Here is a 57671-nt window from a genome sequence, read left to right as displayed (position 1 = left end):
GCCATCCACAAAGGCCGTGTCCTCATCAAAGGTCAGGATATACATTGGTCGCAAGAATAAGAAAGTCAAGAGCAAAACGACCGCAGCAATGGCAAAGAGGAAAATCACCTGCTCCTGGCTAATAGTCACAATAGACCCAAAGAGATATTGGTCCAAACTCATGGAACTAGAACTTTTGCCCTTACTCATCACGATAAGAGACACTGCAAGTCCTGTTGACATGAGGATAGCTGTTCCGATTTCCATAAAGTTCTTATAGACTGTCCGGAGATACTCTAGAAAGACCGCAGCGATCAAGACGATAGCAATGGTTGAAATAGTTGGAGAAATTCCCAAAACCAGACCAAAGGCTACTCCTGATAGAGAAACGTGACTGAGGGTATCACTCATCAAACTCTGACGACGTAAGATAAGGAAGGTCCCAAGAACTGGAGAAAAGAGACTCATGGCAATGACCGCCAAGAAGGCACGCTGCATGAAGTCATATGATAACAAACTAAGCATGGTCCACCTCCTGGTCGCTTTCGTGAACGTTAAAACAACGCCATGGCGAATCTTGGTTACGAACTAGATGAATATTGCGATCCGCATAGTCCTTGACCTCCTCAGGATCATGGGTAATCATCAAAACAGCCTTGCCATGGTGATGAGCACTGTGGTGCATGAGCTCGTAAAATTCATTTTTGCTCCCTGAATCCATCCCTGTTGTCGGCTCATCCAAGACAAAGATATCTGGGTCAGAAGCAAACATCCTTGCAATAACTGCTCGTTGCTTTTGCCCACCAGAGAGGGAGCCAATTCGTTTGTCACGGTGTTCCCACATACCAACTGAGTCTAGACTGGCCTTGATATGTTCCTCATCATGAGCATTCAAGCGACGGAACCAGCCCTTTCGCGGATAGCGACCCGACTTGACAAATTCATAAACTGTACTTGGAAAACCAGCATTAAAACTAGCTATCTGCTGGGGAAGATAAGCTATCCTTAGCTTTTTCCCATGAGTATTTGTCTTTGAGATGGTTACCTTGCCAAATCTTGGTTGCAAGATGCCTAGGCTCGCCTTGATAAGCGTCGTCTTGGCAGCCCCATTTTCACCAGTCAGGGTAACAAACTCCCCACTATCAACACTGTAGTTGATATGCTCGAGGACAGGTTCCTTGTCATAATAGAAAGACAAGTCCTCTACTGTAATATACCGCATTATTTGATTTCTCCTACTAAAGCAGTTAAAAACCGCTGAATCACTTCTTGTTCATTTGGAGTAAACTGACTTGCTACTTGTTCATAGGCTAAGAGCGTGTGTTCATGATGATGGTGGTGTTCCTCTGCCACTGGTCGAGCTAGTTCTGTCAGTTGGTAAAAGATCACACGCGCATCTTTTGGATCTCTAGATGTCTCTAACATACCCTCTTTGACCAAAGACTTGATAGCCTTGGTCACTGCCGCCTGACTGACATTGAGACGACGAGCCAACTCCGAGTTGGTTAAGGATTCTTCTGACAGGAGCATGAGGATGTGTTCCTGAGTATTGGTCAAGGCTACGTCACTTGTGCAATGCCCAATCAGAATTTCATGCTGGTTCTCAGATCTCAAGATCACCTCGTTTAAAAAGTTATCGATTTCCTGTGCAAGCTGTCTCATGTGTTACTCCTTCCCTAGCTATCTTTTAGTAAAAAAACATAGATAGCCACCGATTCTTTACTGGTTAATTATATCATAAACCAAAAAAGAGTCAAGGGAAAAAGGCGTAAAAACGTTTCCCTAGACTCTTCTAGATGTGAAATTTAACCTATTTTAGCTTTGGTTTTCGGCTCGATAAGATACCTGCCAAACCAGCTACCATTCCCATCAAGAGCAAGAAGATGGATTGTTCACTTCCTGTATTTGGGAGAGCTTTTTCTGAGACAACTGCCTTCTTGCTAAATTGACCTGCCACCTCATAAGTCAGTGGTACATTCGTAGTCGCATCGCTAGCAGCTGCATTCGTTTGAGGCGTTTCTACTGGCAGACTAAAAGTTGTAGAATCCACAGAAATCGTCCGTGAGTTCGGATTAATCTTTTCATACTGGGTCAAATCAGCGGTTTTCAGATACTCTTCAAAGGCAGCATCCATAGATGGGCCTTCTTCACGAGCGCCACCCAACATAGTGTAGCCATCACCACCTGCAGCTAAGAAATCATTGGTTGCAAGATAGTAGTTTTTTGCGAGGTCCAGTAGTTCATAACGACCTGTTGCACGGTTTTTAACCTGGATGGCCAAGACACGTTTGCCTGATGGTAGGTTGGTATCATAGTAGACCTTCACACCCGAAACTTGCAAGAAACCACCACTTGGTTCTAACAATGGTTGCCCGTTCTCATCCAAGACCTTCTTGCCATCCTTATCGACCTGCAAGATAGATCCGAGTGATTTTTCAAACATATCCAAAACTTGTTGCCCCGTCACTTGGATTTGTGAAATGGTATTTCCAAAAGGAAGAACGGCAATAACATTTCCTTTAGTGATTGGTTTGCCTTTTGCAATGGTTTCACGCAAGCCACCACCATTTGTCACAGCGATGTCTGTCGGATGGCTAAATCCTGTTTGACCATACTGATAGAGGGAGTCTGCTACGACGTTTCCGAGGTTGGTTTCACGAACTCGAACATTTTCACGATCACCGTTTAGTTCTACAGGGCTGTTTGAGACAATCTCAACTGCATTTTCAGCATCGTATTTTTGTTTAATGTCTTTGACTAGTTTTTCAACTTTTGGATTGGCAGTCAATTTCTTGGCATCAGCAGCTGCAATCAACGTAGGATTCCCCAAAAGCTGACGTGATTTGTAGATAACTTTCCCAACATTATGAAGGTAACTTCCTGTTTGGTTATAGGTAACATTGTTGCCATAAGTTGTGGAAGCTACTGTATGAGAATGCCCATCAATAACTGTCACACGTTTGCCTTTGAGACGAGGATTTTTAGATAGAGCTTCTGCCAAGGTTGAACCACGCCACTCGACTGGAGTTGTGGTATCTACACCCAAGTGAGCGAGCACAACATAGTGTTTGTAGTCCTTGCCTTCTGCACGAGCCTTGGCTTGAACTTCTTCGATGACCTTATTGACTTCAGAGATTGGATCTGTAAAAGTTACCCCTTTAATGTTTTTAGGGTGAGTTTTGGTTGCTGTTTCAGGTGTTGTCACGCCGATTACAACAAACTCATCACCTTCCACAGTCTTATCTTTATCAACGATTGTAGAAGCTTCAAAGAGACGAGCACCATTGACATAGGTATTTGAGCTAAGTAATGGGAATTTCAAGATTTCCTTGTATTTTTTAACTTCATCAAGGCCAAAGTCAAACTCATGGTTTCCTACTGCCATGGCATCATACTGCATCTGATTGAGAATTTCAGCACGCGCTTCACCCTTCGTAGAGTTGGAAATCGGCAAACCTTGGAAGGCGTCTCCCGCATCAACAACCAGAGTATTTTGATTTGATTTCGCACGTTCCTGCTCAATGACAGTCGCTAACTTGGCATCTCCAATTACTCCTTTTTCCTCTACGATACGACCATGGACATCATTGGTGTGTAAGATAACGGTGTCCTTTTCTTCGCTTTTAGTAGATTCAGCAGGAGCTGACGGAGCTTCTGCAGATGCAACGGTTGCTGGAGTCTCTACCTCGTTTGTTGGAGTTGCTGACGCTACAGGGTTCGACACAGGAGCAGGAGCCTCCGACGTGGCGGGAGTTGCTACAACAGCTGAACTTTCCGCAGGAGTTGTTGCTTCTTCAGCGTAGACTTGTCCAGCTAAAAAGGCTGGGGCTAATAGAGCTGTCGACAAGACAGGTAACAAAGAACGTTTATTCATTTTGAAATCCTTTTCTTTTTTCCTTTATATTATACGATATTTCTATAAAAAATAAAACTTTTGACTGGTTTTTATATAAAATATTCGCTATTTAACCAAAAAAACCTGAACCAAAAAGTTCAAGTTTTTTTAATCGATTTATTGGAAATCTTTGATATTTCCATCATAGGTCGCCCAGTCCTTACTAAAGAAACGGTCATTCATCTTGTAGTCTGGAGCTGGTTTCGGATCCGTCAAGAAGGGATTCACAACCTTATCAAAAGCCAACCAGCCCAACCAACCTAAGTGGATGGTATCCTTGATAAAGTAAGGTTCTCCTCCGTTTTTTGAAAAGTCAGCAATGTTGGTAAAGCCTTGACTTTCTAACTGGTAACGGATTTTCTCCACTGTATGTTGGTACATTTCTTCGCTGAGACCTGTATATTCCATCCATTTCTTGTTGACGGGCTGGATGATAAAGAGTACATTGACATTCGACTTAGCAAATTGATTAAGAACCAGCTGCAAATCATTGTACTCCGTTGACTTAAGGAAGCTGTAATTTTTTTGATGATCCTTATATCTATCGAGGTGGTCTTTAACCTGAGTCTTATAAAATTGATTCTCCATCCCCATATCGTTATTGGTCGTATTTGCTTCTGCATCCTTACGAGCAATTTCTTCTAAAGCGTCATAGGAAAACTGATCAGGAAGATCTTTTAAATAGTTTTCTACATGTTCTTTGTACTTGAGTTTCCCCCGAATGGAAAATTGACCAAAAAGAGAGGACTGCTTTTCATTGAATCGTGCAAAGAGGTTGATGATAAGTCGATCAGCATCTGACAAGTCCTCTCCTTTTGAAAGCTTTTGAAGGATGCCTTTCAGTGCCACACTAGGATTCTGCTTCAACAAACGCGTCGCAGCATGCTTAGCCGAAATGTCCCCAGATTGATTTTCCAAAAAAGCTGTCAACTGGTCGCTGTTAAAAAATCTCTGAAACGCTGCGGGTTCATAATCTGTCTCCGTAAACCACTGAGGCGAAATCACAAATACAGCCTGCTTATTCTCTATTTCCAGCAAGATTTGTTGTAATCCAAAATATTGGATGAGAGAGGTTGCCCCTGCCTGGCCTAGAAAGTAAGGACGATAGGGACGATTGTATTTTTCTGCTAAAACAGCTGGATGGACACTATCAAATCGAATCCATTCACTGGACCCTAGAAAAGGAATAAAACGTATATTTGGATCCGTAAGGGCCTTCACTTTTTGGCTTCTCTCTTTAAAGCTCTCTGTACTAACAGAAGCCGCCGAGTACTTCTCCTCCGTCAGATTATGGCTTGTTGTACTTGGATAAAAAAAGATGAGTAGAAGAACCAAAAAGCCAGCAATGAAGATAGGCCCGAAGATCAGCCACAAGCGTTTAAGCATTCTTTAACTCCGTGATACCTGCTACGATTTTATTAGCCGTATTCCAGTCATCACGACCGAACTCCGTCACTGGAACACGAATGTCAAAACGGTTTTCAATCTCAACAATCAATTCAACCGTTCCCATGCTATCCAAGACACCAGCATCAAAAAGATCTTCATCCATCATGTCAGAAACATCTTCCATAAACAACTCATCAATAATTTCAATAACTTCTGATTTGATATCCATTTTTTATATCCTTTTATTTTTTAAACCATAAATCATTCAAAAATCCAGAAAAGATTAAGAATGAAACCATCACGACATGGAAGGTGACAACCATGCCAAGCAACTGAATCCAGCGATTCTCAGGTAAGGAACCCTTCCCAGCTTTTTTCCGTTCTTTATTGAGCGCTTTTTTCTTACGAACCCAAGCATCATTGATAACTAGCCCAATCCCATGGAAAAGTCCATAGGCGATATAGTACCAGGTCACACCATGCCAAAATCCCATAATCAGCATATTGAGAATATAGGCTACACTTGAGGTCACATTGCGATTTTTAAAGACCTTCTTTCTGGTCAACACCATGACCATCCGCATAAAGACAAAGTCACGGAACCAGAAAGACAGACTCATGTGCCAACGATTCCAAAACTCCTTTAAATCCCTTGACAAAAAAGGCTTGTTAAAGTTGATGGGACTATGAATCCCCATCAAATTGGAGATGGCTAAGGCAAACATAGAGTAGCCCGCAAAGTCAAAGAACAAGTCTAGACCAAAAGTATACATCACCGCCAGAGCATAATGATTAAAGAAACCGCCTGTCTGCAAGGCCAAATTTTTCAGCGGAGGCAGTAATATCTCTCCCAAAACATGGGCCAAGATAAACTTGTAAAGGAAGCCAAGCATGATATACTTGACAGCCCCTTCTAGCATGTTCATTAACTCATCCCGTTCAGGAATGGTCTCATAATTTTCATTGAAGCGTTTAAAACGATCAATGGGACCACTCGAGAAAGTCGGCATAAAGAGAAGAAAACGTAAGAATTGCCAAATCGTTAAATCCTTAATGACACCGTCTCTTAACTCAACGATAACCCCAACAGCACGAAAGGTTAGGTAAGAAATCCCTAAAAATCCAAACAAAGATTGAGGTCCATGAATAGCAGGAGATACTTTCACAAAGACGATAGGCAATAGAGATAAAAAGCTAACTAGGTAAAATATCCATTTACTATCCCGTTGTTTCCTGTACCTTTTGTAGAAAGATACAAGAAGTACTTGCCAGATAACATAAAGGATAAGAGCGCTTATTTGATTCGTCTTTCCACCTACCAACATGGTGACGATAAAGAAGAGACTAACGAGCACCTCGTACAAGGCAAAACGTTTCTTGAAAAAAAGACCAATAAAGATAGGTAAAGTCGCAGCAATTACGTATAAAAAGTACTGAAGATCACCATAAGGTTCCAAATGAGGTAGCTGTTTATAAAGCTCCATCATCTACTGTTTACCTCGTTAATCAAGCCCTTGATATCAATTTTACCATTAGGCGTTAGCGGCAAACTATCTCGATAGAGAAACTTAGACGGCATCATATAAGACATCATGATATCTGCTAGGTCTTCTTTGATAGCCTTGGTAATATCGATATCACGTTCAAACTGTTCACGAACGCCGTCCTTTAGGATGACATAGGCCAGTAGATTTTGTACCTTGTGGTCCTTGTTATAACGTGGGACAGCAACAGCCGACTCGATATAGCGAGACTTGTTGAGGTTTTGAGAGACATCTTCAAGTTCAATGCGATAACCATTAAACTTAATCTGGAAATCCATGCGTCCACCATAGAGAAGCAAGCCCTCATCTGTCATGGTTCCTACATCCCCTGTATGGTAGGCTGGAAGACCTTCGAATTCAAAGAAAGCTTCTGCCGTTTTTTCAGGATTATTCATATAGCCTTTTGAAACAGCTGGCCCAGAAACGATGATTTCTCCCTGTTCACCATTTGGAACTTTCTTACCTTCCTCATCAATGATAAAGGTTGGAGAATCAGCCTTAGTATAGCCGATTGGCAGGCGTTTGAGAGTCGCCAACATCTCATCAGTGACGGCAACTGCTGACAAAGCTACCGTCGCTTCTGTTGGTCCGTAGGCATTGATAATACGGGCATTTGGGAATCGCTCGCGTAGTTTTTGAGCTGTTTTGACTGTCAATTCTTCACCATCAAAGTAGAAATGCGTGATTCCTGGCATTTTCTCACTGTTAAAGTCTTCTGACAACATGGCCATATCTGCAAAGGATGGTGTTGAGGTCCAGATAGCAATGGGCAAGGAAAAAATCGTCGCAAAGAGTTTTTTGAAGTCCTGAGTAATGGCTGAAGGAAGAGCAAAAAGCGTACCACCCAGTGCTAAGGTTGGCGCCCAGTACATGACAGATAGGTCAAAAGAATAAGGGGGCTGAGCCAGCATTTGTGGACGATTTGGCGTCGCAAATTCCTTATCTGTAATCATCCAGTTGGTAAAGCTGAGAAGATTATCATGGGAAATCTGCACTCCCTTAGGCTTACCAGTCGTACCAGAAGTAAAGATGATGTAGTAGTTGTCATCTCCCTTGACTGGATGGGTCATCTCGTAGCTGGAAGCTTGAGCAAAAGCTTCATGGACTTGCTCTAAATTCAGCATCGGTGTGATAGTTTGCTCTAATGGAAAATCTGAGATGGCAATAATCAAACTTGGCTCTGCAACTTCTACGATAGCAGAAACTCGTTCCAAGGCCGAATGGCTATCAATTGGGATGTAGGCATGACCTGACTTAGTTAGCGCTACAAAGGTAGCCAACATCTCATATTCCTGACCACCAAAAACGACGACTGGAGATTTCTCAGGCAAGTCAAGTCGATCGATAGCTGCAGCTAAACTATCTGAATCAGCCTTCAGATCACCATAAGTATGCTCTTGACCTAAAACATTATAGACAGGATATGTTGGTTGTATTTGAGCAAAGTGCTCAATCGTTTCAATCATATCTTTTATCGGTTTATTAGACACAGTTCTTTTTCTCCTTTAAACTAGAACTCATTATAAATAAAGCCACCTTGTCCCTGCCCAAGGTAACTAAAAAAATAAAGCAAGCCAAGTAAGATTACAAAATATAGGGCCGTCCGGCCTAAAAATACATGTAGGTTTCGTTGTTTTTTCATAAGCTATCCATTAATATATCATTTCTATCGACTACAAATACGCACTATTAGTAACTTATCTTCCTAACATTTTACCACTTTATCAACCTTTTTTTCAACTGTTTACCATAACTTAAAAGTTCGTTTTAGGTTATTTTAAGATAAATTAAAATGTTAACAGCAGATGCAGGCAAAGATTTCCATTTCTATAAATCTCCTATACCAGTCATCAGAAATTAAACAGTTTAAAGAATGACAGCAAACACACGGCTCCCCCTTTGGGCATTTTTATGCTAAAATAGTAGCTATGGATAAAATTATTAAAACTATATCAGAAAGCGGAGCCTTTCGTGCTTTTGTCCTTGACAGCACAGAAACCGTCCGCACTGCTCAAGAAAAACATCAAACTCAAGCCAGTTCAACTGTTGCACTTGGTCGTGCCCTTATCGCTAGCCAAATTCTCGCAGCCAATGAAAAAGGAAATACCAAGATTACTGTAAAAGTTCTTGGAACGAGCTCTCTCGGTGCCATCATCACGGTCGCAGATACCAAGGGAAATGTCAAAGGCTACGTTCAAAATCCAGGTGTTGACATCAAAAAGACCGCAACAGGTGAAGTCCTAGTCGGACCTTTTGTTGGAAACGGTCAATTCCTCGTTATCACAGACTATGGTACTGGAAATCCTTACAACTCCATGACTCCTCTCATCTCTGGAGAAATCGGTGAAGACTTAGCCTACTACCTGACCGAAAGTCAACAAACTCCTTCAGCCGTCGGCCTCAATGTTCTTTTGGATAAAGACGACAAGGTCAAAGTCGCAGGTGGCTTCCTTCTCCAAGTATTGCCAGGGGCCAAGGAAGAAGAGATTGCTCGCTTTGAGAAACGCATCCAAGAAATGCCAGCCATTTCAACTCTTCTAGAAAGCGACGACCATATCGAAGCCCTTCTCAAGGCTATCTACGGCGACGAATCCTACAAACGCCTTTCCGAAGAAGAAATCCGTTTTCAATGTGACTGCAGCAAAGACCGCTTTATGGATGCTCTTGCCAGCCTTCCAAGCTCAGACTTAGAGGAAATGAAAGAGGAAGACCACGGGGCAGAAATCACTTGTCAATTCTGCCAAACAACTTACAACTTTGATGAAAACGACCTGGAGGAACTCATTCGTGACAAATCTTAATACACCTTTTATGATTGGCAATGTTGAGATTCCCAATCGTACCGTTTTAGCGCCTATGGCTGGCGTCACCAACTCAGCCTTTCGTACCATCGCAAAAGAGCTCGGAGCTGGACTCGTTGTCATGGAAATGGTCTCTGACAAGGGAATCCAATACAACAACGAAAAAACCTTGCACATGCTTCATATCGATGAAGGCGAAAACCCTGTCTCTATCCAACTTTTTGGTAGCGATGAAGACAGCCTAGCACGCGCAGCAGAATTCATCCAAGAAAATACCAAGACTGATATCGTCGATATCAACATGGGATGCCCAGTTAACAAAATCGTGAAAAACGAAGCTGGCGCTATGTGGCTCAAGGATCCAGACAAAATCTACTCTATTATCAACAAGGTCCAATCTGTCCTTGATATCCCCCTTACTGTCAAAATGCGCACCGGCTGGTCTGATCCATCCCTAGCCGTGGAAAATGCTCTCGCCGCTGAGGCTGCTGGTGTCTCTGCCCTTGCTATGCACGGTCGTACCCGTGAGCAAATGTATACTGGTCACGCTGACCTTGAGACCCTTCACAAGGTCGCTCAAGCTTTGACCAAGATTCCATTTATCGCCAACGGTGACATCCGTACGGTTCAAGACGCTAAACAACGCATCAAAGAAGTTGGTGCTGACGCAGTTATGATTGGCCGCGCAGCCATGGGAAATCCCTACCTCTTCAATCAAATCAATCATTACTTTGAAACAGGAGAAATCCTTCCTGATTTGACCTTTGAAGATAAGATGAAAATCGCCTACGAACACTTAAAACGCTTGATTAGCCTCAAAGGAGAAAAAATTGCAGTCCGTGAATTCCGCGGCCTCGCTCCTCACTATCTCCGGGGAACATCTGGCGCTGCTAAACTTCGTGGAGCCATTTCACAAGCTAGCACTCTTGCAGAGATTGAAGCCCTCTTGCAATTAGACAAAGCATAGTCTCACATCTACAACTCACAAAAACGGCAAAGCTCAAAAATGAGTCTTGCCGTTTTTATATATTTTCATCTTGTAAATCTAATTGCTTCACTCTAGCTATATAATAGGACATAATTAAAAACAAATTGAGGCTGACAATCCATATAGACCATTCATGAAGAAAATGCATCAATACAGCCAAGCTGATTGCGCCCACTACGAAACTTCCCACAACAATCCCATAATTTAAGGCCTGACGACGGTATTCTTGGATATTTCCTTCTCTTCTAGCAATGCGATACAAAGCGGTCAGCATCTTTCGGTAATTTCCAGACGTCATAAAAATGACATAGGGATGATCTTCAATCAAACTGCCCGTAAATGTTAGCATCATCATTCCTGTTCCAAAAGCGATGAAAGGAACTTCTAATAGAGGAAATCGTGAAAAGAAAGGTAGAATAAGAGTTCCAATAAATAAAGGGAGCAGCATCTTAACCCGCCAGTAGGCCGTTTTGCGGTATTCTTTCATGTGCAATGCAAACAGAAATCCTAGAGAAAAGAAAATAATGGAGCAGAATCGTAGCATTGTATTGATAACATTTGAGTCGTGCCAATCAGATATCAATAGGAGAATATTCCCTGTCTGTGTTGCTACCAAACTATGGTATTGAATATGGCAAAACACATCCAAAGAACCACCTACAAATCCAAGAAATACTCCCATCAATCGTGTGTTTTGAGGTAAGATTAATTTATCCGCCATGTATTATCACTCGTTTTCCTTTGATTTTTTTATTATACCACTTTCTCTTGGAGAAACTAAGTGAAAAACAGTTGACTCACTCTTTTGCAGAACGATTTCTAGTAAGAGTTAAAACACCAAATTTTATTATTGAATCAAGGCAACGCTTGAAACTTTACCATCCGCACCTGTTGTAATTTGGATGATTTTTCCTCCACCGACTTTGGCATTATACTTGCCGTCATCAAGAGTGTAAGAGTAGCCTCTAATAGAATAGTTTTCTTTCTTTCCATCTGCAGTTTCTACTGTAAATTGGCCCCCTGATGAAACCGTAATAGTTTCGCCATTCGCTCCCTTCCAATTGCCTGCAGCTGCTGAGAAATCACCATCGACCATGGTTAAAACTCCCTTGTAGCGTTTGTTATGTTCTGCTTGCTTGTCTTGAAGTTTGCGATCAGTTGTTGGATCATAGCCTGACTGGTTAGACTGGGCTTGAGAGCCTTGCTGAGTTGATGGAGCTTGAGAAGGGGCTTGTTGACTAGGAGCTGCTTGCTCTTGTCTTGATTCAGGTGCCGGTTTCGCTTGTGACTGATCTGTCGTTGTAGAAGACTGACCAGAAGATGCCTGAGCCTTTTCAGATGAAGCTGAGCTTGAAGATTTTTGAGTCTTGCTTTCTTTGCTAGAAGAAGCCGCTTTAGAACTTGATGATTGACTTGTTTTTGCAGAGCTACTAGTTTGAGTGGTTTCGTTTTTATTTCCACAAGCTCCCAGTAGCAAGGTAGAAGCCAATACAGTCGCTGCCATCAATTTGATATAGGTTTTCTTTTTCATCTTTCCACTCCTTTGTAATACTTTTGAAATATTATGAAATCTTTTTGTAATATAATTGTAACATTAGGCCTTGAATCTGTCAACTATTTAGAGAACCTATTTTAAAAATTGTTCCCTCCACTATTTCAATTCGTAATCGAAACGAAAAAATAGGAAATTTTTTAGATTAGAGTCCTATTTTTTGCATCGCTCTTGTGTAATTCTAAGAAAGATAGCCATTCATAAAAATGATGATAAATAAAGAGGTCGGAAACTTTGTCCCGGCCTTACTTTTTATTTCAATCGATAGGTTTTTCTTGGTTTCTTTTTAGGTACTCGTTTGAGTCCGACTTCTTCTACATATTCTCCGTATTTTACGAGAAAGTTATTGCTGACGATTGGGTGACCGGGGTTGATGAGATTGACCAGTTCAGTCCCTTCATAGACAGTGAACTCTTCCTCCAACAGATAAAGGAAGGTCGGGTTCCAATCGAGACGGCCTTGGATTCGTTTGATGGATTCTTGGATAATGGCATAATGGTCAAAGGCGAAGGCTTGCTCCTCCAGCTCTACTCCCTCTAGGAAGCATTTGCCCGTCTGAAAATCGACATCTACGAAAACGACATCCTTGGCATCGTCACCTGCCTGAACGAGGTCTAAGGCACGACTAGGTAAGTACACTAAGTGGGCAATGGTCACTGTCCAGCCCCGTGGATCACGACCGGGGGTCGATACCGTCATCAATTGCTCGATTTTCTCCAAAGGTAGATCGAGATTGACTTCTTCTCTCACCTCGCGCTGACAGGCATGTGCAGCGTCTTCTCCCTTATCCATAAAACCTCCAACTAAGGCTAAACAGTTCTGATAAGGGTGGGCCTTGCGACGGATCAGCAGGAGCTTGATCTTTCCTTCGACAAAGCAGTAGGCTACCATATCCACCGTCACACTTGGTTTTTCATATTGAGGGAGTTCCTGCTTGTAGTACCAGTCTAAAAACTCCTCCTGACTGGCATGGATTTCATAATATTCTTTTTCCGTCATCCCGGCTGGAATCATCGTATCTGCCATCTTATGCCTCCTTTCGAACTGCCTTAGTCCATTGGTACCAACCCACTAGACTGTTCAGTGTGTAAACCCAGTACATCCCTTGGATGTGAATATTTTCACCCCACCAGAGGTAGATACTAAAGAGATTGGTTGCAATCCAGAAAATCCATTGCTCGCGGTAAAGACGTGTCATCAAGAGCTGACCAACACCATTGGTCGCATCGGTAACACTATCACGGAAAGGGCGAGCACTATGGATACTTTGGTAAGCAAAGCCCATACCAATCCAGATAATGGCAGTCAAGACCAAGTACTTGAGCCAGTCAAGAACAGATAATTTCTTAGCTTCAAAGTGGGATTCTTCTGGTTTTCCTTGGTCATTGATACGATTGGACAGCCAAGCATAGAGACCAATCGGCTGCATGACAAAGAAGTAAACAGTCGTCAAAACTTCTCCGTAAAAAGTCGCATTCATGGCCAAGATCAAGTAGATAGCCGAGTTAATGGTCCCAAAGAGATAATTGCTTGCACGACCTTCTGCTACCAAGATAACACAGACAATCCCAGTCCAGGATGCAAACAAGCTCAGCCAGTCATGACTTTCCGTATTTTGCGTGAACTCTAAGATCAAGGGAACACTTGACAAGGCGATGAGATACAACCACTGGAAAAGGCTACGGCCGACAAAGAGATCTTTCCAGAGCAGGCGCATGATCCCTGCAAAACCGATCTTGCGGGCTTCTTCATGGACATTTTTAAAGTTTTCGATAAATTGTGTGATTTTTTCGGTTAGTTTTTTCATAATTTTCTCCTAATCTGCTTGGTAAATGGCATCAATAGCCACTTTTGCTGCTTCATAATTACCTAGGTAATCCTCCGCTAGATAAACTAAAGGAATGGTCGTTAAGTATAGCTCCCTCATCTGATCCAAATGCTGGGAAAAACTGTAGCGAATGTGGTCTTCTGCCATGGTCATATCTCTAAATCCGTCATTGACATAGGAGCCAACAGGCTGCACAAAGAGAATCAAATCCCATTTTTCCTTGGCCAAGATGGAGGCAAAGAGATTGTCAAATGTCTCCCCTGATAAGTCCCTTTGGTCCTCAGTCTCCATGTAATAGTCATAGTAGCCCTTGGTTACCAAGGAGTTGGTATCGGCTATCACTAGGCCTCGATTGGCATTGCTATCGATTAGTTTTGAGGTCTGGTCATACTGCCCTAAAAGGAGATAGTAGTAATCCTTTGGAGTCAATTCATCGTCGCGGACATTGTTTTTGATCTGGTACTCACGCGCGTATTCCAGGCTGACCGGCGCATCGTAATACCTTGCCAAATCCTTGGCCAGAGTGGTCTTCCCATTGCTAGCACTTCCCATAATCAACACTTTCTTGGTAAACTGACGACGGAAGGGTTGTGCGATGTATTTCCAATATTTGCTTGGATTTTCTCGAATCATAGTCGCTGAGATACCAAACTTTCTTTCTTGCAAAACAGTCTCAAATCCACGATTAGATAATTCTTGCTGGTAGTCACGTTCTCCCACAAAAAAGATCAGTTCTTGCTGGTTTTCATCATAGGAAATCTCCGATAACATCTGATCCAACCACTCCTGCCAGCCCATAGGGTAACGGGGAAGGTTGGTCTCGTCCAGCTTGCAGACAGAGGTCAATTCGTCATCACGAAAAGCCTCTCGGATATAGCGAAATCTTTTTTGAAGAGTTAAGCCTATCTGCTCCCCTCTGTCTCCCTCATAGCCTGAAACGACTACCCAGACCTGATCACACTGACGCTTCGCTCGCTGGATCAGATCGATATGTCCCTGATGGAGAGGGGCAAAGGTCCCAAATACCACTGCTGTTTTCTTTTTCATAAACCTTTTACCTTTTTATAATTTTTAATATTTTTGTTTTATATGTTTTTATTATATACTATATTTTTGTTTTGTCAATAGTTTTTTATCATTTTTTATAAAAAAGTAGAAAAAAAGAATCAGGATTGCTCCTGACTCTCTATTTTTAAGCAATATCAAATTTTAACTGGCCTGCTTTGACACCGATCTTGAGGATTCTTCCTGCTACCAGTTCTCCCTTAAGGAGGAGTTCTGCCAACTTGTCTTCCACTTCTGTTTGCAGTGTTCTACGAAGTGGACGAGCTCCCATTTCTGGATTGTAACCGTGGCTAGCTAGCAACTTCAGTGCCGAAGCTTGTAGTTTCAAGTCGATGCCCTTCTCTGCCAGGCTAGCAATCAATGGTTTAACCATGATCTTGACAATTTCCTGCATGTGTTCGCTATCCAAGCTATGGAAGACCACCTTTTCATCAATACGGTTAATAAATTCAGGTCGATAAGCTTTTTTCAACTCTTCAAAGATTCGTTTTTCCATATTTTCTTGGTCAAAACGAATGTCCTTGGCCCCAAAACCGACAGTCTTATCATCACGAAGGGCTGTCGCACCGAGGTTTGACGTCATGATGATAATGGTATTTGAAAAGTCCACCTTGCGCCCCTTGCTATCAGTCAAGACACCGTCGTCCAAGACTTGCAAGAGGACATTAAAGATGTCTGGGTGGGCCTTCTCTACCTCGTCAAAGAGAAGTACTGAGTAAGGTTTATTGCGAACCTTCTCAGTCAACTCCCCCCCTTCTTCGTAGCCCACATAGCCCGGAGGAGCTCCATTGAGACGGCTGGCTGCGAATTTCTCCATATACTCACTCATATCAAAGCGGATAAGGGCTGATTCGTCATCAAAGAGAACTTCTGCCAAGGCCTTGGCCAATTCGGTCTTACCGACTCCTGTCGGCCCTAGGAACATAAAGGAACCAATCGGACGCTTGTGACTGCGAATACCTGACTGGTTGCGGCGAATCGCACGGCTAATACTTGAAACAGCTTGATCTTGACCGATGACACGTTTGTGCAGTTCCGCTTCCAAGTTCAGGTATTTCTTGGCATCAGTCTGGGTCAGTTTTTGGACTGGGATACCTGACAAGCGGCTCAAGGTGGTCAAAATATCAGATTCTGTTACCAAGTCTTTATAGACAGGGACTTCCTGCTCTTTTGCGATTAACTGGGCCGCTTGTTTCCACTTGCCATCCATCAGGGCCTTGTCAGCTGGACTCAAGCCGGATTCGTCTGCTTTCACATGCTTGGATTTGTTTTGCACTGTTGCTGCCGCTTCGTCCAAAAGATCAATGGCAGAGTCTGGTAAGTGACGACTGGTCAAGTAACGATGTGCCATCTTGACAGCTGTTTCAACAGCTTCATCTGTGATTTGCACACGGTGGTGTTTCTCATAGGTAGCCTTCAAACCTTGCAAAATGGTCATGCTATCAGCTAGACTTGGCTCATCAATCGTCACTTTGGCAAAACGACGAGAAAGGGCTGCATCTTTTTCGATGTGTTTTTGGTATTCTTCCTGAGTGGTTGCACCAACCGTTCTCAAAGTTCCACGAGCTAAGGCTGGCTTCAAGATATTGGCTGCATCCAGAGTCGAATCAATACCGCTACCAGAACCCATGATGGTGTGAAGTTCATCGATAAAGAGGATTACTTTGCCGTCTTCCTCGATATCCTTGATGATATTGTTCATACGTTCTTCAAAGTCACCACGGAAACGTGTCCCTGCAACGACATTCATCAAATCAAGCTCTAGAACACGCATCTTTGCCATTTCAGCTGGTACGTCCCCACTAGCAATACGCTGGGCAAGACCAAGTGCCAGAGCTGTTTTCCCGACACCAGCATCTCCAACCAAGACAGGATTGTTCTTGGTTTTACGGCTCAAGATTTGAATCATACGCGAGATTTCCTTGTCACGACCGATAACTGGCTCTAACTTGCCAGAACGCGCTTGCTCTGTCAAATCATGCGTATAGTCCTCGAGACCGCCACTTTGAGCTTGAGGCATGCCCATCATATTGGCCATGGAATTTTGCTTGTCAGTTACTGTGCGATGGCGTTGACGCAAAGCCTTGAGATCTTCTCTAGTCCAGCCAGCACGCTCTTCTAGATTGCGACGAAGAGCGGCAATTCTGACCTGATCTTTCTTGTCTTCATAAGAGAAGCCTGCTCTCTCCAAGATGCGAGTTGCCAAGGCATTGCCGTCATGCAAGATTGCATAGAGGATATGCTCTGTCCCTAGCACCTTTGCGTGGACCACTGAGGCAACATACTCTGCTTCTGCAAAGAGAACCTCCAAACGATGGGAAAAGGGCAATTCTGTAAAGGTTTCGTCTTGGCTATAGACCGTTTCAGTCAGCTCCAACGCAACCTCTTCTAAACGATCCATTTCATAAGGATAATCATTTAGAGTTGCACCTGCCACACTGTAACTGTGATTGGACATGGCAATCAATAAATGCCAAGACTCTAGGTAACGAGCTCTAAAATGGCTCGCAACCATGTAGGCACTTTCGATACATTCATTCAATGCTTTTGAATAGTTCATCTTACTTCTCTTTTCTATCTACCTCTTGTAATAGCTGTCGGAGCATATTGGCACGGACAACTGAAGATTCTTCCCCTAGGACACGATCCGTTGCCACTGAAGTCAGCAAGGTCATTTCCTGCTTGGTCATCAAGTCCTGCTCCACCAAAAGCTGGAGAATATCCTCATAGACCTCCTGACTAACTCGCTCACCAATCGAGTAAAGCAAATCGCGGAGCATCTCATGATGACTGGAAAACTCAATACGCCCTATGCGAATGTAGCCTCCGCCACCACGCTTGCTCTCAACCAAGTAACCTCTGCTTTCAGTAAAACGTGTCTTGATGACATAGTTGATCTGACTCGGTACAACCTGAAAGGTATCCGCCAACTGACTCCGCTGCAATTCCACGATACCAGACTGGTCTAAAATCGCCTTGATATAGGCTTCGATATGATCTGATGTATTTTTAAATCTCATAGTAAATCAAACTCCTTCTTTGAACCTTGACTATCTTTGACTATTATACCGAAATTTTCTCATTTTTTAAAGAAAAAGGGCGCTGGTAAAGGATAATCTTCACCAACTCCCTATTTTTCTACTTATCTAATCCCAATTCTGCTAATATTTGACGTTTATAGGCAATCTTTTGGACTTCCTTGTCCTCGTCTTCAGACCAATCTAGTTTAATTTCTGAGACAATCTGCCCGGGACGATTTTTCAAGATATAGATGCGGTCACTGAGATTGAGGGCCTCTTCAATACTATGCGTGATGATGAGGGTCGTCAGCTGCAGCTGTTTGTGAATCTCCAGATACCAAGCGTGGAGTTCCATCTTGGTCATCTCATCCAAGGCGCTAAAGGCCTCATCCAAGAGAAAGAGCTTGTGCCCGAAAAGGTAGGTACGAAGCAAGGCTACACGCTGGCGCATCCCACCACTGAGTTCATAAGGATACTTATCTCGTATAGCAGTCAGCTGGAAGGTCGCAAGGATGTCATCCGCTCGGGCAATGGCTTCCGCCTTATCCACCTTTTGAATCAAGAGTGGCAGGATGATATTGCCAAGAACCGTCTTGTGCTCCAAGAGGAGATCCTTTTGCAGCATATAACTCACGCGCCCCTTGGGATTTTCCTCGCCATCAAGGACAATTCGCCCATACTGGACTTCTAAAATCCCAGCAATCAGATTAAAGAGGGTGGTCTTTCCAACACCACTTGGTCCTAGGATAGAAACCACTTCACCCGAAGTCACCTGCAGGTTAATATCCTCTAAAATCTTTTCATCATCGTAGGCATAGCTTACATGTTCGAGTCTAATTTCTGTCATTATTTTACAAATTCGTTAGTGAAGCCCTTGTCAGTCAAGTCTTCTTTAAGGATACCATTCTCTTTATCCCATTTGTAGAAGGCATTCCAGCGGTCAGCGTCAAATTGTCCCCATTTTTCCTTGTCACTTGCGTATTCTTTTGACAAGTATTTTTGAGATTCGATAACAAAGTCACGTTTTTCCTTGAGTTCAGGTGCATTCTTGATGAGGATATCTGCAGCTTCTTCTGGGTGTTCCATGGCATATTGGTAGCCTTTTTTAATAGCTTGGATGACTTTACGAGCTTCTTCCTTGTTGTCTTTCAGATAGTCGTTGTTTGCGATGATAACGGGTGAGTAGTAGTCAAACTCCTTGACATAGTCTTTCAAGTACATAAAGTTAGCGTCTACACCTTGAGATTTGGCAAGGATACCGTCCCAACCGTAGTAGATCCAAGCAGTGTCAAAGACACCATTGGCAATCGGTGTGATTGAGTTTGAGTCGTTGTTTGGTACTTTTTCGACCTTCTCAAAGTCTCCACCTTGTGATTCTACTAATGTTTTCAACATAGCTAGCTCCGTTGGGTCATTCCAAGTACCGTATTTCTTCCCAACCAAGTCCTTTGGACTGCTGACATTGTCAGATTTACGAGAGATGATTCCTGATGTATTGTGCTCTACGATAGCGGCAACGGCAGTGATTCCTGCCCCTTTTTCCAATTTCTTAGCCATGTAGTCTTGGAAATAGATAGCAAATGGTGCCTTGCCATTGATCACCAAGTCAGACGAGCTTTCTTCTGGTGGCAATTTCAAATCAACATCCACTCCAGCTTCTTTGAAATAACCTTTTTCCTTGGCAACATACAGCCCTGTGTGGTTAGTATTTGGCGTCCAGTCTAGGATAAAGTCAATCTTCTTGAGTTCTGCTTCTTTATTGTCCTTAGAAGCAGTCCCTTGACCACAAGCCACCAGCACGACAGCTACAAGAGCTGTCACAAGCGTTAAAAACACTTTCCATGTTTTCTTCATTTTCATTTCCTCTTTTCTTTTTCTAAAACGCTCTATTAAGTACGTTTCCATTTAATCACATATTTTTCACTAACATCGACCAATTTCATACCCAAAAGGCTGATAATCGACACCAGAATAATAATGGCAAACATGGTATCATACTGAAACAGTTTTTTAGACTGAATCATATAAACACCAAGTCCTTCAAAACCTCCCAACCACTCAGACACCACAGTTGTGATAAAGGCGTAGGAGACACTGACCCTCAGACCTGCATAAAAGTAGGGCAGGCTGACAGGGATTTTAAAATGCCACAGGATTTGCCAAGGGTTTGCTCGCATCAGACTAAACAAGGTCAGCATATCCTTGTCACAATTCCTAAATCCGTCCAAAATGCTGACGATAATAGGGAAGGTTGTTGTCAGGATTATCAAGACAATCTTAGGCAAAATTCCATAGCCTAGCCACAAGACCAAGATAGGCGCTATGGCAATGGTCGGAATGGTCTGGATAACCACCATCATGGGATAGATAAGATCATTGAGCCAAGTTAAACTGTCCATAAGCACTGCCATCAGACAGGCAATCAAGACTCCTAAGACTAGACCTAGCAAAGCCACTCTCAATGTCGCCCAGCTATGGTGCCAGAGAAATTCTCTGTCACGAGCAAAGGCCTGGAGAATTTCAAAAGGAGTTGGCAGGATAAACTTGGGTAAAAGTTTGAATATTCCCGCTAACTGCCAGATTGACAAGACTCCTAGAAAACCCAATAGACTAATGTGTCGTCTCAGTATACTTTTCAAGTTTGTCATCGATGCTTAAAATCTCTCCTACATTTATTTTGACATTGGCAAAGACATTATCTGCCTCCTGCCCTGCCACTTCTAGCGCTTCTTTAAGAATACGCATGAGCTCATCCAACTCCCCTTCCAAGACCGTTTCAAAGGGTGTCACCACCATGGTCACGGACTGAGCTTGCAGATAAGCAATCACTTGATCGATAATAGCAATTCGATCAATCCCCTGTGATAGGGGCAAGACTTGCAAGGCAATGCTTGCTTTCATAAAAACCTCCTTTTCTCAGGTTTCCTTTTGACAAAAAGAAAACCCCTTCCATATATGGAAAAGGTGCAGAATTCGGCTAAGTATCGTTCCCTACGCTGGCATTACCCAGATCAGGTGCGGTCGAAGTTTAACACTTCCTCTCAGACTGTACACAGACTCCCATATCTTATATGGAAATATAGTAACGCAAATACAAGGAAAAGTCAAGGAAACTGCTTACAGAAAACCATGAAAAAGAGTTTGAAGGCAAATGCTTCAAACTCTCTTTCATAACTTTCTTATTTAGCCTCGTACCAGGTTGCTCCTTCATTCTCATCAGCGATGAGGGGAACACTGAGCTGGATGGCTTCTTCCATGGTTTGTTTCACCAGAGCTTTGACGGCTGCTAGTTCTGATTTCGGAACCTCAAGGACGATTTCATCATGCACTTGCAAGAGCATCTTGGTCTGATAATCACCCTCAACTAGAGCTTTGTCTAGCTGAATCATAGCAATTTTGAGAATATCCGCCGCCGAACCCTGGATAGGCGAGTTGATAGCTGTCCGCTCTGCAAAACCACGAATGTTAAAGTTACGCGAATTGATATCGGGTAACTCACGACGACGCTTGAAGAGAGTCTCTACATAGCCCTTATCACGCGCTTCACGCACCACTTCTTCCATATAGTTTTTAATCCCAGGAAAACGCTCAAAGTAGGTATCAATGTAGGCTTTGGCCTTCTTACGACTAATACCAAGATTGTTCGCCAAACCAAAATCTGAAATCCCGTAAACCACTCCAAAGTTGACAGCCTTGGCATTGCGACGGTCGTTTGGCGTCACATCCTCAGGACGTTCAATTTCAAAGACACGCATAGCTGTCGAAGTATGGATATCTGCTCCCTCTTGGAAGGCCTTGATTAAGTGCTCATCCTTAGAGATATGCGCCAAAACGCGCAACTCAATCTGTGAATAGTCGGAGCTAAGAAGGACACTATCCTCCCACTCTGGCACAAAAGCCTTACGAATGAGACGACCTTGTTCCAAGCGAACAGGGATATTTTGCAAGTTTGGATCTACACTAGACAGACGTCCGGTCTGAGTCAAATCTTGCACATAGCGCGTGTGGATCTTGCCATCATCTAAAATCCAATCCTGCAAGCCAATTACATAGGTAGATTGAATCTTAGCAATCTGACGGTAGTCTAGAATTTTTTTGACAATCGGTGCAATAGGAGCCAGACGCTCTAGCACATCCACGGCTGTCGAGTAACCTGTCTTGGTTTTCTTGGTGTACTCTAGAGGAAGACCCAGTTTTTCAAAGAGAAGGACGCCTAACTGCTTAGGCGAGTTGATATTAAACTCCTCACCAGCCAGTTCGTAAATCTCTTGAGTGAGTTGCTCAATGACGACCTCATTTTCAGCCTGCATCTCAAGCAGGGTTTCTTTTTGGACCTTGATCCCAGCGATTTCCATCTTGGCAAGGACAAAAGCCAGAGGTTGCTCCATGTCATAGAGGAGATCTAACTGTCCATGTTCACTGAGTTTTTCGAGTAAAACCGGCTCTGTTTCAACCAATACTGCAACCTTGCGAGCCAAATGCTCCAAGAATTTCTCTCTCTCAGGGATAGCTTTCTTGACCCCCTTACCGTAGAAAATCTCATCATCAGCCAAATAAGTTTGGCCATAGAGATTCGCAATGGTTGAAATTTCATTGTTCTCGACAGTAGAGAGGAGGTATTTGGCCAAACGGCTGTCAAAAGCAGGGGCCTGCAAATTCAAGCCCAAACGATTTAAAAGAACCTTCGCTTTCTTAAAATCATACACTTTCAGAGGTGTTTTTTCTAGAAAATCCTTGAGAATCGGCTCCTGCAAGAGCTCAAGTTTGTCTGTAGCGTAAAGCTTATCTCCACAGAACCAGGCAAAACCAACCAAGGCATCTGTATGGTAATTCTCACCAAAAAGTTCAAAGTGGAAGATGGAGTCTGCGCTCAGCATATCCTCCTTCACTTGGTCAACGATAGTGAAGTCTAAACTCTCAGGCGCATCCGTCGACGAAACATTTAAAGCTTGTTTAAGCTGTTTGAAGCCCATCTCATCGTAGAATTTTCCGAGATTTTCCACATCTGGGCCATTATAGACCAAATCATCTAGTCCAATCTCAATTGGTGCCTGAGTCTCAATGGTCGCCAAGGTTTTAGACAAAAAGGCTTGTTCCTTGTCATTGATGAGATTTTCCTTCATCTTAGAAGCCTTCATCCCATCAATATTTTCATAAATACCCTCTAACGAACCGTGTTCTAGCAAGAGCTTGATACCCGTCTTTTCACCGATTTTCGTGACACCAGGGATATTATCAGACTTATCCCCCATAAGAGCCTTAAGATCAATGAACTGAGCTGGGGTAATGCCCATCTTTTCCATAAGGTAATCTGGTGTAAAGGCCTCAAACTCAGCCACACCTTTCTTGGAAATCTCAACCACTGTATGCTCATCCGTCAACTGGATCAAGTCCTTGTCTCCGCTGACAATAGTCACTTCAAAAGAATCCTTCTCAGCCAAGCGACCTAAGGTTCCGATGATATCATCTGCTTCATACTGGGCCAACTCATAGTGGCGAATCCCAAGATGATCTAGCAACTCACGAATGAAGGGAAATTGCTCACGAAACTCATCTGGAGTTTTAGCACGCCCCCCCTTGTAGTCTGCATACATCTCTGTTCGGAAAGTCGTCTTACCTGCATCAAAAGCTACCAAAACATGGCTGGGTTCAACTCGCTCCAAGACATGATTCAACATAAGTTGAAAGCCATAGATTGCATTGGTATGAAGACCATTAGCATTTTTAAATCGATCCAGCTGTTGATAGAGCGCAAAAAAAGCTCGAAAGGCAACAGAAGATCCATCAATTAATAATAATTTTTTCTTGTCCATACACCCATTATAAAGGAAAGCAAGGAAAAATACCATCGGAAAGAATAGGCAAATGGTAGTGAAGCCCTCTTTTTTATATTCTTTCTAGATTCTAGCTCCATTACTATCCACTCGATAGCCATCTACAGTAGTATTCACTGCTAAAGCCCCCGAAGCATTGACGTAATAAGACTTTCCTCCTACCTGGAACCACTGGCTAGACTTCATAGCCCCTGAACTCTCCAAATAATACCATGTTCCATTTTCCTTGAGCCATCCCGTCTGCATCTCCCCTGATGCCTTTAGATAGTACCAATGCGAACTATCCTTCACCCAACCTGTTGACATGGTTCCATTGTCTTTAAAGTGATACCAACTGCCATTTATTTTCTTCCAACCAGTTGCGAGTTTCCCATTCTCTCGGTAATACCAACTCCCTCCTTCTTTTTTCCAGCCCTTTTCTGTATTGCTTAGCTCTGCATACTGCACATATCTTCTAGAACCGCTATAAGACAAATAACCGAGCCACTTATAACCATCCTTTTCAAGAACTTGATCATAACTCACACTCTCACCAGCATAATAGTAGTCAATAACCTGTCCTGTACGTGACGGTTGGTCCATAATAGGCGATTTCCCCGTGAATACTATTGTCCCACTAGACGGAAGTTCTGGGCTACGAGCATTCTCACCCGCACTATGGCTGGCAGATAAATCCCTGAAATGAATAAAACCTGTCATCGAACTAGCCCTGACTTTTCGACGGTTATACTTTTCTCGAACCCCATAATTATACTCTTCGATCTCAATCGTATCCCCTGATACATTTGATACCCAGGCCACGTGCCCATAATAACCTTCTGTCGACCAAGCAATGGCCCCAACTTCTGGCTTAGTATCCACACGGTAGCCTTCTCGCCTTGCACGATGTCCCCATTCATTCGCATTTCCGTAGGCAGGTGGAATTTCAAAGCCATTTACACTACTCAAACGAAAGGCCGCAAAAGACGTACACTGGCGAGAATACATCCGCCACTGATCGATTTCAACACTACCATTTTTGTAGTGAAGCGGATAGTCATCTCCACGCGCTACACTGTTGGCCTGAACCGATTCTCCACCAAACAAAAAAGCACTCGTAACCAACAATGTAGCCAGTCCTACACTCAATTGAGCACATCTACTCTTCTTAACTCCTGATTTAAAAAACGTCATTCATTCTCCTTAATAATATAAATTTCCGAGGTTACCCTCCTTTATACTATTCGGGAGAAAAAGAAAAAAGTGAGCAAAGCTCACTTCATTTTAGGATTCTTGGTCTAGATAGCGAATCAAATTCTTCTCTGTCAAGATATCTGAGTAGGTGAAGGATTCAACATAGACATTGACTTGTTTGTCTCCCTCAACATCCCCAAATTCAACGATAAATAGAGATGGATAAACCTCAATTAGCTTACCCAATCGATTTTTTTGGCGCTTACGGCCATTCTCCAAAGTCATTTCAACGACTTGTCCCTCATGCGCCTTGATCTCTTCTTTGATTTTTTTCATCTTGGCTACATCTGAAAATGCATCTGACATCTTATGCCTCCCTCTTTGAGATACTTGAAAATTTATTGTATTCTTTTTGGAAAATCAATTCCACTGTTCCACGAGCTCCACTACGGTTTTTCTCGATGATAACCTCAACCTTATTATTTGGAATTCCTTCCTCTTCTTCACCCGCACGATCGTAGTAGTCGTCACGGTATAGAAAGGCTACGATATCTGCATCCTGCTCGATAGAACCCGATTCACGAATATCAGACAAGACTGGTCTCTTATCCTGCCGCTGTTCCACTCCACGAGATAACTGACTAAGAGCAATGACTGGAACTTTCAATTCCTTAGCAAGAATTTTCAACTGACGAGAAATTTCAGAAACTTCTTGTTGGCGGTTCTCACGACCAGTCCCTGTGATAAGCTGTAGGTAGTCGATCAAAATCAATCCTAGATTGCCCGTTTCTTGAGCTAGTTTGCGTGAACGGGAGCGAATTTCCGTGATTCGAATCCCTGGTGTATCATCAATATAGATACTCGCGTTGGCTAGATTTCCTTGGGCAATAGTATACTTTTGCCACTCCTCATCAGTCAATTGACCCGTACGGATAGAATGAGACTCCACCAAGCCTTCGGCCGCTAGCATCCGGTCTACTAGACTTTCCGCACCCATTTCCAGTGAAAAGATAGCTACCGTCTTGTCCAACTTAGTCCCAATGTTCTGCGCAATGTTCAAAGCAAAGGCCGTCTTACCAACCGCTGGTCGCGCCGCTAGGATAATTAGCTCCTCCTCATGGAGACCTGTCGTCATATGGTCCAAATCTCGATAACCCGTTGCAATACCCGTGATATCCGTTGTTTGTTGTGACCGAACTTCTAGGTTCCCAAAGTTGATATTTAGAATATCTCGGATGTTCTTGAACCCACTACGATTGGCATTTTCGCTAACATCTATGAGTCCCTTTTCAGCCTGAGCGATGATTTCATCTGCAGGCTTAGAAGCCTCATAGGCTTGGTTGACAGACTCTGTCAATTTGGAAATCAAGCGACGTAGCATAGCCTTTTCGGCTACGATTTTAGCATAATATTCTGCATTGGCTGAAGTTGGTACAGAGTTGACAATTTCGACAAGGTAAGACAAGCCACCAATATTTTGGAGATCCCCTTGGCTATCCAAAATCGTCCGAACTGTCGTCGCATCAATTGCTTCCCCACGATCCGACAAATCTACCATCGCTTGGAAGATCAACCGATGAGCATATTTAAAGAAGTCACGAGAATCAATGTATTCTCGGACAAAAACGAGCTTACTCTCATCTATAAAAATAGCCCCCAGAACAGATTGTTCTGCCAAAATATCCTGAGGTTGAACTCGCAGTTCCTCTACTTCTGCCATCCGACTTTCCTTCCTTTTACAATCTTGTCAAGAAATTGTAAACTTAACCTTCTTTTACACGAAGATTGATGACACTTGTAACATCTTGATAGATTTTCACTGGTACATCAATCAAACCTACTGCTCGAATTGGTGCTTGCACTTGAATATTGCGTTTGTCAATCTTGATACCAAATTGCTTTTGCAATTCTTCTGCAATTTTCTTGTTAGTGATGGAGCCAAATGTACGGCCATCTGGTCCAACCTTTTCAACAAACTCTACAACCGTTTCTTCTGCTTCAAGCTTAGCCTTGATGGCTTTTGCTTCAGCAATCATTTCAGCATGAGCCTTTTCTTCTGATTTTTGTTTACCACGCAACTCGCCCACTGCTTGAGCAGTCGCTTCCTTGGCCAAATTCTTTTTAATCAGGAAGTTTTGAGCATAGCCAGTTGGCATTTCCTTGATTTCGCCCTTTTTTCCTTTTCCTTTAACATCTGCTAAAAAGATTACTTTCATTCTTCTTTCTCCTTTTCCTTTAGTTCATCCAAGATTAGTTTAGTCAATTTTTCTCCTGCTTCTGACAGATTCATATTCTCGATTTGCGCAGCCGCTAGATTAAAATGGCCTCCGCCACCTAGCTCTTCCATAATGCGTTGCACATTGATTTTACTACGGCTTCGAGCCGAGATGGAGATAAATCCTTGTGTATTTTTTGCCAGAACGAAACTAGCCTCAATACCGGACATGGCCAGCATAGCATCGGCAGCCTTACTGATAACAACGGTGTCATAAGTGGTTGAGTCCTTAGCTTGGGCAATCAAGATATCTGAAGCTAGCTTACGACCTTGTAAAATGAGTTCATTTACCTCACGATACTCCTCAAAATCTGTCGCAGCAATCTCCTGGATAGCAATACTATCGCTTCCACGTGTTCTCAGGTAGCTAGCCACATCAAAGGTCCGACTCGTTACGCGAGATGTAAAGTTCTTGGTATCCAGCATCATTCCAGCCATCAGTACGCTAGCCTGCATACGACTCAAACGATTTTTCTTAGAATTTTGGAACTGAATCAATTCTGTGACCAGCTCACTCGCACTACTTGCTCCACTTTCAATATAGGTGATGACTGCATTCTCAGGGAAATCCTGATCACGTCTATGATGGTCAATAACAATGGTTTGAGTAAACAAATCATAAAAATCTTTTGACAAGGTTAAAGCCGTCTTGGAATGATCCACCAGAATCAATAATGAACGGTTTGTAACTAGCTTCATCGCATCTGTAAGAGATAAAAGTTTCGTGACATCTTCCTTCTTCAAGAACTGAATAGCACGTTCGATATCTGCTGGCATATGGTCTGCATCGTAGACAGCATAACTGTTCTCAATAATATTACTTGCAAACAACTGCATACCAACAGCAGAGCCCAAAGCATCCATATCTAGATTTTTATGACCGACTACAAAAACTTGGTCAACACTTCGAATCTTATCAGAAATGGCTGTCATCATGGCTCTGGTACGTGTACGAGTACGTTTGATAGATGCAGCAGTTCCTCCACCAAAGTAGACAGGATTCTTGGTTTCGTTATTTTCCTTGACCACCACCTGGTCACCACCGCGAACTTCTGCTAAGTTCAAGTTGAGCAAGGCAATTTTCCCTATCTCTTCATGATTTCCATCACCATAAGAAAATCCCATACTTAAGGTTAGGGCCAGTTGCCTCTGTTTTGATTCTTCTCGGAAACTATCAATAACAGAGAATTTATCATTCATCAATTCCTCGAGTACTGTGTAATCTGTGAATAAATAAAAACGATCCATCCCCACACGGCGAGAAAACATAGCATACTTACTAGCAAATTCTGAAACAAAATTAGCTACAAAGCTATTGATATGGCTGATATCAGAGTCAGACGTCGCATCCTCCAAATCATCGTAATTATCCACTGAGATGACCCCAATGACTGGACGACTAGTTACCAATTCGACAGTCGCTTCGTACTCCCCAGAAACATCAAAGAAATACAAAACACCCGAAGCCTTGTCCATATGAACAGCATACCGTGTTTCGCCCAAGGTAGCATACGAACCAGGATTCCCAACAGAAGCCTTGATGATGGTTTGAATTAATTCAACATCAATTTCCCCTTCTTCATTCGTCAAAATCAGCTCAGCATAGGGATTAAACCATTCCACTTCGCCACTAGATAAGTCTAATTTCAGGACTCCCACCGGCATTTGATCAAGCAAAGTACTCAAGCTATTTTCAGCTTGATGATTTACGTATTGGATTTGTTCAATTTCGCTCTTTTCATACTGTTTTTTTTGCCAGACAAATAAAAGCAGATAAAGAAGTACAAATAAAAACAAGACACTGATTGTTACAACATTATTTTGTGAAAAAATAATCAGCATTGTTAAGGTTCCGAAAGTTGCAATCCCTAGTAGAATCGCAGAATTCGGAGTTAAATTATTTTTTTTCATTCTAAACCTCTTGCGCATTATTATATCACAAATGCCCTTAAAAAGCGACCTTTAAAGAGAAAGCACTGCTTTTATTATAGTAAGATACTCTTAAAGAAACCATACATAAAAAAGGAGAGCAAATTCCTCGCTCTCCTTTTTCCACATCAGTGCAGAATCTTCCGCCTAGATTACATTATTCACCTAATTCTAGTCGAATGTCTTGTAGGCGCTCTTGCGCCTGTTTCACAATTGATTCTAAAATAGACTTACATGGTTTGATGTCTTTCACCAAACCTGCAATTTGTCCGCTCATCATTGAACCATGAACTGTATCACCTTCATAGACAGCCTTAGATAGGGAACCGATCGTAATTTCTTCCAGTTCCTCTCGGTTTGTACCTTTCTGCTCTAATTCAATATAGTGATCTGTCATCTCATTGCGAATACAACGAACTGGCGCTCCCGCAATGCGACCTGTAACCGCAGTCGCTGTATCACTTGCCGCCAAAATAGCTTCTTTATAGGCTGGAGAAATTGGACATTCTTCTGAAGCAAGAAAAACTGTTCCCATTTGAACTCCTTGTGCACCTAGGGCAATCGCAGCAGCCAGCCCTCGGCCATCTGCCACACCTCCGGCAGCAATGACCGGAATTGATACCGCATCAACGATTTGCGGGATAAGAGCCATTGTATTGGTCTCTCCGATATGCCCACCAGCTTCTGAACCCTCAGCGATTACAGCATCAACTCCCAATTCTTCCATTTTTTGAGCATGCTTGACACTGGCAATAACTGGAATAACCTTGATTCCTGCTTCTTTCAAGTAAGGCATGATATGCTTAGGTGTTCCTGCACCTGTAGTTACCACCGGAACCTTTTCTTCGATGATAACAGTCACAATATCCTTGATGTTTTTCATCATCAACATAATGTTGACACCAAAAGGCTTATCTGTCAACTTTCTCAATTCACGAATTTCTTCTCGCAACTGCTCTCCAGTCATACCACCTGACGCAATAATTCCTAATCCTCCAGCCTCAGAAACAGCTGCTGCTAGTTGATAGTGGGAGATTTGAGCCATGGCCCCTTGGAAAATTGGATATTGAATCTGTAAAAGTTTTGTAATTGACATATGAGTCCTCCTTTTATTTTCTGTTGATTCTTGTTGGCAAATGGATGCATAGTGCACCAATATCCCCGTCAACAAGAAAATGTTACATTTGTCTCCTCATATTCTGTTATCCTAAAAAATCTGGCTTACGATCCTGCTGATCTGTAAAAGGAATAAGTGGGGGGCGAGAACGTAGAACATAATCTACAAATTCCTTCCCATCCTTGTCAAACTCTACCACCGCGAAAAATTGATCATGATAAAAGAAAAACTTGTAATGATTCTCAAAAGCCTGACGCAACCATTTCTCTTTGGCTAAAATGGATTTCATAGGATAATCATCAACTGCTGGAACCCAGAGAGGATTTCGATGAACATGTGATAACATCAAGTCCCCCATATGGATCATCGTATCTTTCCCCTGTTTGAGCAAGATAATACTGTGGCCATTGCTGTGACCACTTGTGTGAATCATTTGGATTTCTGGAATGACATTGATATACTCTGAGAAAGTCGTCACCTGATCTTGAATCGGTTCCCAATTCTCTCTCAGATAAGTTCCTCGTGTTCGATTATTAGGGTTTCTCATCTCATACCATTCGACATCATTCACAATAATCTTGGCGTTTGGATACTTGGAAACCAACTCTCCTTGATCATTCACACGCGTCAAGCCACCAGAATGATCATGATGCATATGTGTCATCAGCACGATGTCAATATCTTCAGGCGATAGTCCTAAAAGAGATAAACTTTCTTCTACCCGACTTTCAGTTAAGATTCCTAAGTTGCGCCTTTGTTTATCAGATAATTTTGCCGTATCAAAACTTGCATCTATCAAGTAATTTTTACCCTTGTACTGGATCAAAATAGGATCCGTCAATTCTGCCATCATATTAGCATCATTTGTTGGGTAGTAACGAGACCACACAACTTTCGGAACCGGACCAAAAAGAGTCCCTGCATCCGTCAATTTATCGGCTCCACGTAGCCATGTCAGTTTCATATCATGAAATTGATATTCCTGTAAGGTGAGTTCTGCCATGCTTTACTCCTTTATCCATTGGGCTGCTATTCTTTTACGAATCGAATCCCCAGATTTTCCATAGATTTCAATCGTTTTGGCATCCTTTAGATAACGGTCTATGGGGATGTCATCCAAGGTTTGAAGAGGTCCAATTAATCTAATAATTTCCTCAGAAATCTCAATTGCTACTTTTGTCGTATAAAGTTTTATCTGAGATACAAAGAGAGAATCCGCCTTCATCCTATCCTTGTAGGAAGCAAAGTAAGATTCAGCCGCACACAGCTTAGTATACAAGTCTGCGAATTGATGTTGATAGACTGTCGCATCGATTAATGGTTTCCCAAATCTTCTTTTGACCTTTACAAAAGCCAGACCTGTTTCAAAAGCTCCCTCAGAGATACCAATAGAGATTGCGCTTAATCCTAGCTGTAATTTTTTGATAATATCATTTAACTGAGTTTCCCCATTTAGCGTCAATCCTAGCAGACTATCTTCTGGCAATATGACCTGATCAAAAGTTACCGAATTCACAGGCAAACCCTGTAAACCAGGTTTTGCAATATCATCTCCAAAAGCAACTCCCGGTCGAGTCGTATCAACAATGAAAAATCCGTATCCATCTTCTCCGTTAGCTTCCTGAACCTTGGCTAAGATTAACAAAATATCTGTATAGCGGCAATTTGATACAATTGACTTCTTCCCAGTTAAAGACCAACCTGTTTCCGTTTTCCTTGCAGTTGTTGCAATAACCTCCAAGCTGTCCATCAATTTTCCTTCAGAAAATCCCAAGCCAGCTAAGATTTCTCCCCTTACTAATGGTTCTACATAACGCGATTTTTGTTCCTGACTCCCATATCGTAAAATAGGATAGATACCATAACATGCCTGAGTTAGTAGAACAGCAGAAAAAGCAGGAAAATCTTTTGAAATCAAGCGAATAAAGGTTAAAAACTCGGTTCTCAAAACAGAATCTTGACTATCTAAAAGCAAGGAAAAGATATCAAATTGCTCAATAAACTGATAAAGCAATTCTCTAGGGAACTGTTGTTCATCCTCATGAGACTTAAGATAGTCCCGAATCAACACTTTCACATCTGCCTTCAATTCTCGTGCCAGCACGTCATTATAGGTCATCGCATTCACCTCATCTTAGTTGTCAGAAAACGGTTGGTAATAATCTTTCAACAATTCTTCATACACATAAGACTCTACTTCATTGTAGGAGTTTTTATAGGGTCTACAAAACCAAATATTAAATGGAATCGGATCCTTGAATCTAACCGCCTTAAAACGACTCTTGTCCACAAAATATTCAACCGGCCTTGGCAAAAGGGCAATCAAATCTGTCTGATGAGTTGATTCAACTAGGAAGTCCCAAGTAGAGGAAAGATAAGCAAATTTAGCCTCAATTCGTTGTGAACGAAGTTTTTCTGTCACTAAATCATAAGTCGTAAATGTTTTGTTGAAGGTTGCCAATTCATAACCAGCAATATCAGACCATTCCAACAAGCTTTTCTGAGCCAGCGGATGATCCTTATCCATATAAGCAACGTATTCATCCAATTGAATGATATGTTGTTCATATTTTTTAGCATCCAGGCTCGTAGGCTCTATCAGAATAGAGAGATTCAAATCTCCATCAACCATTTTTTGACGAATTTCCTTCCCTCCACCTTCCGTAACCTGGATATGGATATGAGGATTATTTTTCAGAAAATGAGGCAAGGCACTAGCAAAATAAACTCGTAAAATCAAGGACGGAATACCAAAATTAATGGTGCCTTTTTGCTTTTGAGCTTCTATATGGATCATGGAAAGCATTTCTTCATGTCGATTCACAATCTCGGTCGCATAACGATAAATTTTGCGTCCCGCCTCTGTTAAACTTTCTAATCTTCCATTCTTGCGATTGAATAATTGAACCCCTTCAGCTGCTTCAAAATTTGTCACAAATTGACTCAAGGCTGATTGACTAATGTGAATCTTCTTTGCAGCAATGGAAAGGTTGCATCCGCATTCTATGATATTGATGAAATAGTTCATTTGGATAATATCCACTTACCCATCACCTAGCTTTCCTTCACTATTTTAGTAGGTCAATTAGACAACTATTCTAGTGTTTGATAGTTGTCTACTGACTTTTTATCGAAATAACATTTCGAATACTTCATTTTAACGTTGTATATAAAGCGCTTACAATACTATCTAGTTTATATCATAACACACTAAGTAGAAAATAGCTCTTTTTTTGCTTAAATCGGCATTATTTTTAGGTCTTCTGAGACAATGACTTCCCCAGCTGTTTTTTCAAGAACTTCTTCTAATGTCACACCAGGAGCCAGCTCTTTCAACAGGAATTTACCATCTTTGAATCCAAAAACAGCTAATTCTGTGATGACAAGATCCAATACTCCTTTAGCTGAAAGTGGCAAGGTACATTCTTTCAACAACTTAGATTCCCCATCAGCAGTTGTATGTTGGATAGCCCCGATTACGCGCTTAGCTCCTACCAATAAGTCCATTGCGCCACCCATACCAGGAGCAAATTTCCCTGGGATAATCCAGTTGGCAATGCTACCATCTTGGCTGACTTCAAGAGCTCCAAGAACGGTTGCATCCACGTGTCCACCACGAATAATGGCAAAGGAAGTTTGTAGATCAAACAAGGCTGCTCCTGGCAACAATGTAATAGGAGCTCCACCAGAGTTCGCTAAATTGGCATTATAGTTGTCCTTGGTAGGTGTTTCCCCAAATCGAAGGGCGCCATTTTCTGCCTGTAAAATAACATTTACACCTTCAGGAATGTAATCAGCAGAGGCATTTGGAATCCCAAAACCAAGATTGACCACATCTCCATCTTTAAATTCAAGTGCTACACGTCTTGCGATAATCTCTTTTGCTTTCATTTTACTTCACCCCCGCCAGTTTCTTTGTCTCTGTCCACAGATCTCCCATCATCTGATGATGCTCTTGTGGTGTCAATCCTTGAACGACATAGTCAACTAGGATACCAGGGATGTAAATATCATTTGGATCAATTTCTCCGACTTCAACCAATTCGTTTGTCTCAACAATAACTGTGTCAGCTGCTAGAGCGAGTTGAAGGGAGATGTTTTTAGTAGTCCCATCCAGATAAAGGTTGCCATACTTATCCGCCTTTGTAGCTTTAATCAAGGCAACATCAATCTTCAATGGATCATAAATCAAATATTCTTTTCCATTTCGAGTCACTTTTTCGTGTTCATCTTCAAGAATTGTTCCTACACCTGTTGGTGTTAAGACTGCTCCAAGGCCCGCGCCCGCAGCATGCAAGCGTTCTACGACAGTTCCCATCGGAGTGAACTCCACTTTCATGGCTCCCGAGAAATAATCATGCTGAGCAGCAGCGGATGTCCCTACATGGGCTGCAATGTACTTTGTAACCTGATGGTTTTCACAAAGTCGACCAACTCCAACTTCCTTACCGGGTTGAGAGGTTACAACAGACACCAAGGTCAAATCTTGCTGGTTTTGATGAACCAGTTCCTCAATTAACTCAAGTGGCTCTCCCACTCCGAGAAAACCAGAAATACCAACTTTATCTCCTGAATGGATCAAGGAAATAGCTTCAGACAATGTTACAACTTTCATAACCTATCTCCTCTCTTATTTACGTTGAAAGACAGCTTTGCGTTTTTCAACAAAAGCGCGCATTCCTTCTACCTTATCTTCTGTTGAGAAGAGTAGAGCTTCCGCTTCTGTTTCCAAACGAATAGCATTTTTCAGAGGGAGTTCTGAGCCAACTTGGATAATATGTTTAGCTTTTTCAACTGCTAGCGGTGCATTTTTCATAATCGCTCCTGCCAGCTCTTCTGCCGCAGGCAATAGTTCTTCTGCTGCTACCAACTTGTTAAGAATTCCAAGATCATATGCTTCTTGTCCTTTAACCATTCTAGCAGTGAAGATTAATTCCTTTGTTTTACTAATACCAATCAAACGAGACATTCTTTGAGTACCTGCAAAACCAGGAATGATTCCCAAGCCGACTTCAGGGAAGCCAACCATTGTCTTGTCATAGCCGATTCGGATATCAGTTGAAAGAGCTAATTCTAAACCGCCTCCCAAAGCATAACCATTCAATACTGAAATAGTTGGCTGAGTCAATTCAGATAAGCGGGTAAAGGTGTCGTTCGCATAGGTCATGTATTCATGAGCCTGAATTGGAGACATTTGGTCCATCTCTTTAATGTCTGCTCCTGCGACAAATGCTTTCTCTCCTTGACCGGTCACAATGACAACACGAATGTCCTCGCTTGCTTCAATTTGGTCTAAAGCGAGATTCAAATCCTTTAAGACTTCTGAACTTAAAGCGTTCAAAGCCGATGGACGGTTAATTGTTAGATAGCCAAAACCATTCTTAACCTCTAATAAAACAGTTTTACTCATTGTTCTGCTCCTACTTGATTTATTTTGAGTACAGAGTACAGCGTCAACAAATACCAACACAAAATGTAAGAGCTTACATTTTCATCATAATCCTTTTTTCCCTATCCGTCTACTTAATCTTTATTTATAGACCTATAAGTCCAGCTTATAGAATAGAGCCATTCAATCTACCCTCAAAGTCTTAGGAAAAGCAAAAATACCTTATCAAGCACTTTCGGAGAAAGACACTTGATAAGGTATGTAACTATGAGATCGGATCAATATCTCATTTTGTAATCGTAATATTGAAAAAGAGGAACTGACGTTCAGTTTTCTAATAACTAACGTTCAACGATGAGGGCTGTTCCCATCCCTCCTCCGATACAGAGAGTTGCTAAACCAGTTTTGGCATCACGTTTCATCATCTCATGTACCAGAGTCACTAAGATACGGCAGCCTGAAGCTCCAATTGGATGACCAAGAGCAATCGCGCCACCATTAACATTGACAATATCTGTGTTAAAGCCAAGTGTTTTCCCAACCGCACAAGCCTGAGCAGCAAAGGCTTCATTTGACTCGATCAAGTCAAGATCATCAACTGTCAAATTGCCTTTTTCTAGAGCTTTGCGAGTCGCATAAATCGGTCCACATCCCATAATTTTAGGATCCAAACCTGCACTTGCATACGAACGAATGCGAACAATCACTGGGAGTCCCAATTCTTCAGCTTTTTCAGCGCTCATGACCAAGACAGCCGCTGCTCCGTCATTGATACCTGATGCATTACCCGCTGTAACAGAACCGTCTTTTTTGAAAACAGGTCGTAGCTTAGACAGACTCTCCAAGCTAGCATCTTTTCTAGGAAATTCATCTGTATCAAAGACGATAGAATCGCCTTTACGTTGAGGAATAACCACCGGAACAATCTCTTCCTTAAAGCGTCCAGATTCTATAGCCGCCACTGCTCGTTTTTGTGATTCCAAAGCAAGCGCATCTTGATCATCTCGGCTAATACCATATTCTTCTGCCACATTCTCAGCTGTAATCCCCATATGGTATTCGTTAAAGGCATCAGACAAACCGTCCTTAATCATGGTATCTACCACTTTCGAATCTCCCATACGACCACCCCAACGGAAACTTGGCAAAACGTATGGCGCCTGACTCATGTTTTCTGCACCACCAGCTACGATAATATCTGCATCGCCGCATCGAATCGCTTGAGCAGCCAACTGCACTGCCTTCAAACCGGAACCACAAACCTTGTTGATAGTAAAGGCTGGTGTAAATTCAGGGAGTCCTGCGTGAATGCTCATTTGACGAGCTACGTTTTGACCTAAACCTGCGCCTAGGACATTCCCCATAATCACTTCATCTACCTGCTCTGGTTTAATATTCGCTTTTTCCAAAGCACTCTTAATTACCAAAGATCCCAAATCAACAGCAGAAACATTCTTCAAGCTCCCGCCAAAGGAACCTAAAGGTGTTCGCACTGCCGAAACAATAACTACGTCTTTCATGACTACCTCCATCAGTGTCTAGTAAGTAAAGAAACCTTCTTTTGTCTTCCGTCCCAATTTTCCTGCTTCGACCATTTTCTTAAGAAGAGGGGCAGGACGGTATTTTTGATCACCAAACCCTTGGTTTAGGACGCCCATAATAGCCAAACAAACATCCAACCCAATCAAGTCAGCAAGAGCCAAAGGTCCAATAGGATGATTTGCACCAAGTTTCATCGCTTCATCGATTTCTTCGGCACTAGCCACTCCTTCACCTAGAATGTAAATGGCTTCATTGATCATAGGAATCAAAATTCTGTTCACAACAAAACCATAAGAATCTTTAACATCAACTGGTGTTTTACCAATTTTCACTGTCAGTTCACGAACCGCCTGAACCACTTCTTCTGAAGTCTGCAAGGCCTTAATAACCTCTACAAGTTTCATGATTGGGGCAGGATTAAAGAAGTGCATTCCAATCACGCGCTCTTGATGTTTAGTAGCAGCAGCTATATCCGTGATTGACAAAGAGGATGTGTTTGATGCTAAGATAGTTTTAGGATCTGTCAATTCATCCAATTGTTTGAAAATATTCAACTTAATCTCACGATTCTCAGTTGCAGCTTCAATCACCAATTGGACTTGTTTCGCATCTTCATATGAAACAGATGGAAGCAAATTGGCCAATACCTGATCCTTCTCATCCGCAGACATCCGTCCTTTTTCAACTGAACGTTCCAATTGTTTTGTGATATTATTCAAGCCTCTTTGAACAAATTCTTCTTTAATATCGTTTAAGTAAACTGTAAAACCAGCCTGAGCAAATACTTGAGCAATTCCGCTTCCCATTTGACCAGAACCAATAATCATCACCTTAGATATCATTATTTTCTCCTTCTTATTTTACAAAAATCCAGTGCATGAAGCAAGGACGATTGAACAGAAATCCTTCAATCGCCCTTCTGACATTAAACAAAGGCACCTAGTCCAGTAATCTCACGACCAACAATCAAGGCATTCACTTCGTGTGAACCTTCATAGGTATAGATTGATTCAGCATCTGCAAAGAAACGAGCAACGTCTGTCTCAAGTGTAATACCATTACCTCCGCAAGTTTCACGAGCAAGGGCAACTGTTTCGCGCATCACCAAGGAATTGTGCATTTTAGCAAGAGCAGAGTTAAGCATCAATTCATTACCTTTCTCTTGCATCTCAGCAATACGAGTTGAATAAGCAATAACTGCTACAGCATTTGCTTGCATACGAGCCAATTTTTCTTGAACAATTTGGAATTTGGCAATTGGACGTTTGAACTGTTCACGATCTTTAGCATATTTAAGAGCTGCAACATAGGATCCACAAGTTACTCCCATAGCAATGTGAGCAACGTCCGCGCGAGTGAAGGTCAAGATACGGGCTACATCACCAAAACCATTGATATTTACCAAACGGTCTGAATCTGGAACCTCTACATTCTTCATTGTAATATGGCCATTGCGGATACAACGAAGAGCAATCTTGTGTGGGATTGGTTCTGCATGATATCCAGGAGCTCCCTTACGAACGATAAAGCATTTCACCTTGCCATCCGCAACATCACGAGCAAATACAGGAACAACATCCGCAGTATCTGAACCACCAATCCAGCGTTTTTCACCATTTAGAATCCACTTGTCTCCAACACGTTCTGCAGTAGTCGCAAGTCCTCCAGCAATATCAGAACCTGAAAGAGGTTCAGTTAAAGCGAAGCAACCTTGCCAATCAAATGCAGCTAGTTTTGGAAGAAATTCTTTTTGTTGACGCTCATCACCACCCAAGAGAATTGTGTTGTAGCAAAGTCCGCCATGAACGGTGTAGAATGTTGCCATAGAAGCATCGAAGCGAGCAAGTTCAAGATACAAGAAAGCAATATAAAGTTCAGAAGGTTTCCAGCTACCCTCACGTCCCTCAAACAATTTTGGATTGTTCATAATTTGAGCGCCCTTAGCTACAGCATAGAATTCTTCAAAAGGAAAATCAGGTTTTTCCCAGTATTCATTAATAACCGGACGGAGATGTTTCTCAATCAAACGGCGAGTTTCTTGTAAAACCTCTGCTTCTCCCAAAGTTAGACCATCCGCATAGTGAAAAAGGTCTTCAGGATATAGTTCGCGTAAAATTTCTTCTTTTGTTGCCATAGTTATGACTCCTTTATTTGTTATAAGAGCGCTTACATTTTTGTATTCGCTATTTGTTGACAACACCATTCTATCCCTTAGGGTATTATTTTGTCTACTTAATAAATATAAACACCCCTATAAGTTCAGATTATAGGGGCTGATTCTGACTGTTTATCAAGGATTTCCTAGTTTTTCTAACCACTTAGGCACAAGAAAAAGTGGTTTACAAATCAGTAAACCACTCTTATTAGTTATTTCAATTTTATGATTCTTTCACTTCGAGCAAACCAACTTCACCATCTTCACGGCGATACAAAACATTAGTTGTTTGATCTTCCACATCTACATAGATAAAGAAATCATGTCCCAATAAATCCATTTGAAGAAGTGCTTCTTCTAAATCCATTGGTTTCAAATCAATTTGTTTTGAACGAACCACTTTTGGTTGCACAACATTTGCATCTTCAACTAGGGCATCTGTAAAGAGTTGGCTTGTCGCAACTTTATTTTTATTCTTACGTTCGATTTTTGTTTTATTTTTACGAATCTGACGTTCAATTTTATCAGTTACAAGGTCGATAGATCCATACATATCTTGAGAAACATCTTCTGCACGAAGAGTAATAGATCCAAGTGGAATCGTTACTTCAACTTTTGCAGTTTTTTCACGGTAAACTTTCAAATTCACACGTGCATCCAACTCTTGCTCAGGTTGAAAATACTTTTCGATCTTTTCGAGTTTAGAAACTACATAATCACGAATCGCTTCTGTTACTTCTAGGTTTTCACCACGGATACTATATTTAATCATATAAGTACCTTCTTTCTAAACATTTTTGTTTTTCTAACTATATTATAGCGCTTTCATTTTCATTTTGCAAATTTTTTCCTCATCTTACAAGGGAAAAAGTTTTAACATCCAAAGCACCTGCTTCTTCCAAAAGTCGTTTCACACGATTCACAGTTGCACCTGTTGTATAGATGTCATCAATCAGCAAAATCTTCTTAGGAAGTGAGATCCCATCTTTAATAAAAAATGGAATTTCAGTAGCCAACCTTTCCAAACGGCTTTTAGAAGAACTAGCACTCTCTTCTCTTTTTCCTAATATATCTTTAAAAGAAAAGCCTGCCCCTTCGACCAAACCCTCAACCTGGTTAAATCCCCTCTCAAGCAATCTTTCAGAACTTAGGGGAATTACAACAAATTGATAACCTCTATACTTTTTCAGCTCCTCAGCAAGAACGGAAGCAAACACTTTTCTAAGCAAAAAATCTCCATCAAACTTATATCGACTGAAAAAGTCTTTCATAGCTTGATTATAGGTAAAGATTGCCTTATGATCGACGTGAACTCCTTCTTTACACCAAAGTTTACAATCTTGACACTTAGTTGACAAGCCCGTTTTCATACAGTTTGGACAATATTCCTCACCAATTTTCTCAAAAGTAGACTCACAATCTGAACAAAGATAGTTGTTATCATTCTTAAACAGCAAGAGGTGACTAAATGTCAAGTCACTCATTGTTGTCTGTCCACATAATAGACAGTTCATAACCCCGCCTCCTTGTTCATCTGCTTGATTTCCTTGATTGCCTTCTTTATGGAAGCATTTAATCCATCATGAAAAAAGAGCAACTCACCAGTTGGTCTGTCCATACTACGTCCAACTCGACCACCAATCTGAATCAAGCTAGACTTGGTAAAGAGACGATGATTAGCTTCTACTACGAAAACATCCACACAAGGGAAGGTAACCCCGCGTTCCAATATTGTCGTACTGATCAGTATTGTTAGTTCTCCATCTCGAAAAGCTTGTACCTGCTCTAATCGATCCTCTGTTACAGAAGATACAAAACCAATTTTCTCATTTGGAAATTGCTCCTGTAAGATTTCTTTTAACTGTTCCCCTTTCTTAATTTCTGAAGCAAAAATGAGTAACGGATAACCTGTCTTTCTCTGCTTCTCAATATAAGACTTTAACTTTGGTGACAAACACTTCTTATCTAAATAGCGATTAAAATCCGACAACCAAATAGTTTTAGGAATAATCAACGGATTTCCATGAAATCGTCTTGGCAAACTCAATCTTTTTAGTTCTCCTAAACGAACCTTCCTATCTAACTCATCGGTAGAAGTCGCTGTTAAAAAGATTCTCAATCCATTCTCCTTTACACTATTCTTGACAGCATGGTAAAGCATTGGATTGTCAACATAAGGAAAAGCATCTACTTCATCCACTATCAGCAAATCAAAATCTTGATAAAACTTCAATAACTGATGGGTCGTCGCAACAACTAATGGTGTTCGAAAATACGGCTCTGATTCGCCATGGAGTAGCGCTATATCGCAAGCAAAGTCATTCTGCAGTCGCTTATACAGTTCTAAACATACATCAATTCGAGGACTGGCCAAACAAACTGCACCACCATCATCAATCACTTTGGCCACAACTTGATAAATCATCTCTGTCTTTCCAGCTCCTGTCACAGCATGAACTAAAGTCGGTTCTTTCTTTTCGACTGCTCGAATCAACCCCTCTGATACCTTTTCCTGAAAAGGGGTTAACTGACCACGCCATTTGAGAACATCTTGCTTAGGAAAATTCTCCTGCGGAAAATAGTATAAAGCTTGATCACTCCTGACTCGCTTCATCAGCAAGCACTCCCTGCAATAGTAGGCGCCAATAGGCAAATACCATTCTTCTAGAATCAAACTATTACAACGTTGACAAAACAGTTTCCCCTTCTCTTTTCTCATTGCTGGCAGTTTCACTGCTTCCTGTCGTTCTTCTTCAGTTAATTCTTTCTCAGTAAACAAGCGACCGAGGTAATTTGGATTTACTTTCATACTTTAATATTCGTAAAAATCTAGCACTTTAGATATTTTTTTAGTACAATTGAATCATGGAATTTAGAACAATTAAAGAGGATGGGCAGGTCCAAGAAGAAATCAAAAAATCCCGCTTTATCTGTCATGTCAAGCGTGTTTATAGCGAAGAAGAGGCTCGTGACTTCATCACTACCATCAAAAAAGAACACTATAAAGCCACCCATAACTGCTCTGCTTTTATTATAGGGGAACGCAGTGAAATCAAACGTACGAGTGATGATGGGGAACCTAGTGGTACTGCTGGAGTCCCTATGCTGGGTGTCTTAGAAAATCATAATCTAACCAATCTCTGTGTGGTAGTGACACGCTACTTTGGTGGCATCAAACTAGGTGCTGGCGGTTTGATCCGTGCCTATGCAGGTAGTGTGGCCTTGGCTGTCAAAGAAATTGGCATTATTGAAATCAAAGAACAGGCTGGTATAGACATTCAGATGTCCTACACTCAGTATCAAGAATATGGCAATTTTCTTAAAGAACATAATCTCATGGAGCTGGATACAAACTTTACAGATCAAGTTGATACAATGATTTATGTTGATAAGGAAGAGAAAGAAAATATCAAGGCTGCTCTTGTAGAGTTTTTTAATGGAAAGGTTACTTTAACGGATCAAGGTTTACGAGAAGTTGAAGTCCCTGTGAACTTAGTGTAAACAAAGGAGAAATACATGGCGTTTGGAAAATTTATTCAAGGACTTGCTGGTAACTTCAGCGAGGAAAACAAAGAGACTCTTATCAAAGAATATGGACAATATCTACTAGAGAATGAAGAAATTCAAAGTGGATATAAACTTATTCGCGATTCAATTATTTTTACAAATATCCGTATCATCTTTACAGATAAGCAAGGTGCCACTGGTCGCAAGATGTCTGTTAAGTCACTCTTTTTGATGAACATTGTAAACGTTGAAATGGAAACTGCTGGAGCAGGTATAGATGATAGTGAGATTACGATCACTTATTTAGAAAATGTCTTTCTAAAAGCACATAATGAGCATCTGAGTTTCCATAAATTTGAATTCCCTAAAAAAACGGACATCCTTCCGCTTTACACCTATTTATTAGAATTGGCTTATCACAATCGATTAAAAATTAATGGCTTAGACCTTTGATATAAAAAAATCCTATCACTTTGATAGGATTTCTATATTTTACAAATAGCCTTGAGCGCGTTATACTAGTATCATCTTATACAAAGAGGTATATCTATGACTATTTATAATAATATCACTGAACTAATTGGACAAACACCGATTGTTAAACTCAACAACATTGTTCCAGAGGGTGCTGCAGACGTCTATGTTAAACTAGAAGCTTTTAACCCTGGATCGTCAGTAAAAGACCGTATTGCCCTTAGTATGATTGAAAAAGCGGAACAAGATGGTATTCTAAAACCGGGTGCTACCATTGTTGAAGCAACGAGTGGAAACACTGGTATCGGTCTTTCATGGGTTGGTGCCGCTAAAGGATATAAAGTTGTTATCGTCATGCCTGAAACGATGAGTGTGGAACGACGTAAGATTATCCAAGCCTATGGTGCTGAACTCGTCCTTACTCCTGGAAGTGAAGGAATGAAAGGGGCTATTGCCAAAGCTCAGGAAATCGCCGCTGAACGTGACGGCTTCCTTCCCCTCCAATTTAATAATCCAGCTAATCCAGAAGTGCACGAAAGAACAACAGGAGCTGAAATACTGGCTGCTTTCGGTTCTGATGGACTAGATGCTTTTGTGGGTGGTGTTGGCACCGGTGGAACGATCTCAGGTGTTTCTCACGCTCTTAAAGCAGCAAATTCAAACATTCAAGTTTATGCAGTTGAGGCAGACGAGTCAGCTATCTTGTCTGGTGAAAAACCAGGACCTCACAAAATTCAAGGCATCTCAGCTGGATTTATTCCTGAAACCCTTGATACAAAAGCCTATGATGGTATCGTCCGCGTAACGTCAGATGATGCTCTAGCACTCGGACGTGAAATTGGTGGAAAAGAAGGCTTCCTTGTTGGGATTTCTTCAGCTGCAGCAATTTACGGGGCAATTGAGGTTGCCAAGAAATTAGGTACAGAGAAGAAAGTTCTTGCTTTAGCACCAGATAACGGCGAACGTTATTTGTCTACAGCACTCTACGAATTTGAAGTGTAGTCTCCTAAATGCACTTAGCCCTTATTAAAGGGCTTTTTATATACTCATATAGAGCCTATTCTCTAAAACAAAGTTTTGGGGCAGATAAAGGCTTGCTGGGGTTACACGAGATGTAATCTGAGAGGTAAGCGTCAAGTGAGAATTAACATGGGATTCATACTCATGGCCAATAACCTCTTAAAATACAATAAGAGAAGGAGTCAAAATTAAAAAGCTAGAGTTCCTCAATTGGAAACCTCTAGCTTTTTTGTGGCTGAGAACTATTTTGTTTCAGATTCTTTAGTTATTCAAGGCTGCTGCCATTGTAGCTGCAACTTCAGCTTCAAAATCATTTGCAGCTTTTTCGATACCTTCACCAACTTCAAAGCGAGCGAACTCAACTACTGAAGCGTTAACTGAATCAAGGTAGGCTTCAACCGTCTTGCTGTCATCCATGATGTATACTTGTGCAAGAAGTGTGTATGCTTGGTCAACTTTAGTGTTGTCAAGCATGAAGCGATCCATTTTACCTGGGATGATTTTATCCCAGATTTTTTCCGGTTTGCCTTCTGCAACCAATTCAGCTTTGATATCTTCTTCAGCTTGAGCAATCACTTCATCAGTCAATTGAGCTTTTGATCCATATTTCAAGTGTGGAAGAGCTGGTTTACCAACCATTGCACGGCTATCATTATCTTGGTCAATCACGTGGTTCAATTGTGCCAACTCATCTTTAACGAACTGCTCATCCAATTCTTTGTAAGAAAGAACTGTTGGTTTCATCGCAGCAATGTGCATTGAGATTTGTTTAGCAAGCGCTTCGTCTCCACCTTCAATAACAGAGATAACACCAATTCGACCACCATTGTGTTGGTATGCTCCAAAGTGTTGCGCATCTGTTTTTTCAAGCAAAGCAAAACGACGGAATGAGATTTTTTCACCGATTGTAGCTGTTGCAGATACATAGGCTGCTTCAAGAGTTTCACCTGAAGGCATTGTCAAAGCAAGTGCTTCTTCGTTGTTCGCTGGTTTACCTTCAGCAATTACTTTAGCTGTTGCATTTACCAACTCAACGAATTGAGCGTTTTTCGCAACGAAGTCAGTTTCAGCATTTACTTCAACTACTGCTGCAACGTTACCGTTAACAAATACACCAGTCAAACCTTCAGCTGCAACACGGTCAGCTTTCTTAGCTGCCTTAGCCATACCTTTTTCACGAAGCAATTCGATTGCTTTTTCGATATCACCTTCAACTTCAACCAATGCTTTCTTAGCGTCCATAACACCAGCACCAGATTTTTCACGCAACTCTTTAACAAGTTTAGCTGTAATTTCTGCCATTTTGATTCTCCTATATTTTTTAAAAATAGGAGAGCCGGGCTAAGCCCCGCCCTCCTAGGTAATGATTACTTATTTGAATTAAGCGTTGTCGCCTTCTACAACTTCAACGATTTCTTCGATTGAGTCAGCTTGAGCTTCTGAAGCTTCAAATTCTGCTTCAACTGCTGCTGCATCTTCACCTTGACGTCCTTCGATGATAGCGTCAGCCAATTTAGCTGTGATCAATTTAACCGCGCGGATAGCGTCATCGTTAGCTGGGATGATTACATCGATATCGTCTGGATCAGTGTTTGTGTCAACCATCGCTACAACTGGGATTCCCAATTTTTTAGCTTCTTTAACAGCGATTTGTTCTTTATGTGGGTCAACTACGTACATTACATCTGGGATACGAGGCATGTCTTCGATACCACCCAAGAATTTTTCAAGACGTGCACGTTGTTTGTTAAGAAGTGCAACTTCTTTCTTAGGAAGAACATCAAAGATTCCTTCTTCTTCCATGCGTTTGATTTCTTTCAAACGAGCAATACGTTTTTGGATAGTTCCCCAGTTCGTAAGAGTTCCACCCAACCAACGGTGGTTGATGTAGTATTGACCTGAACGTTCTGCTTCTTCCTTAACAGCATCAGCAGCTTGTTTCTTAGTACCAACAAACAATACAACTGCATCGTTAGCCGCAGCATCACGCATGAAGTCGTATGCTTGGTCAGCGTATTTTACAGTTTGTTGCAAGTCGATAACGTGGATTCCGTTACGTTCAGTGAAGATGTACTTAGCCATCTTAGGGTTCCAGCGACGAGTTTGGTGACCAAAGTGTACACCAGCCTCAAGAAGTTGTTTCATTGAAATTACTGCCATGAGTATTTCTCCTTTTTGTTTTTTTCCTCTTCTTGATTTCAACTTGCAAAACGACCCGAGGGCAACAGTTTCACAATTCATCAAGAATGAGTATTATCGTTTACACGACAAGTTTCATTCTACCACATTTTAGCGATATTTTCAAGTGATTTTGATAGATTTCGATCTTGCTCTCGATTAAAAATAATAAAAGAGGCTCAAATCGAGCCTCTTCGTTTCATTCATTAGTTTGGATAAATGTAAGTAACATAACCTTCAGATGTTGTAGTTGGGTTGAACCATCCACGTTTGTTACCGATTGTACGATCTCCACCATAGTTTGATTCTGATACTTGAATACGAGTAGTTGAATCAACTGCTGTAACAACCGCTACGTGTCCATAGCCACCATCATTCCAACATGCAATCGCACCAACTTGTGGTTGAGAACCAGTACGGAAACCTGCAGCTGCTGCACTTGTAGCCCACTGTGCTCCGTTACCCCAGTAATCTCCAGCCCAAGGTGCTAATGTTTTAGCTCCCCAAGTACATTCACCAGTTGGATAACTTGAAGCATTTGTACTGTATGTTGGACGTTGTCTAGTAGGAGTTGGAGTAGGTGTAGGTGCTGGAGTGTAGCTTGAGTCCTCGTCATCAGATGCTGATGCTGACGTTGATGTAGATGTTGCTTGCACTTGAGCTGAGAAACTTGTGTTTCCAGAAGCAACAACTGATTGTTGTTGACTTGTTTGACGTGCTTTATAAGCTGCCTCTGCTTCAGCTGCTGCTTTCGCTTCTGCCTCTGCTGCTGCTTTTTGTTCCAACAAGGTAGCTTTCTCACCTTCTGCAGTAGCTTTCTCTGCAGCAAGGTTCAACTCAGCAACTTTTAACTCCGCCTGTTTTGTTGTCAATGTCTGTGCATCGTCAGCAAGCGTTTGTTGGTTCGCAATGACAGTATTGATTGCTTCATTATTTGCGACTTGTTTTTCTGAAATTGATTTTTTATCAGCTTTTTGTTGCTCTAACATTTTGTTGTTAGCCGATACAATCTCGCTCATAGCCGCAACACGGGAAATAGCTTCTGTAATTGATTTTGAATTTACAATTGTGTTGATATAGCTAGTTGCAGCACCGTTTGTTTGTGCGCTACGTGCTTGTTTTTCCAAAGATTCATTACGAGCAACAATATTCTTAGAGAGCTCTGTAATTTCTCCTTCGAGTTTTTTAGATTCCGCTTGTAGTGTTTCATTTTCAGCTTGTAAGTTTGCTTGCTGTGTTTGAATGGCTGTAACTTGCGTTTGGATTTCATCTACCTGTTGTTGAGCTTCTTTTTGTTGAGCTGTCAAGTCACTAATCTTACTATCTTGAGCAGCAATTTTTTCATCAGTTGTTTCAGCGTGAACAGTTGTTAACACTGCCACTTGAGACACTAATACTGTACTTAATAAAAGTGACGCTAAGATTTTTTTCTTCATATTGTGTAGATACTCCTTCTATTTAAGACATTACTAGTATACCAAAAAAAGACATAATAAATATTACGCCTTTGTTACATTTTTATTTCTTTCTTATAGATAATATTTTTCAAAAATATATTGGAAAATAAGCATCCATAAAAAGTTTAAAATCATTGATGGGACAAGGCTGTAAACAATGAAAACTGGCATTGATTCTACTGTCAGTCCCATAGCAAGGGCCAGAAGATAACTACCCATATCAAATAGGAAACTCATCACAACTATTGTTAACATTCTCGTCCAACGGTTCAACAAAGTTACACTATTAAACTTGTGAAGTGAGGCACCTATCAAGATAAATAAAAGTGTCGCAATTCCTATCAAGTGGAAAAAATAGATATCGTACACCAAACCTGCTATACAGCAATAAGCTAAATAGAAGTATTCTGATACCTCAATTGTCTCAAACAAGAGAAATAAAAACAGGAAATGACTTGCTAAGTGAAAATGTGGATAAAAGGATTCTACTAATTGACCAATATGTGCATCAATTAGCACAAGAAAAGGAAGTAAAAAGAAAATACCAACTTGTTTTAACAGTCTCATTGCTAATTCCCCACTAACTCTACCACATGAAGATCTTTAGTATCAGCACTTAACTTTACTGTTACCTCTCGTGTTAGATAATCACTGCTATGAGTTGTAGCAACAACCTCTCCAACAGGAATATCCTTAACATTAAAGTTTCCAAGCCCCCCTGTAGTCACCCTATCTCCGGCACTAATGTCGTTGTTACTGTTTAATTGACTAATTTTAAGAAGTTCGGTTTCTTTGTCATAACCAACGATAATTCCGTAAATTTCAGTAGAACCATGCAAGATTTTAACGGAAATTTTGTCTGAATTTTCGGTGTTTGTCAATAGGTTGATCGTTGTTGAATGATCCTCCACTTTTGAAACACTGCCAATCAAGCCCCCGTTTGCAATGGCCAACATATTTTCAGAAGCACCCTTTGAACTTCCTGCATCTATCGTTAACTCTTGCTTCCAAAATACCGGTGAGCGCGTAATCACATCTGCTGCTAAGTTTTTTGTAGCCTGCAATTTTGACTTCATATCCAGCAACTGACGTAGTTGTTCATTTTCATTTTTTAAACTTTCTGATTGATTAGACTCCACTTCTAGTTTGTAGAGTTGCTTTTTTAAGCTTTCATTTTCATTATAAGTCTGCGTCAAATGGTCCAAATCCGATTTGAAATCGTCAAACCACTGAAAGGGTTTTTGGACAATTCTATCCACTAAAGAAATCCCATCTCCTAGTTTCGTCACAATAGCGCTTGAATAGGTTGTCACTAATAGAACAGAAACTGCCAAAACTGTGACAAAAACGATGATTAGATATTTTGATTTTTTAAAACGGTTCATATTCCTACCTTTATACTAAAAACCTGCTACTGTGAGCTTCTTATCAATCCTACAAACCTGCTAAGATTTTAAGAAAAATAAGAAACATCCCAGTACCAAAATCACAAGAATTGCCAGTGTATCCTTTTGACTCCATCTCAACTGTCTATACTGACTTCTACCCTTTCCTCCCTGATAGCCACGTGCTTCCATGGCTATTGCCAATGAATCTGCACGCTTTAAGCTCGTCGCAAAAAGAGGAATTAAAATTGGAATCATAGCCTTTACTTTTTGAATGATGCTTCCCTCGCCAAAGTCAACTCCACGAGCTTTTTGAGCATTCATAATTCTCGTCGTGTCATCCATCAAAGTTGGAACAAAACGCAAACTCATTGATAACATCAGACCAATTTCATGAACGGGAACTTTCACGCGTTTCAACGGTGCTAAAAGGGCTTCAACTGCAGCTGCCAGGCTCAAAGGCATGGTCGTTAAGGTTAGCAAGGTTGAAAAGAAAATAATCAACACAAAACGACAGAAAATGATTCCCGCTTGTTGCAAAGCATAATCCGTTATTCTTATAAAAGAAAACTCAAATAGGACATTTCCACTTGAAATGAAAAAGAGCTGAAAAAGAGTCGTAAAAGCAATTAAGAAAAACATGGATTTTAATCCCTGAATGAAAAATGAGAGGGAAACGCCTGACAAAGCGATAAATATACCTGTCGCTACAAACAGAATGAGATTGGTGAGAGGATTATTGGCCCAAAATACAATCAAAATCAGCAGAATCATGGCAAGCAATTTACTACGTGGATCCAAACGATGAATGATGGAATCCCCCGGTATATAACGCCCTAAAATCATACTATCCATTTAGCGACTCCTTAAACTCCTCTATCTTGATTGGCAGTTTTTTAAAAGCGACACCTCTGTCTGCCAAACGTTTACAAAAGGCTGTGATTTTAGGCACACCTAACTGCACATTTTCCATAAAGGTTACATCTTGGAAAACTTCGCTCGGTTTACCACTTTGGATCAAACACCCCTTTTCCATAACGTAAACCTGATCAGCATACTCAGCTACGTCATCCATCAAATGCGTTACCAGAACGATTGTCATTCCAGCAAGGTGAAGTTTTTTAAACAGGGTCATCAATTCTTTTCTGCCCAAAGGATCTAGTCCAGCTGTTGGCTCATCCAAAACCAAGACAGTAGGCTCCATAGCTAGCATACCTGCTATAGCCACACGTCTCATCTGACCACCCGAAAGTTCAAATGGACTTCGTTCAAAGAGTGACTCATCAATGCCCACCAAGGCTAACTTTTCACGCGCAATTTTCTTGGCTTCCTCCTCAGAAACTCCAAAATTTTGCGGTCCAAACGCAACATCTTTCAAAACAGTCTCTTCGAAAATCTGATTTTCAGCAAATTGAAACACTAGACCGACCTGCTTTCGAATCTGGCGAATTTCTTTATTGGTTGATGTAGGGGTAATGACGGTATCGAAAACTCGAACAGAACCCTTACTTGGAAGCAATAGGCCATTTAAAAGCTGTAAGATTGTCGATTTCCCACTACCTGTATGTCCTATCAAAGCTGTATAGGAGCCGTCCTCAATCGTCAAGGAAACATCAGTCAAGGCTGATGAAGATAGGGGTGTCCCCTCTTGATAGGTAAAGCTCACATTTTCTAGAGTAATTCCCATAACTTGTCCTCTAGCTCTCCTTCTGTCAAATAGCCATCCGGCAACTGATAGCCAGTCTCTCTCAAAGATTCTCTCAATTGATTCGTAAAGGGATCATCTAAGCCTATCTGGTCAAGGTCATCCCGAGAAAAAAGTTCTCTTGGGCTACTGGTTGACTCCACTTGGCCTTTTTTCATGACCAGGACACGGTCACTCATCGCAACTTCTTCCAAGTCATGCGTAATGGAGACAACTGTCATCTGATAGTCTTTTCGAATCTCTTGCACTGTCTGAATCAGTTCTCTGCGTCCCTCAGGATCCAACATACTTGTAGCCTCGTCCAAAATCACAATAGCTGGCCTCAAGGCAACAACTCCTGCAATGGCCACCCGCTGTTTTTGTCCACCAGATAAACGAGCTGGTTCTCTCTTCTTAAAGTCTAGCATACCTACTAACTCCAAAGATTCAGCCACTCTCTTCTTCATTTCTTCTCGAGGAAGTCCCTGATTTTCTAATCCAAAGGCGACATCATCTTCAACAGTTGCCCCCACAAATTGGTTATCTGGATTTTGAAAAACCATACCAATTTGACGGCGTAAGTCCCAAACATTCTCAGAGGACAGCAATTGTCCATCAATCCAGATTTCCCCAGACTCTGCTTCAAGCAAACCATCAATCAAACGGATAGTTGTCGATTTTCCACTCCCATTATGACCTACAATCGAAAGCCATTCTCCCCGTTTCACGTGAAACGAGACATTATTAACATCATAATGATCCTGGTCTTCCTTGTAACGAAAAGACAGATTTTTTACTTCAATAATCGATTTCATTTCGAACCAAATGTCCCTTTGAATACATGAGCGCTACCCTTGAAATAATCATAACCAGAGTAGATAGTGAAAAACAAAGCTATATAAAGTAACAGCTGACCAATTAAATTCCAATGTAAGAGCAAAAAGATAATAGCAAACATCTGACTAAAGGTCTTGATTTTCCCTGGCATCGCTGCTGCTAGAACTGTCCCTCCCATCTCAACAAGCAACAAACGCAAGCCTGTCACCGCAAGTTCACGACAGATGATAATAGCAACAACCCAAGCTGGAGCCATACCCAACTCAATCAACATGATAAAAGCTGACATAACCAACAGCTTATCGGCCATCGGATCAGCAAACTTTCCAAAGTTGCTGACTACATTCCATTTACGAGCAAGGTAACCATCGAGATAATCCGTTATACTAGCAACTGCAAAGATAATCGCTGCCAGCAGGTGACTGCCTTGTGAATGGCCCAAAGTCAAAATAAGAATAAAGAGAGGTATAAAGAAAATTCTACCAATAGTTAATACATTAGGAATTTGTTCTTTTTTCATTGATTTTTCCTTAATCTGTAGTGAATGTAAGTGTTACAGTTCCAGTCTGAGTTGTCAGCTTCGAGGTATCGATTGTTTGATTGTCCACAGTCACAGTAACTCCCTTCACTACACCTAAAGTAATAGTAACGGGATTCTTAGTTGAAACTGTTGTTTTTGCATTCTTATTGTCTGCAGATAGTGTCACACCACCCTCCAGCTCACTTCCTGAAACACTTACCCAACTAGTTGCATCTGATACTGCCAGTTGAACAGTAGTGGTTTCCTTACTCGTTTTATACCGAGCTTCAATGCGGTTCCCTTCACCTGAAACGGTAATAGTTGATTCCGCAGTAGAAGATGAGCTCGATACCTGACTACTAGAAGATGAACTAGATGAGGTTGTTGAACTAGTTGAGTTCACAACACTATAGTTAGCTGAAGAAGGTCTTGGCTGAGTTTGGATGTAGTTCCAAACATAGTAAGTGACAAAAATTAAAATTGACAAAGCAAATAGCACAAAATAAAATAAGGGGAGATAAGACGTTTTTTTCTTATTTGATCGTCTACGACCAGACAGGTCTTCTTCATCAACATCGACCTCTTCATAGGTGATCATACTACCTGAATCATAGGCATCCAAAACAATTCTTTCATCTAACTCTACTGCCCAGGCATATTTTCTTAAAAAAGAACGAGCGTAAAAAGTGCTAGGAAGTTGATCGAAATCATCCGCCTCCATTGCTTCTAGAAAATGCAACTGAATTTCAGTTTTTTCCTGCAATTCTTCTATACTCAATCCTTGGTTAATTCTAGCTAAACGCAGAACCTCGCCAATTGTTTTTTTTCTCATACTTACCATTCCTTCTTTCTAGTGTTCTTGCTTTATTTAGGCTGGAAAAATTGTAAAATCAACTAGATCACCATTATCAATCAAACGATGCCCAGCTTCAAGAACATCTTCCAAAGTAATTTCCTGTAAAATTTTCGGAAAATCAAAAATTGTTTCTCCGCGATCCATCGGATCGTATTGAGTTGCAATAAATTCCAAAGAGTTCATACTACTGAAAAATTCTCCAAACATCTCACTCTTAACAAGATCGAGATGCTCCTCAGTAATATCTGCATCACTACTAAACTGACGAATCGCTTTCCGAAACTGGTGCGACAAAGAAACAGGTTCCTTGGTATCCATCGTCAATATCACAAAATGAAAGCGACTATTTACCTCAACCTCTAGTGACAATGATGCATCTAACTTCCCTGTCTCGTATAATTTTTGAAAACGATCCGAAGTCCATCCAAACATCATCGTAAATAGCAATTTCAATAAAATGTTGTAACGATAAGACTCCTCTTCCTTTATTTGACCAGTTCCTCTAATAGCAACAGCAAGTTTGGGTGAAGAAACTTCCATCCGAAGACTATCTGTTTGCTTCACAGGTTGCAAGGGTAGTTTCTCTTTTGTAACTGTAAACTGATTTGAAACGTCCTTTTCCTTTTTCGAAAAGTATTCCTCAACAACTTTTACATCAATATTTCCAACTAAAAACAGTGACATGTTGACAGGTTTGTAAAAGTCTGTAAAGTTCTCTTTTAAATTTGAAATTTGAATCTCAGAAATTGATTTCTCACTTCCAACAATATCTATTGCTAAAGGAGTATCAGGATAAAGGTTGGCTAATGTTGCAAAAAACAAGCGTGAGTCTGGGTCGTCTTGGTACATTTCTCGTTCTTGCTGGATAATATCCTGTTCCCTCAAAAAAGACTCTTCTGTAAAATGAACATCTCCAACTAGCTCATCTAGCAAATCTAAATTTTCTAATAGATGGTCAATTGTTGAAAAAAGATAGCTGGTCTTAGTAAAGCTTGTAAAAGCATTACTGTCCGCACCTAATCGAGTAAACGCAGCCATTATATCCTCAGAATTTTCTCTTTCAAACAATTTATGTTCAAGAAAATGTGCAATCCCTACTGGATGATAACGCAAACCTTTGTCCAAGCTTGTATAAGTTGCATCTACAGAACCAAATTGAACCGTTACAATCCCATAAACCTCATTGAAATCTTGCTTAGGGAGTAAAGAAACTGTCAACCCATTTGACAATTTTGTTTTGTAGACTGTTTCCTTTACAGCAGAATAGTATTTTTCTTCAAAAGTAACCTTTGTCATTCTACTCCTTCCATAAAGTAAATCGCTTGTAACTTTAAACTGTTGGCAGCTATACAGACAGCTTCTTTATCAACACTCTCTAATTTTGCTACCAATCGATCAATATCAAAGCTTGATTTTCCAAATAGAGCATTCAAATAGGCTCTTTCAACTAGGGTATGCTGACTATCTTGAGCAATCAATAAAGATCTTCGAATCATCTCCTTGGTTTGTTCAAGTTCAAAATCTGTAAAGTTACCCTTTTTCAGATCTAGCAATTGATGATTCATCATTTTTCTAGCCTGATTTCGATTTTCTCTATCAATACCCGCATACATCCTTAACAGACCACTAAACAAATCCAATTGACTCGAGACTGTATAGGCTATTCCAGCATTTTCACGAACGTTTGTAAAAAGTTTTGAATGTGCAAATTCACCCAACAAACCATTCATAACAAGCATGGGTAAATGCTCATCATCACCATATTTTACAGGAGAATGATAGCCTAATTCCAAAATAGATTGCCCAACATTCCTCTGAAACATTCCTTCTCGTAGAACATTCGAATAAGATTGATGGTACTGGATAGTGGCGCCGTTCTCTCTAGCTGTAAAGGGTAATGACTTCAGTGATTCTGTAATTTCTACTTCGTTGAAGTCACCTAAGAAAAAGAAATCAATACGATCATTTTTCAGAGCATTTTGAAAGCACGTGTAGCTACTTTCCGGAGACTCATTTGAAATGCTATTTCGTAAATCACTGTATCTCAATTGAAGACGCTCATCATGGAAGAACAAGCTATCCAACTCCTTATGCGCAAAATAAAATGAATCATCCATGTCAGTAGCTAAACTAGCCAACAACTGTTTTCTTTCAATTTCAAATAAGACCGGCTCAAAAGCACCATCTTGAACTAAGGGAGCAAATAAAGTCTGTTTCACCAATTCCAAAATTCGAGAAGTCAAGACATTCTTTTTACTTAAAAAATCATCCCTCACATAAGTAAACGTTAAGTCAAGAATATGTGCCTGTCCCCTACGATAAGCACTTGTGGAAATATCTGTTCCATATAAACTTGCCAAGTATCTGCGAAATGCTTGTGATGTTGGGTAAACTTGATTTGCCGTCTCCAACATACTTGCACTTAACATGCGTCCTGCTATCGTCTCAAGAGATAAGGGAGCAGTAAAACGAATAGTGATTTTATTTGTTTTAAACTTTTTGGATTGAACAAAATGTGCTGAAATTCCAGGCACTAATTCCATACCTTACCTCCTTACATATAGAGTTCTATTATACCACGAAAATCAAAATTTTTCTTGTTCTCTTCATAGCTTTAAAGAGTGAAACCGTTTTCATTTTAGCTAACTTTCCTTCAGCTATTTCAAGGAAAATATGGTATAATACCAAAGATTGAGGTGAATTATGGAATACAAATTATTTGAAGAATTTATTACGCTCCAAGCCCTCCTAAAAGAGCTTGGAATTATACAAAGCGGTGGTGCTATCAAATCCTTTTTAATAGATCATCAAGTTTACTTTAATGGTGAATTAGAAAATAGACGTGGGAAAAAAATCCGTATTGGAGATACGATTGACATTCCTGATTTAAAGATTGACATCACCTTGACAAAACCAAGTTTAAAAGAGCAAGAAGAGTATCAAGCAGATAAGATTGAGAAAGAGCGAATTGCTAAACTTGTCAAAGAGATGAATAAAGGCGTCAAGAAAGAAAAACAAAAAATTTCTTCATCACCTAAAACCAAACAAGCTCCACGTTTTCCAGGAAGATAACCATGTGGCTCCAACATTTAACAATTAAAACCTTTCGAAACTACAAAGAGGCAAAAATTGATTTCAATCCAAAATTAAATGTCTTTCTAGGTCAAAATGCACAAGGAAAAACCAATATTCTAGAAGCAATCTATTTCTTGGCCTTGACACGTAGTCATCGGACTCGTACAGATAAAAATCTCATTCATTTTGATAACGAGCAACTCCATCTTTCTGGCTTGCTACAGAAAAAAACAAGCTCTATCCCTCTAGAAATTGATTTAACGCCAAAAGGGCGTGTGACTAAAGTCAATCACTTAAAGCAAGCGCGCCTATCAGACTACATCGGACATATGAATGTTGTCCTCTTCGCACCTGAAGATCTCCAGCTAATTAAAGGAGCGCCCTCTGTCCGTCGAAAGTTTATAGACATCGAACTAGGACAAATAAAACCAATCTACTTGTCAGACTTGTCTAACTATAACCACATACTCAAGCAAAGAAATACTTATCTAAAATCCAGTCAGAAGATTGATGAAACATTTCTGTCAGTCTTAGATGATCAGTTAGTAGAGTATGGTTGTCGCGTCATAAAGCATCGGATAAAATTCATTAAAGACTTAGAGAAATTTGGTCAAAAAAAACACTTAGAAATTTCAAATAAATTAGAAGACTTGTCAATATATTATCAATCATCTGTCAACTTCACTGATGAAGAACAGCTAACAAGTTCTTTTAAAATTGCTTTGGAGAAAAGCAGATCCAGAGACTTATTTAAAAAGAATACTGGAGTTGGCCCTCATCGAGATGATATTTCTTTTTATATCAATGGTATGGATGCTAGTTTTGGAAGTCAAGGTCAACATCGTAGTCTTGTACTTTCTATCAAACTAGCAGAGATTGAGCTAATGGAAAGTATTACCAACGAGTCTCCGATACTCTTGCTTGATGATGTTATGAGCGAACTTGATAACACCCGGCAACTAAAATTACTAGAAACCATTTCTCAATCTATCCAAACCTTTATCACAACAACAAGTTTGGATCACTTACAAAACTTGCCAGAAAACCTTAGTATTTTCAATATTCAAAACGGTCAGATATCTGTAAATTAAATTGACACTGTTGTAAATAAAAGAACCCCTAATTTTGAACTGCACCCCAAAAGTTAGACAGAAAGAATCTAACTTTTGGGGTGTTTTATTATGAAATTGAGTTATGAAGATA

General features: G+C 41.0%; 58 protein-coding genes (1 of these 58 running past the window's edge). 7 read left to right on the top strand and 51 right to left on the bottom strand.

Annotated elements, in window-relative coordinates:
- The 9 genes from M1F74_RS06070 to M1F74_RS06030 form a co-directional block, all read right to left on the bottom strand.
- A protein-coding gene (locus tag M1F74_RS06070; protein WP_000950023.1) for a metal ABC transporter permease crosses the window boundary here: on the bottom strand, nt 1-504 show its 5' portion. It extends 303 nt beyond the left edge of the window; 504 of the gene's 807 nt are visible here — the first part of the coding sequence; the start codon lies at nt 502-504; its stop codon lies off the left edge, out of view.
- On the bottom strand, nt 497-1201 hold the full coding sequence (locus tag M1F74_RS06065) for a metal ABC transporter ATP-binding protein (RefSeq protein WP_247946584.1): 705 nt from the start codon (nt 1199-1201) through the stop codon (nt 497-499). The genes M1F74_RS06070 and M1F74_RS06065 overlap by 8 nt, the downstream gene beginning before the upstream one ends.
- Nucleotides 1201-1641, bottom strand: coding sequence for a zinc-dependent transcriptional regulator AdcR (adcR, locus tag M1F74_RS06060; protein WP_001249328.1), 441 nt, complete (start codon nt 1639-1641; stop codon nt 1201-1203). The genes M1F74_RS06065 and adcR overlap by 1 nt, the downstream gene beginning before the upstream one ends.
- A 148-nt stretch (nt 1642-1789) precedes the next feature.
- Nucleotides 1790-3853, bottom strand: coding sequence for a cell surface ecto-5'-nucleotidase Nt5e (gene nt5e, locus M1F74_RS06055; RefSeq protein WP_247946583.1), 2064 nt, complete (start codon nt 3851-3853; stop codon nt 1790-1792).
- Nucleotides 3854-3991: 138 nt separating this feature from the next.
- Complete coding sequence (gene dltD, locus M1F74_RS06050) at nt 3992-5260, bottom strand: D-alanyl-lipoteichoic acid biosynthesis protein DltD (protein ID WP_247946582.1); 1269 nt, start codon at nt 5258-5260, stop codon at nt 3992-3994.
- A complete protein-coding gene (gene dltC / locus M1F74_RS06045; protein ID WP_000351968.1) occupies nt 5253-5492 on the bottom strand; it encodes a D-alanine--poly(phosphoribitol) ligase subunit DltC in 240 nt (79 codons plus the stop codon). Before dltC ends, dltD begins: the two co-directional genes overlap by 8 nt.
- 13 nt (nt 5493-5505) lie before the next feature.
- Nucleotides 5506-6750 carry a D-alanyl-lipoteichoic acid biosynthesis protein DltB gene (dltB, locus tag M1F74_RS06040; RefSeq protein WP_221160290.1) on the bottom strand — a complete coding sequence of 415 codons (1245 nt, stop codon included), beginning with the start codon at nt 6748-6750 and terminating at the stop codon, nt 5506-5508.
- Nucleotides 6747-8297 carry a D-alanine--poly(phosphoribitol) ligase subunit DltA gene (gene dltA / locus M1F74_RS06035; protein ID WP_247946581.1) on the bottom strand — a complete coding sequence of 517 codons (1551 nt, stop codon included), beginning with the start codon at nt 8295-8297 and terminating at the stop codon, nt 6747-6749. The genes dltB and dltA overlap by 4 nt, the downstream gene beginning before the upstream one ends.
- Before the next feature lie 20 nt (nt 8298-8317).
- On the bottom strand, nt 8318-8449 hold the full coding sequence (locus tag M1F74_RS06030; RefSeq protein WP_007518064.1) for a teichoic acid D-Ala incorporation-associated protein DltX: 132 nt from the start codon (nt 8447-8449) through the stop codon (nt 8318-8320).
- 286 nt (nt 8450-8735) lie between these two features.
- Here M1F74_RS06030 and hslO point away from each other — a divergent pair, with 286 nt between their 5' ends.
- Complete coding sequence (gene hslO / locus M1F74_RS06025) at nt 8736-9608, top strand: Hsp33 family molecular chaperone HslO (protein WP_096421489.1); 873 nt, start codon at nt 8736-8738, stop codon at nt 9606-9608.
- Nucleotides 9595-10575 carry a tRNA dihydrouridine synthase DusB gene (gene dusB / locus M1F74_RS06020; protein ID WP_247946580.1) on the top strand — a complete coding sequence of 327 codons (981 nt, stop codon included), beginning with the start codon at nt 9595-9597 and terminating at the stop codon, nt 10573-10575. The genes hslO and dusB overlap by 14 nt, the downstream gene beginning before the upstream one ends.
- Nucleotides 10576-10630: 55 nt before the next feature.
- On the opposite strand, the gene M1F74_RS06015 is transcribed toward dusB, so the two are convergent.
- The 30 genes from M1F74_RS06015 to M1F74_RS05870 form a co-directional block, all read right to left on the bottom strand.
- Entirely contained in the window at nt 10631-11317 is a 687-nt protein-coding gene (locus tag M1F74_RS06015) for a YoaK family protein (RefSeq protein ID WP_000764009.1), read from the bottom strand.
- Between the two features lie 126 nt (nt 11318-11443).
- Nucleotides 11444-12127, bottom strand: a complete 684-nt coding sequence (locus M1F74_RS06010; RefSeq protein ID WP_247946579.1) for a hypothetical protein — start codon at nt 12125-12127, stop codon at nt 11444-11446.
- Between the two features lie 273 nt (nt 12128-12400).
- Nucleotides 12401-13174, bottom strand: a complete 774-nt coding sequence (locus tag M1F74_RS06005) for an NUDIX domain-containing protein (RefSeq protein WP_247946578.1) — start codon at nt 13172-13174, stop codon at nt 12401-12403.
- 1 nt (nt 13175) lies between these two features.
- Complete coding sequence (gene pnuC, locus M1F74_RS06000) at nt 13176-13955, bottom strand: nicotinamide riboside transporter PnuC (protein ID WP_000736883.1); 780 nt, start codon at nt 13953-13955, stop codon at nt 13176-13178.
- A 9-nt stretch (nt 13956-13964) separates the two neighbouring features.
- On the bottom strand, nt 13965-15023 hold the full coding sequence (locus tag M1F74_RS05995) for an AAA family ATPase (protein ID WP_247946577.1): 1059 nt from the start codon (nt 15021-15023) through the stop codon (nt 13965-13967).
- A 145-nt stretch (nt 15024-15168) separates the two neighbouring features.
- Nucleotides 15169-17601 carry an ATP-dependent Clp protease ATP-binding subunit gene (locus M1F74_RS05990; protein WP_247946576.1) on the bottom strand — a complete coding sequence of 811 codons (2433 nt, stop codon included), beginning with the start codon at nt 17599-17601 and terminating at the stop codon, nt 15169-15171.
- A gap of 1 nt (nt 17602) precedes the next feature.
- Nucleotides 17603-18061, bottom strand: coding sequence for a CtsR family transcriptional regulator (locus M1F74_RS05985; RefSeq protein ID WP_247946575.1), 459 nt, complete (start codon nt 18059-18061; stop codon nt 17603-17605).
- Between the two features lie 118 nt (nt 18062-18179).
- Entirely contained in the window at nt 18180-18908 is a 729-nt protein-coding gene (locus M1F74_RS05980; RefSeq protein ID WP_247946574.1) for an ABC transporter ATP-binding protein, read from the bottom strand.
- On the bottom strand, nt 18908-19915 hold the full coding sequence (locus M1F74_RS05975) for an ABC transporter substrate-binding protein (RefSeq protein ID WP_044021580.1): 1008 nt from the start codon (nt 19913-19915) through the stop codon (nt 18908-18910). The genes M1F74_RS05980 and M1F74_RS05975 overlap by 1 nt, the downstream gene beginning before the upstream one ends.
- Nucleotides 19916-19950: 35 nt before the next feature.
- A complete protein-coding gene (locus tag M1F74_RS05970; RefSeq protein WP_247946573.1) occupies nt 19951-20709 on the bottom strand; it encodes an ABC transporter permease in 759 nt (252 codons plus the stop codon).
- On the bottom strand, nt 20672-20962 hold the full coding sequence (locus M1F74_RS05965) for a thiamine-binding protein (RefSeq protein WP_002880743.1): 291 nt from the start codon (nt 20960-20962) through the stop codon (nt 20672-20674). The genes M1F74_RS05970 and M1F74_RS05965 overlap by 38 nt, the downstream gene beginning before the upstream one ends.
- Nucleotides 20963-21240: 278 nt before the next feature.
- Nucleotides 21241-23874: a DNA polymerase I gene (gene polA / locus M1F74_RS05960; protein WP_247946572.1), complete on the bottom strand. Its 2634-nt coding sequence runs from the start codon at nt 23872-23874 to the stop codon at nt 21241-21243.
- 84 nt (nt 23875-23958) lie between these two features.
- On the bottom strand, nt 23959-25068 hold the full coding sequence (locus tag M1F74_RS05955) for a CHAP domain-containing protein (protein WP_000142556.1): 1110 nt from the start codon (nt 25066-25068) through the stop codon (nt 23959-23961).
- A 90-nt stretch (nt 25069-25158) separates the two neighbouring features.
- Nucleotides 25159-25434, bottom strand: coding sequence for a Veg family protein (locus tag M1F74_RS05950; RefSeq protein WP_001278158.1), 276 nt, complete (start codon nt 25432-25434; stop codon nt 25159-25161).
- A 1-nt stretch (nt 25435) separates the two neighbouring features.
- On the bottom strand, nt 25436-26788 hold the full coding sequence (gene dnaB, locus M1F74_RS05945) for a replicative DNA helicase (RefSeq protein ID WP_000852476.1): 1353 nt from the start codon (nt 26786-26788) through the stop codon (nt 25436-25438).
- 43 nt (nt 26789-26831) lie between these two features.
- The gene (gene rplI / locus M1F74_RS05940) at nt 26832-27284 is read right to left on the bottom strand and encodes a 50S ribosomal protein L9 (protein ID WP_000864201.1); all 453 of its coding nucleotides are present in this window, start codon (nt 27282-27284) and stop codon (nt 26832-26834) included.
- Entirely contained in the window at nt 27281-29254 is a 1974-nt protein-coding gene (locus tag M1F74_RS05935) for a DHH family phosphoesterase (RefSeq protein WP_247946571.1), read from the bottom strand. The genes rplI and M1F74_RS05935 overlap by 4 nt, the downstream gene beginning before the upstream one ends.
- Before the next feature lie 175 nt (nt 29255-29429).
- Nucleotides 29430-30410, bottom strand: coding sequence for a nitronate monooxygenase (locus M1F74_RS05930; protein WP_256283325.1), 981 nt, complete (start codon nt 30408-30410; stop codon nt 29430-29432).
- A gap of 64 nt (nt 30411-30474) precedes the next feature.
- A complete protein-coding gene (locus M1F74_RS05925) occupies nt 30475-31392 on the bottom strand; it encodes an MBL fold metallo-hydrolase (RefSeq protein ID WP_033584696.1) in 918 nt (305 codons plus the stop codon).
- Nucleotides 31393-31395: 3 nt separating this feature from the next.
- Nucleotides 31396-32508, bottom strand: a complete 1113-nt coding sequence (locus M1F74_RS05920; RefSeq protein ID WP_000221883.1) for an acyl-CoA dehydrogenase family protein — start codon at nt 32506-32508, stop codon at nt 31396-31398.
- 15 nt (nt 32509-32523) lie between these two features.
- The gene (locus tag M1F74_RS05915) at nt 32524-33432 is read right to left on the bottom strand and encodes a LysR family transcriptional regulator (RefSeq protein ID WP_000351428.1); all 909 of its coding nucleotides are present in this window, start codon (nt 33430-33432) and stop codon (nt 32524-32526) included.
- Nucleotides 33433-33626: 194 nt separating this feature from the next.
- Nucleotides 33627-34280 (bottom strand): 3-oxoacid CoA-transferase subunit B, encoded by a 654-nt coding sequence (locus M1F74_RS05910; protein ID WP_000644730.1) that lies wholly within the window; start codon nt 34278-34280, stop codon nt 33627-33629.
- Between the two features lies 1 nt (nt 34281).
- Nucleotides 34282-35004, bottom strand: coding sequence for a CoA transferase subunit A (locus tag M1F74_RS05905; protein WP_247946570.1), 723 nt, complete (start codon nt 35002-35004; stop codon nt 34282-34284).
- A 15-nt stretch (nt 35005-35019) separates the two neighbouring features.
- Entirely contained in the window at nt 35020-35799 is a 780-nt protein-coding gene (locus M1F74_RS05900; RefSeq protein ID WP_247946569.1) for an enoyl-CoA hydratase/isomerase family protein, read from the bottom strand.
- Between the two features lie 320 nt (nt 35800-36119).
- Complete coding sequence (locus M1F74_RS05895) at nt 36120-37298, bottom strand: acetyl-CoA C-acetyltransferase (protein ID WP_033584690.1); 1179 nt, start codon at nt 37296-37298, stop codon at nt 36120-36122.
- Between the two features lie 18 nt (nt 37299-37316).
- Nucleotides 37317-38165, bottom strand: a complete 849-nt coding sequence (locus tag M1F74_RS05890) for a 3-hydroxybutyryl-CoA dehydrogenase (protein WP_025172369.1) — start codon at nt 38163-38165, stop codon at nt 37317-37319.
- Nucleotides 38166-38245: 80 nt separating this feature from the next.
- Nucleotides 38246-39454 carry an acyl-CoA dehydrogenase family protein gene (locus M1F74_RS05885; RefSeq protein ID WP_247946568.1) on the bottom strand — a complete coding sequence of 403 codons (1209 nt, stop codon included), beginning with the start codon at nt 39452-39454 and terminating at the stop codon, nt 38246-38248.
- A gap of 244 nt (nt 39455-39698) precedes the next feature.
- Nucleotides 39699-40247 (bottom strand): ribosome hibernation-promoting factor, HPF/YfiA family, encoded by a 549-nt coding sequence (gene hpf, locus M1F74_RS05880; RefSeq protein WP_000599118.1) that lies wholly within the window; start codon nt 40245-40247, stop codon nt 39699-39701.
- A gap of 79 nt (nt 40248-40326) precedes the next feature.
- Entirely contained in the window at nt 40327-40989 is a 663-nt protein-coding gene (locus M1F74_RS05875; protein WP_247946567.1) for a ComF family protein, read from the bottom strand.
- A complete protein-coding gene (locus M1F74_RS05870; protein ID WP_247946566.1) occupies nt 40986-42284 on the bottom strand; it encodes a DEAD/DEAH box helicase in 1299 nt (432 codons plus the stop codon). Before M1F74_RS05870 ends, M1F74_RS05875 begins: the two co-directional genes overlap by 4 nt.
- Before the next feature lie 56 nt (nt 42285-42340).
- On the opposite strand from M1F74_RS05870, the gene M1F74_RS05865 reads away from it, so the two are divergent.
- The 3 genes from M1F74_RS05865 to cysK all read left to right on the top strand — a co-directional run bounded on the left by M1F74_RS05865 (nt 42341) and on the right by cysK (nt 44458).
- The gene (locus M1F74_RS05865) at nt 42341-42976 is read left to right on the top strand and encodes a YigZ family protein (protein ID WP_000395762.1); all 636 of its coding nucleotides are present in this window, start codon (nt 42341-42343) and stop codon (nt 42974-42976) included.
- A gap of 15 nt (nt 42977-42991) precedes the next feature.
- Nucleotides 42992-43435 (top strand): PH domain-containing protein, encoded by a 444-nt coding sequence (locus M1F74_RS05860; protein WP_033584681.1) that lies wholly within the window; start codon nt 42992-42994, stop codon nt 43433-43435.
- Nucleotides 43436-43531: 96 nt separating this feature from the next.
- Entirely contained in the window at nt 43532-44458 is a 927-nt protein-coding gene (gene cysK, locus M1F74_RS05855) for a cysteine synthase A (RefSeq protein WP_000158479.1), read from the top strand.
- A gap of 279 nt (nt 44459-44737) precedes the next feature.
- Here cysK and tsf read toward each other — a convergent pair whose 3' ends face one another.
- The 12 genes from tsf to yfmF form a co-directional block, all read right to left on the bottom strand.
- Nucleotides 44738-45778, bottom strand: coding sequence for a translation elongation factor Ts (tsf, locus tag M1F74_RS05850; RefSeq protein WP_000808088.1), 1041 nt, complete (start codon nt 45776-45778; stop codon nt 44738-44740).
- Nucleotides 45779-45856: 78 nt separating this feature from the next.
- Complete coding sequence (gene rpsB / locus M1F74_RS05845) at nt 45857-46636, bottom strand: 30S ribosomal protein S2 (RefSeq protein WP_000268476.1); 780 nt, start codon at nt 46634-46636, stop codon at nt 45857-45859.
- A 224-nt stretch (nt 46637-46860) separates the two neighbouring features.
- Nucleotides 46861-48090, bottom strand: a complete 1230-nt coding sequence (gene pcsB, locus M1F74_RS05840) for a peptidoglycan hydrolase PcsB (RefSeq protein WP_000727001.1) — start codon at nt 48088-48090, stop codon at nt 46861-46863.
- A 93-nt stretch (nt 48091-48183) separates the two neighbouring features.
- On the bottom strand, nt 48184-48678 hold the full coding sequence (gene mreD, locus M1F74_RS05835; protein WP_001237922.1) for a rod shape-determining protein MreD: 495 nt from the start codon (nt 48676-48678) through the stop codon (nt 48184-48186).
- A 2-nt stretch (nt 48679-48680) separates the two neighbouring features.
- Nucleotides 48681-49496, bottom strand: coding sequence for a rod shape-determining protein MreC (gene mreC, locus M1F74_RS05830; protein WP_007520952.1), 816 nt, complete (start codon nt 49494-49496; stop codon nt 48681-48683).
- 60 nt (nt 49497-49556) lie between these two features.
- Complete coding sequence (locus M1F74_RS05825; RefSeq protein WP_247946565.1) at nt 49557-50351, bottom strand: energy-coupling factor transporter transmembrane component T family protein; 795 nt, start codon at nt 50349-50351, stop codon at nt 49557-49559.
- Nucleotides 50344-51183, bottom strand: coding sequence for an energy-coupling factor transporter ATPase (locus M1F74_RS05820; RefSeq protein WP_247946564.1), 840 nt, complete (start codon nt 51181-51183; stop codon nt 50344-50346). Before M1F74_RS05820 ends, M1F74_RS05825 begins: the two co-directional genes overlap by 8 nt.
- Complete coding sequence (locus M1F74_RS05815; protein WP_247946563.1) at nt 51168-51995, bottom strand: energy-coupling factor ABC transporter ATP-binding protein; 828 nt, start codon at nt 51993-51995, stop codon at nt 51168-51170. Before M1F74_RS05815 ends, M1F74_RS05820 begins: the two co-directional genes overlap by 16 nt.
- Complete coding sequence (gene pgsA / locus M1F74_RS05810) at nt 51992-52537, bottom strand: CDP-diacylglycerol--glycerol-3-phosphate 3-phosphatidyltransferase (protein ID WP_247946562.1); 546 nt, start codon at nt 52535-52537, stop codon at nt 51992-51994. Before pgsA ends, M1F74_RS05815 begins: the two co-directional genes overlap by 4 nt.
- A gap of 10 nt (nt 52538-52547) precedes the next feature.
- Nucleotides 52548-53369, bottom strand: coding sequence for a cytoskeleton protein RodZ (gene rodZ, locus M1F74_RS05805; protein WP_247946561.1), 822 nt, complete (start codon nt 53367-53369; stop codon nt 52548-52550).
- A 36-nt stretch (nt 53370-53405) separates the two neighbouring features.
- Nucleotides 53406-54689, bottom strand: a complete 1284-nt coding sequence (yfmH, locus tag M1F74_RS05800; protein WP_247946560.1) for an EF-P 5-aminopentanol modification-associated protein YfmH — start codon at nt 54687-54689, stop codon at nt 53406-53408.
- Nucleotides 54686-55936, bottom strand: coding sequence for an EF-P 5-aminopentanol modification-associated protein YfmF (yfmF, locus tag M1F74_RS05795; RefSeq protein WP_247946559.1), 1251 nt, complete (start codon nt 55934-55936; stop codon nt 54686-54688). Before yfmF ends, yfmH begins: the two co-directional genes overlap by 4 nt.
- A 160-nt stretch (nt 55937-56096) precedes the next feature.
- On the opposite strand from yfmF, the gene yaaA reads away from it, so the two are divergent.
- Nucleotides 56097-56465 (top strand): S4 domain-containing protein YaaA, encoded by a 369-nt coding sequence (yaaA, locus tag M1F74_RS05790; RefSeq protein WP_247946558.1) that lies wholly within the window; start codon nt 56097-56099, stop codon nt 56463-56465.
- 2 nt (nt 56466-56467) lie between these two features.
- Nucleotides 56468-57559: a DNA replication/repair protein RecF gene (gene recF / locus M1F74_RS05785; RefSeq protein ID WP_247946557.1), complete on the top strand. Its 1092-nt coding sequence runs from the start codon at nt 56468-56470 to the stop codon at nt 57557-57559.
- The last annotated feature ends 112 nt before the right edge of the window (nt 57560-57671 follow it).

Source organism: Streptococcus oralis, assembly GCF_023109315.1.
Taxonomy (GTDB): domain Bacteria; phylum Bacillota; class Bacilli; order Lactobacillales; family Streptococcaceae; genus Streptococcus; species Streptococcus oralis_BS.
The sequence above is the reverse complement of the archived record's forward strand: the minus strand, read 5'-3'. Positions and strand labels throughout refer to the sequence as shown.

What these genes read in the sequence shown, in the direction of transcription:
- nt5e (WP_247946583.1), bottom strand. Translation starts at nt 3,853, where the DNA reads ATGAATAAACGTTCTTTGTTACCTGTCTTGTCGACAGCTCTATTAGCC.
- M1F74_RS05895 (WP_033584690.1), bottom strand. Translation starts at nt 37,298, where the DNA reads ATGAAAGACGTAGTTATTGTTTCGGCAGTGCGAACACCTTTAGGTTCC.
- M1F74_RS05920 (WP_000221883.1), bottom strand. Translation starts at nt 32,508, where the DNA reads ATGACCTATAATGACGTGCTGGCACGAGAATTGAAGGCAGATGTGAAA.
- M1F74_RS05860 (WP_033584681.1), top strand. Translation starts at nt 42,992, where the DNA reads ATGGCGTTTGGAAAATTTATTCAAGGACTTGCTGGTAACTTCAGCGAG.
- M1F74_RS05885 (WP_247946568.1), bottom strand. Translation starts at nt 39,454, where the DNA reads ATGGCAACAAAAGAAGAAATTTTACGCGAACTATATCCTGAAGACCTT.
- rodZ (WP_247946561.1), bottom strand. Translation starts at nt 53,369, where the DNA reads ATGAGAAAAAAAACAATTGGCGAGGTTCTGCGTTTAGCTAGAATTAAC.
- pcsB (WP_000727001.1), bottom strand. Translation starts at nt 48,090, where the DNA reads ATGAAGAAAAAAATCTTAGCGTCACTTTTATTAAGTACAGTATTAGTG.
- hslO (WP_096421489.1), top strand. Translation starts at nt 8,736, where the DNA reads ATGGATAAAATTATTAAAACTATATCAGAAAGCGGAGCCTTTCGTGCT.
- polA (WP_247946572.1), bottom strand. Translation starts at nt 23,874, where the DNA reads ATGGACAAGAAAAAATTATTATTAATTGATGGATCTTCTGTTGCCTTT.
- hpf (WP_000599118.1), bottom strand. Translation starts at nt 40,247, where the DNA reads ATGATTAAATATAGTATCCGTGGTGAAAACCTAGAAGTAACAGAAGCG.
- M1F74_RS05975 (WP_044021580.1), bottom strand. Translation starts at nt 19,915, where the DNA reads ATGAAGAAAACATGGAAAGTGTTTTTAACGCTTGTGACAGCTCTTGTA.
- M1F74_RS05905 (WP_247946570.1), bottom strand. Translation starts at nt 35,004, where the DNA reads ATGAAAGTTGTAACATTGTCTGAAGCTATTTCCTTGATCCATTCAGGA.
- M1F74_RS06065 (WP_247946584.1), bottom strand. Translation starts at nt 1,201, where the DNA reads ATGCGGTATATTACAGTAGAGGACTTGTCTTTCTATTATGACAAGGAA.
- M1F74_RS05990 (WP_247946576.1), bottom strand. Translation starts at nt 17,601, where the DNA reads ATGAACTATTCAAAAGCATTGAATGAATGTATCGAAAGTGCCTACATG.
- yfmF (WP_247946559.1), bottom strand. Translation starts at nt 55,936, where the DNA reads ATGGAATTAGTGCCTGGAATTTCAGCACATTTTGTTCAATCCAAAAAG.
- M1F74_RS05965 (WP_002880743.1), bottom strand. Translation starts at nt 20,962, where the DNA reads ATGAAAGCAAGCATTGCCTTGCAAGTCTTGCCCCTATCACAGGGGATT.
- M1F74_RS05825 (WP_247946565.1), bottom strand. Translation starts at nt 50,351, where the DNA reads ATGGATAGTATGATTTTAGGGCGTTATATACCGGGGGATTCCATCATT.
- M1F74_RS05900 (WP_247946569.1), bottom strand. Translation starts at nt 35,799, where the DNA reads ATGAGTAAAACTGTTTTATTAGAGGTTAAGAATGGTTTTGGCTATCTA.
- M1F74_RS05970 (WP_247946573.1), bottom strand. Translation starts at nt 20,709, where the DNA reads ATGACAAACTTGAAAAGTATACTGAGACGACACATTAGTCTATTGGGT.
- M1F74_RS05995 (WP_247946577.1), bottom strand. Translation starts at nt 15,023, where the DNA reads ATGAAAAAGAAAACAGCAGTGGTATTTGGGACCTTTGCCCCTCTCCAT.
- dnaB (WP_000852476.1), bottom strand. Translation starts at nt 26,788, where the DNA reads ATGGCAGAAGTAGAGGAACTGCGAGTTCAACCTCAGGATATTTTGGCA.
- M1F74_RS06005 (WP_247946578.1), bottom strand. Translation starts at nt 13,174, where the DNA reads ATGGCAGATACGATGATTCCAGCCGGGATGACGGAAAAAGAATATTAT.
- M1F74_RS05815 (WP_247946563.1), bottom strand. Translation starts at nt 51,995, where the DNA reads ATGAAATCGATTATTGAAGTAAAAAATCTGTCTTTTCGTTACAAGGAA.
- M1F74_RS05950 (WP_001278158.1), bottom strand. Translation starts at nt 25,434, where the DNA reads ATGTCAGATGCATTTTCAGATGTAGCCAAGATGAAAAAAATCAAAGAA.
- mreD (WP_001237922.1), bottom strand. Translation starts at nt 48,678, where the DNA reads ATGAGACTGTTAAAACAAGTTGGTATTTTCTTTTTACTTCCTTTTCTT.
- M1F74_RS05985 (WP_247946575.1), bottom strand. Translation starts at nt 18,061, where the DNA reads ATGAGATTTAAAAATACATCAGATCATATCGAAGCCTATATCAAGGCG.
- tsf (WP_000808088.1), bottom strand. Translation starts at nt 45,778, where the DNA reads ATGGCAGAAATTACAGCTAAACTTGTTAAAGAGTTGCGTGAAAAATCT.
- M1F74_RS05980 (WP_247946574.1), bottom strand. Translation starts at nt 18,908, where the DNA reads ATGACAGAAATTAGACTCGAACATGTAAGCTATGCCTACGATGATGAA.
- M1F74_RS05820 (WP_247946564.1), bottom strand. Translation starts at nt 51,183, where the DNA reads ATGGGAATTACTCTAGAAAATGTGAGCTTTACCTATCAAGAGGGGACA.
- dltD (WP_247946582.1), bottom strand. Translation starts at nt 5,260, where the DNA reads ATGCTTAAACGCTTGTGGCTGATCTTCGGGCCTATCTTCATTGCTGGC.
- rpsB (WP_000268476.1), bottom strand. Translation starts at nt 46,636, where the DNA reads ATGGCAGTAATTTCAATGAAACAACTTCTTGAGGCTGGTGTACACTTT.
- mreC (WP_007520952.1), bottom strand. Translation starts at nt 49,496, where the DNA reads ATGAACCGTTTTAAAAAATCAAAATATCTAATCATCGTTTTTGTCACA.
- adcR (WP_001249328.1), bottom strand. Translation starts at nt 1,641, where the DNA reads ATGAGACAGCTTGCACAGGAAATCGATAACTTTTTAAACGAGGTGATC.
- M1F74_RS05875 (WP_247946567.1), bottom strand. Translation starts at nt 40,989, where the DNA reads ATGAACTGTCTATTATGTGGACAGACAACAATGAGTGACTTGACATTT.
- M1F74_RS06030 (WP_007518064.1), bottom strand. Translation starts at nt 8,449, where the DNA reads ATGAAAAAACAACGAAACCTACATGTATTTTTAGGCCGGACGGCCCTA.
- M1F74_RS06010 (WP_247946579.1), bottom strand. Translation starts at nt 12,127, where the DNA reads ATGAAAAAGAAAACCTATATCAAATTGATGGCAGCGACTGTATTGGCT.
- dltC (WP_000351968.1), bottom strand. Translation starts at nt 5,492, where the DNA reads ATGGATATCAAATCAGAAGTTATTGAAATTATTGATGAGTTGTTTATG.
- yaaA (WP_247946558.1), top strand. Translation starts at nt 56,097, where the DNA reads ATGGAATACAAATTATTTGAAGAATTTATTACGCTCCAAGCCCTCCTA.
- M1F74_RS05910 (WP_000644730.1), bottom strand. Translation starts at nt 34,280, where the DNA reads ATGAAAGCAAAAGAGATTATCGCAAGACGTGTAGCACTTGAATTTAAA.
- pnuC (WP_000736883.1), bottom strand. Translation starts at nt 13,955, where the DNA reads ATGAAAAAACTAACCGAAAAAATCACACAATTTATCGAAAACTTTAAA.
- M1F74_RS05870 (WP_247946566.1), bottom strand. Translation starts at nt 42,284, where the DNA reads ATGAAAGTAAATCCAAATTACCTCGGTCGCTTGTTTACTGAGAAAGAA.
- rplI (WP_000864201.1), bottom strand. Translation starts at nt 27,284, where the DNA reads ATGAAAGTAATCTTTTTAGCAGATGTTAAAGGAAAAGGAAAAAAGGGC.
- M1F74_RS05865 (WP_000395762.1), top strand. Translation starts at nt 42,341, where the DNA reads ATGGAATTTAGAACAATTAAAGAGGATGGGCAGGTCCAAGAAGAAATC.
- M1F74_RS05955 (WP_000142556.1), bottom strand. Translation starts at nt 25,068, where the DNA reads ATGACGTTTTTTAAATCAGGAGTTAAGAAGAGTAGATGTGCTCAATTG.
- yfmH (WP_247946560.1), bottom strand. Translation starts at nt 54,689, where the DNA reads ATGACAAAGGTTACTTTTGAAGAAAAATACTATTCTGCTGTAAAGGAA.
- pgsA (WP_247946562.1), bottom strand. Translation starts at nt 52,537, where the DNA reads ATGAAAAAAGAACAAATTCCTAATGTATTAACTATTGGTAGAATTTTC.
- M1F74_RS05935 (WP_247946571.1), bottom strand. Translation starts at nt 29,254, where the DNA reads ATGAAAAAAAATAATTTAACTCCGAATTCTGCGATTCTACTAGGGATT.
- dltB (WP_221160290.1), bottom strand. Translation starts at nt 6,750, where the DNA reads ATGATGGAGCTTTATAAACAGCTACCTCATTTGGAACCTTATGGTGAT.
- M1F74_RS05925 (WP_033584696.1), bottom strand. Translation starts at nt 31,392, where the DNA reads ATGGCAGAACTCACCTTACAGGAATATCAATTTCATGATATGAAACTG.
- M1F74_RS06015 (WP_000764009.1), bottom strand. Translation starts at nt 11,317, where the DNA reads ATGGCGGATAAATTAATCTTACCTCAAAACACACGATTGATGGGAGTA.
- recF (WP_247946557.1), top strand. Translation starts at nt 56,468, where the DNA reads ATGTGGCTCCAACATTTAACAATTAAAACCTTTCGAAACTACAAAGAG.
- cysK (WP_000158479.1), top strand. Translation starts at nt 43,532, where the DNA reads ATGACTATTTATAATAATATCACTGAACTAATTGGACAAACACCGATT.